At 71.9% G+C, this 55,761-nt stretch carries 55 protein-coding genes and 1 pseudogene (2 of these 56 only partly in view); 23 read left to right on the top strand and 33 right to left on the bottom strand.

The window, feature by feature from the left end; translation table 11 throughout:
- Positions 1–1,409, top strand: partial view of a NaeI family type II restriction endonuclease gene (locus Aiant_RS39820; protein WP_306415815.1) — the 3' end only. The gene continues 3,103 nt to the left of window position 1, outside the view; the window shows 1,409 of its 4,512 coding nt (coding positions 3,104–4,512); its start codon lies off the left edge, out of view; it ends in the stop codon at positions 1,407–1,409.
- 30 nt (positions 1,410–1,439) lie between these two features.
- Here the strand turns inward: Aiant_RS39820 and Aiant_RS39815 are convergent, their stop codons facing one another.
- Together Aiant_RS39815 and Aiant_RS39810 are read right to left on the bottom strand one after the other, a co-directional pair.
- Complete coding sequence (locus tag Aiant_RS39815) at positions 1,440–2,351, bottom strand: phosphotransferase enzyme family protein (RefSeq protein ID WP_189329826.1); 912 nt, start codon at positions 2,349–2,351, stop codon at positions 1,440–1,442.
- Entirely contained in the window at positions 2,341–3,183 is an 843-nt protein-coding gene (locus Aiant_RS39810) for a helix-turn-helix domain-containing protein (protein ID WP_189329825.1), read from the bottom strand. Before Aiant_RS39810 ends, Aiant_RS39815 begins: the two co-directional genes overlap by 11 nt.
- Positions 3,184–3,284: 101 nt before the next feature.
- Here Aiant_RS39810 and Aiant_RS39805 point away from each other — a divergent pair, with 101 nt between their 5' ends.
- From Aiant_RS39805 to Aiant_RS39795, 3 genes are all read left to right on the top strand, one after another.
- Positions 3,285–4,685: an MFS transporter gene (locus tag Aiant_RS39805; protein WP_189329824.1), complete on the top strand. Its 1,401-nt coding sequence runs from the start codon at positions 3,285–3,287 to the stop codon at positions 4,683–4,685.
- A 192-nt stretch (positions 4,686–4,877) separates the two neighbouring features.
- Positions 4,878–7,673, top strand: a complete 2,796-nt coding sequence (locus Aiant_RS39800) for a PQQ-dependent sugar dehydrogenase (RefSeq protein WP_189329823.1) — start codon at positions 4,878–4,880, stop codon at positions 7,671–7,673.
- The gene (locus Aiant_RS39795; protein ID WP_189329822.1) at positions 7,670–9,334 is read left to right on the top strand and encodes a ThuA domain-containing protein; all 1,665 of its coding nucleotides are present in this window, start codon (positions 7,670–7,672) and stop codon (positions 9,332–9,334) included. Before Aiant_RS39800 ends, Aiant_RS39795 begins: the two co-directional genes overlap by 4 nt.
- A 49-nt stretch (positions 9,335–9,383) precedes the next feature.
- Here Aiant_RS39795 and Aiant_RS39790 read toward each other — a convergent pair whose 3' ends face one another.
- From Aiant_RS39790 to Aiant_RS39775, 4 genes are all read right to left on the bottom strand, one after another.
- Positions 9,384–11,357 (bottom strand): SpoIIE family protein phosphatase, encoded by a 1,974-nt coding sequence (locus Aiant_RS39790; RefSeq protein WP_189329821.1) that lies wholly within the window; start codon positions 11,355–11,357, stop codon positions 9,384–9,386.
- A gap of 197 nt (positions 11,358–11,554) precedes the next feature.
- Positions 11,555–11,758, bottom strand: coding sequence for a hypothetical protein (locus tag Aiant_RS39785; RefSeq protein WP_189329820.1), 204 nt, complete (start codon positions 11,756–11,758; stop codon positions 11,555–11,557).
- 96 nt (positions 11,759–11,854) lie between these two features.
- The gene (locus Aiant_RS39780) at positions 11,855–12,823 is read right to left on the bottom strand and encodes a hypothetical protein (protein ID WP_189329819.1); all 969 of its coding nucleotides are present in this window, start codon (positions 12,821–12,823) and stop codon (positions 11,855–11,857) included.
- A gap of 134 nt (positions 12,824–12,957) precedes the next feature.
- Positions 12,958–13,335 carry a DUF4267 domain-containing protein gene (locus Aiant_RS39775; protein ID WP_189329818.1) on the bottom strand — a complete coding sequence of 126 codons (378 nt, stop codon included), beginning with the start codon at positions 13,333–13,335 and terminating at the stop codon, positions 12,958–12,960.
- A 103-nt stretch (positions 13,336–13,438) separates the two neighbouring features.
- On the opposite strand from Aiant_RS39775, the gene Aiant_RS39770 reads away from it, so the two are divergent.
- Complete coding sequence (locus tag Aiant_RS39770) at positions 13,439–14,008, top strand: TetR/AcrR family transcriptional regulator (RefSeq protein WP_189329817.1); 570 nt, start codon at positions 13,439–13,441, stop codon at positions 14,006–14,008.
- Here the strand turns inward: Aiant_RS39770 and Aiant_RS39765 are convergent.
- The 3 genes from Aiant_RS39765 to Aiant_RS39755 are packed head-to-tail and all read right to left on the bottom strand — an operon-like array spanning position 13,992 to position 16,597.
- Entirely contained in the window at positions 13,992–15,143 is a 1,152-nt protein-coding gene (locus tag Aiant_RS39765; RefSeq protein WP_189329816.1) for an MFS transporter, read from the bottom strand. The genes Aiant_RS39770 and Aiant_RS39765 overlap by 17 nt on opposite strands.
- 49 nt (positions 15,144–15,192) lie before the next feature.
- Positions 15,193–15,654, bottom strand: coding sequence for a nuclear transport factor 2 family protein (locus Aiant_RS39760; protein ID WP_189329815.1), 462 nt, complete (start codon positions 15,652–15,654; stop codon positions 15,193–15,195).
- A 52-nt stretch (positions 15,655–15,706) separates the two neighbouring features.
- Entirely contained in the window at positions 15,707–16,597 is an 891-nt protein-coding gene (locus tag Aiant_RS39755; RefSeq protein WP_189329814.1) for an ADP-ribosylglycohydrolase family protein, read from the bottom strand.
- 134 nt (positions 16,598–16,731) lie between these two features.
- Here Aiant_RS39755 and Aiant_RS39750 point away from each other — a divergent pair, with 134 nt between their 5' ends.
- Positions 16,732–17,961, top strand: a complete 1,230-nt coding sequence (locus tag Aiant_RS39750; protein WP_189329813.1) for a YncE family protein — start codon at positions 16,732–16,734, stop codon at positions 17,959–17,961.
- A 43-nt stretch (positions 17,962–18,004) separates the two neighbouring features.
- Here Aiant_RS39750 and Aiant_RS39745 read toward each other — a convergent pair whose 3' ends face one another.
- Genes Aiant_RS39745 through Aiant_RS39735 form a run of 3 tightly spaced genes read right to left on the bottom strand, consistent with a single transcriptional unit; the run spans position 18,005 to position 20,114 of the window.
- The gene (locus Aiant_RS39745) at positions 18,005–18,883 is read right to left on the bottom strand and encodes a hypothetical protein (protein WP_189329812.1); all 879 of its coding nucleotides are present in this window, start codon (positions 18,881–18,883) and stop codon (positions 18,005–18,007) included.
- Positions 18,880–19,233 (bottom strand): PadR family transcriptional regulator, encoded by a 354-nt coding sequence (locus tag Aiant_RS39740; RefSeq protein ID WP_189329811.1) that lies wholly within the window; start codon positions 19,231–19,233, stop codon positions 18,880–18,882. Before Aiant_RS39740 ends, Aiant_RS39745 begins: the two co-directional genes overlap by 4 nt.
- Before the next feature lie 59 nt (positions 19,234–19,292).
- Positions 19,293–20,114, bottom strand: coding sequence for an MOSC domain-containing protein (locus Aiant_RS39735; RefSeq protein ID WP_189329810.1), 822 nt, complete (start codon positions 20,112–20,114; stop codon positions 19,293–19,295).
- Between the two features lie 173 nt (positions 20,115–20,287).
- Here Aiant_RS39735 and Aiant_RS39730 point away from each other — a divergent pair, with 173 nt between their 5' ends.
- Both Aiant_RS39730 and Aiant_RS39725 read left to right on the top strand, forming a co-directional pair.
- Positions 20,288–21,601 carry a hypothetical protein gene (locus tag Aiant_RS39730; protein WP_189329809.1) on the top strand — a complete coding sequence of 438 codons (1,314 nt, stop codon included), beginning with the start codon at positions 20,288–20,290 and terminating at the stop codon, positions 21,599–21,601.
- 65 nt (positions 21,602–21,666) lie between these two features.
- Complete coding sequence (locus Aiant_RS39725) at positions 21,667–23,559, top strand: hybrid sensor histidine kinase/response regulator (protein ID WP_189329808.1); 1,893 nt, start codon at positions 21,667–21,669, stop codon at positions 23,557–23,559.
- A gap of 2 nt (positions 23,560–23,561) precedes the next feature.
- Here the strand turns inward: Aiant_RS39725 and Aiant_RS39720 are convergent, their stop codons facing one another.
- From Aiant_RS39720 to Aiant_RS39700, 5 genes are read right to left on the bottom strand one after another with little or no spacing between them, the layout of a single operon-like run.
- Positions 23,562–24,335 (bottom strand): phosphotransferase, encoded by a 774-nt coding sequence (locus Aiant_RS39720; protein ID WP_189329807.1) that lies wholly within the window; start codon positions 24,333–24,335, stop codon positions 23,562–23,564.
- A 47-nt stretch (positions 24,336–24,382) separates the two neighbouring features.
- Positions 24,383–24,748, bottom strand: a complete 366-nt coding sequence (locus Aiant_RS39715) for a TIGR03618 family F420-dependent PPOX class oxidoreductase (protein WP_189329806.1) — start codon at positions 24,746–24,748, stop codon at positions 24,383–24,385.
- Positions 24,749–24,781: 33 nt separating this feature from the next.
- Positions 24,782–25,027: a dihydrofolate reductase family protein gene (locus tag Aiant_RS39710; protein ID WP_245006636.1), complete on the bottom strand. Its 246-nt coding sequence runs from the start codon at positions 25,025–25,027 to the stop codon at positions 24,782–24,784.
- Between the two features lie 11 nt (positions 25,028–25,038).
- A complete protein-coding gene (locus tag Aiant_RS39705) occupies positions 25,039–26,274 on the bottom strand; it encodes an FAD-binding oxidoreductase (RefSeq protein WP_212846699.1) in 1,236 nt (411 codons plus the stop codon).
- 10 nt (positions 26,275–26,284) lie between these two features.
- The gene (locus tag Aiant_RS39700; protein ID WP_189329804.1) at positions 26,285–27,115 is read right to left on the bottom strand and encodes a helix-turn-helix domain-containing protein; all 831 of its coding nucleotides are present in this window, start codon (positions 27,113–27,115) and stop codon (positions 26,285–26,287) included.
- A 163-nt stretch (positions 27,116–27,278) separates the two neighbouring features.
- On the opposite strand from Aiant_RS39700, the gene Aiant_RS39695 reads away from it, so the two are divergent.
- Together Aiant_RS39695 and bla are read left to right on the top strand one after the other, a co-directional pair.
- The gene (locus tag Aiant_RS39695) at positions 27,279–27,446 is read left to right on the top strand and encodes a hypothetical protein (protein ID WP_189329803.1); all 168 of its coding nucleotides are present in this window, start codon (positions 27,279–27,281) and stop codon (positions 27,444–27,446) included.
- A 116-nt stretch (positions 27,447–27,562) separates the two neighbouring features.
- Complete coding sequence (gene bla / locus Aiant_RS39690) at positions 27,563–28,465, top strand: class A beta-lactamase (RefSeq protein WP_189329802.1); 903 nt, start codon at positions 27,563–27,565, stop codon at positions 28,463–28,465.
- A gap of 26 nt (positions 28,466–28,491) precedes the next feature.
- On the opposite strand, the gene Aiant_RS39685 is transcribed toward bla, so the two are convergent.
- Positions 28,492–28,662 (bottom strand): hypothetical protein, encoded by a 171-nt coding sequence (locus Aiant_RS39685; protein ID WP_189329801.1) that lies wholly within the window; start codon positions 28,660–28,662, stop codon positions 28,492–28,494.
- A gap of 256 nt (positions 28,663–28,918) precedes the next feature.
- Positions 28,919–29,344 (bottom strand): annotated as a pseudogene (locus Aiant_RS39680) (DUF2625 family protein); the annotation flags it as partial.
- Between the two features lie 78 nt (positions 29,345–29,422).
- Here Aiant_RS39680 and Aiant_RS39675 point away from each other — a divergent pair.
- Positions 29,423–30,409, top strand: a complete 987-nt coding sequence (locus Aiant_RS39675) for a hypothetical protein (RefSeq protein WP_189329800.1) — start codon at positions 29,423–29,425, stop codon at positions 30,407–30,409.
- Here Aiant_RS39675 and Aiant_RS39670 read toward each other — a convergent pair.
- The gene (locus Aiant_RS39670; RefSeq protein WP_189329799.1) at positions 30,403–31,218 is read right to left on the bottom strand and encodes a GNAT family N-acetyltransferase; all 816 of its coding nucleotides are present in this window, start codon (positions 31,216–31,218) and stop codon (positions 30,403–30,405) included. The two genes, Aiant_RS39675 and Aiant_RS39670, sit on opposite strands and share 7 nt — an antisense overlap.
- A 53-nt stretch (positions 31,219–31,271) precedes the next feature.
- Between Aiant_RS39670 and Aiant_RS39665 the strand changes: the two genes are divergently transcribed.
- Entirely contained in the window at positions 31,272–31,883 is a 612-nt protein-coding gene (locus Aiant_RS39665; RefSeq protein ID WP_189329798.1) for an HIT family protein, read from the top strand.
- On the opposite strand, the gene Aiant_RS39660 is transcribed toward Aiant_RS39665, so the two are convergent.
- Positions 31,876–32,964 (bottom strand): enolase C-terminal domain-like protein, encoded by a 1,089-nt coding sequence (locus Aiant_RS39660; RefSeq protein WP_189329797.1) that lies wholly within the window; start codon positions 32,962–32,964, stop codon positions 31,876–31,878. The two genes, Aiant_RS39665 and Aiant_RS39660, sit on opposite strands and share 8 nt — an antisense overlap.
- 16 nt (positions 32,965–32,980) lie before the next feature.
- Entirely contained in the window at positions 32,981–34,003 is a 1,023-nt protein-coding gene (locus Aiant_RS39655) for a hypothetical protein (RefSeq protein ID WP_189329796.1), read from the bottom strand.
- Positions 34,004–34,090: 87 nt separating this feature from the next.
- Between Aiant_RS39655 and Aiant_RS39650 the strand changes: the two genes are divergently transcribed.
- Both Aiant_RS39650 and Aiant_RS39645 read left to right on the top strand, forming a co-directional pair.
- Positions 34,091–34,585, top strand: coding sequence for a MarR family winged helix-turn-helix transcriptional regulator (locus Aiant_RS39650; protein ID WP_189329795.1), 495 nt, complete (start codon positions 34,091–34,093; stop codon positions 34,583–34,585).
- A complete protein-coding gene (locus tag Aiant_RS39645; protein ID WP_189329794.1) occupies positions 34,582–34,947 on the top strand; it encodes a nuclear transport factor 2 family protein in 366 nt (121 codons plus the stop codon). The genes Aiant_RS39650 and Aiant_RS39645 overlap by 4 nt, the downstream gene beginning before the upstream one ends.
- A gap of 9 nt (positions 34,948–34,956) precedes the next feature.
- On the opposite strand, the gene Aiant_RS39640 is transcribed toward Aiant_RS39645, so the two are convergent.
- Positions 34,957–35,598, bottom strand: coding sequence for a hypothetical protein (locus tag Aiant_RS39640; protein ID WP_189329793.1), 642 nt, complete (start codon positions 35,596–35,598; stop codon positions 34,957–34,959).
- 24 nt (positions 35,599–35,622) lie between these two features.
- Here Aiant_RS39640 and Aiant_RS39635 point away from each other — a divergent pair, with 24 nt between their 5' ends.
- The 3 genes from Aiant_RS39635 to Aiant_RS39625 are packed head-to-tail and all read left to right on the top strand — an operon-like array spanning position 35,623 to position 38,158.
- Positions 35,623–36,384 carry a prolipoprotein diacylglyceryl transferase gene (locus Aiant_RS39635; protein WP_189329792.1) on the top strand — a complete coding sequence of 254 codons (762 nt, stop codon included), beginning with the start codon at positions 35,623–35,625 and terminating at the stop codon, positions 36,382–36,384.
- Entirely contained in the window at positions 36,372–37,913 is a 1,542-nt protein-coding gene (locus Aiant_RS39630) for a radical SAM protein (RefSeq protein WP_212846696.1), read from the top strand. The genes Aiant_RS39635 and Aiant_RS39630 overlap by 13 nt, the downstream gene beginning before the upstream one ends.
- A complete protein-coding gene (locus Aiant_RS39625) occupies positions 37,910–38,158 on the top strand; it encodes a hypothetical protein (protein ID WP_212846686.1) in 249 nt (82 codons plus the stop codon). Before Aiant_RS39630 ends, Aiant_RS39625 begins: the two co-directional genes overlap by 4 nt.
- A 32-nt stretch (positions 38,159–38,190) precedes the next feature.
- Here the strand turns inward: Aiant_RS39625 and Aiant_RS39620 are convergent, their stop codons facing one another.
- The 4 genes from Aiant_RS39620 to Aiant_RS39605 form a co-directional block, all read right to left on the bottom strand.
- Positions 38,191–39,303, bottom strand: coding sequence for a hypothetical protein (locus Aiant_RS39620; RefSeq protein WP_189329791.1), 1,113 nt, complete (start codon positions 39,301–39,303; stop codon positions 38,191–38,193).
- Complete coding sequence (locus tag Aiant_RS39615) at positions 39,300–39,836, bottom strand: RNA polymerase sigma factor (protein WP_189329790.1); 537 nt, start codon at positions 39,834–39,836, stop codon at positions 39,300–39,302. The genes Aiant_RS39620 and Aiant_RS39615 overlap by 4 nt, the downstream gene beginning before the upstream one ends.
- A 76-nt stretch (positions 39,837–39,912) precedes the next feature.
- Positions 39,913–40,725, bottom strand: coding sequence for an SAM-dependent methyltransferase (locus Aiant_RS39610; protein WP_189329789.1), 813 nt, complete (start codon positions 40,723–40,725; stop codon positions 39,913–39,915).
- A gap of 64 nt (positions 40,726–40,789) precedes the next feature.
- Entirely contained in the window at positions 40,790–41,656 is an 867-nt protein-coding gene (locus Aiant_RS39605; protein ID WP_189329788.1) for a hypothetical protein, read from the bottom strand.
- A 209-nt stretch (positions 41,657–41,865) separates the two neighbouring features.
- On the opposite strand from Aiant_RS39605, the gene Aiant_RS39600 reads away from it, so the two are divergent.
- Entirely contained in the window at positions 41,866–44,361 is a 2,496-nt protein-coding gene (locus Aiant_RS39600; protein ID WP_212846680.1) for an ATP-dependent Clp protease ATP-binding subunit, read from the top strand.
- Between the two features lie 7 nt (positions 44,362–44,368).
- Here Aiant_RS39600 and Aiant_RS39595 read toward each other — a convergent pair whose 3' ends face one another.
- Positions 44,369–45,715: a M1 family metallopeptidase gene (locus Aiant_RS39595; protein WP_189334855.1), complete on the bottom strand. Its 1,347-nt coding sequence runs from the start codon at positions 45,713–45,715 to the stop codon at positions 44,369–44,371.
- Positions 45,712–49,554 (bottom strand): Pls/PosA family non-ribosomal peptide synthetase, encoded by a 3,843-nt coding sequence (locus Aiant_RS39590; protein WP_229831121.1) that lies wholly within the window; start codon positions 49,552–49,554, stop codon positions 45,712–45,714. Before Aiant_RS39590 ends, Aiant_RS39595 begins: the two co-directional genes overlap by 4 nt.
- Before the next feature lie 299 nt (positions 49,555–49,853).
- On the opposite strand from Aiant_RS39590, the gene Aiant_RS39585 reads away from it, so the two are divergent.
- From Aiant_RS39585 to Aiant_RS39575, 3 genes are read left to right on the top strand one after another with little or no spacing between them, the layout of a single operon-like run.
- Positions 49,854–51,458, top strand: coding sequence for a methyl-accepting chemotaxis protein (locus Aiant_RS39585; protein ID WP_229831078.1), 1,605 nt, complete (start codon positions 49,854–49,856; stop codon positions 51,456–51,458).
- 8 nt (positions 51,459–51,466) lie between these two features.
- The gene (locus Aiant_RS39580; RefSeq protein ID WP_229831081.1) at positions 51,467–51,763 is read left to right on the top strand and encodes a hypothetical protein; all 297 of its coding nucleotides are present in this window, start codon (positions 51,467–51,469) and stop codon (positions 51,761–51,763) included.
- Positions 51,760–52,281, top strand: a complete 522-nt coding sequence (locus Aiant_RS39575; RefSeq protein WP_189334858.1) for a GAF domain-containing protein — start codon at positions 51,760–51,762, stop codon at positions 52,279–52,281. The genes Aiant_RS39580 and Aiant_RS39575 overlap by 4 nt, the downstream gene beginning before the upstream one ends.
- A gap of 8 nt (positions 52,282–52,289) precedes the next feature.
- Here the strand turns inward: Aiant_RS39575 and Aiant_RS39570 are convergent, their stop codons facing one another.
- The 4 genes from Aiant_RS39570 to Aiant_RS39555 are packed head-to-tail and all read right to left on the bottom strand — an operon-like array spanning position 52,290 to position 55,160.
- Positions 52,290–52,703 carry an ester cyclase gene (locus tag Aiant_RS39570; RefSeq protein ID WP_189334859.1) on the bottom strand — a complete coding sequence of 138 codons (414 nt, stop codon included), beginning with the start codon at positions 52,701–52,703 and terminating at the stop codon, positions 52,290–52,292.
- Positions 52,704–52,739: 36 nt separating this feature from the next.
- Complete coding sequence (locus Aiant_RS39565; protein ID WP_189334860.1) at positions 52,740–53,579, bottom strand: patatin-like phospholipase family protein; 840 nt, start codon at positions 53,577–53,579, stop codon at positions 52,740–52,742.
- Positions 53,580–53,601: 22 nt separating this feature from the next.
- Positions 53,602–54,177, bottom strand: coding sequence for an alpha/beta fold hydrolase (locus Aiant_RS39560; RefSeq protein ID WP_189334861.1), 576 nt, complete (start codon positions 54,175–54,177; stop codon positions 53,602–53,604).
- Positions 54,178–54,236: 59 nt separating this feature from the next.
- Positions 54,237–55,160, bottom strand: coding sequence for an NADP-dependent oxidoreductase (locus Aiant_RS39555; protein ID WP_189334862.1), 924 nt, complete (start codon positions 55,158–55,160; stop codon positions 54,237–54,239).
- A gap of 76 nt (positions 55,161–55,236) precedes the next feature.
- Between Aiant_RS39555 and Aiant_RS39550 the strand changes: the two genes are divergently transcribed.
- Together Aiant_RS39550 and Aiant_RS39545 are read left to right on the top strand one after the other, a co-directional pair.
- On the top strand, positions 55,237–55,638 hold the full coding sequence (locus tag Aiant_RS39550; RefSeq protein ID WP_189334863.1) for a winged helix-turn-helix transcriptional regulator: 402 nt from the start codon (positions 55,237–55,239) through the stop codon (positions 55,636–55,638).
- 19 nt (positions 55,639–55,657) lie between these two features.
- On the top strand, positions 55,658–55,761 hold the 5' portion of the coding sequence (locus Aiant_RS39545) for a glutathione peroxidase (RefSeq protein ID WP_229831083.1). It continues 394 nt past the right edge of the window; 104 of the gene's 498 nt are visible here — the first part of the coding sequence; its start codon is at positions 55,658–55,660; its stop codon lies beyond the right edge, outside the window.

The following is a 55,761-nucleotide window of genomic DNA, read 5'->3' as shown; positions in this document are numbered from 1 at the left end:
TCTCAGCGCAGTTCCGCGAGGCGGTGGAGGAAGCCTGCCGAGGCTTGGTCTACACGGAGATTGAACCGTCCGCATCGAGGTTCGGCGAGTTACTGGCCTGGGCCGAAGGAGGAGGCTCGATCGATACAGTGGAGCCCATGCTCGAGACCGTCGAGTGGTCCATGGATGAACGCTATGACGGCGGCACCGAAGTGGGGCACGTAGAGGTCGAGGCGTATCTGAGCTTCGAGTGCTATGTCCAGAAAGGCCAGACAGACGTGGTCGAGACAACTGTTCTCGACTTCGATTGGAACGAGCATTACTCACGAGTCGCCTATCAACCGGACCATCCGATGACGCTGCGGTGGACCTACACGCTGAATGTCCACGAGCGGCCCGAGCTCGACTTCGCGGACATCATCGAATCGGATCCCGATCCGCATCCCGGTCGAACGCCTCAACCAGCCGCGGTGGTCACGCAAGCCGATATTTCAATCCCGCCCGCACCCACCACGCAGCCACACGATGCCGAGCTGGACGCCCTCGAGCGCGCTCTCAGGGAATTGGATCCTACGGGGACCCGCATGGCCACGATACTTCGACGCACATTGGACCGGCAGTACGACGGAGCGAACACGGGCCGTTACAAATGGGAGCAGCTCAGCAAGCACGAGAAGGCAGCGCTTGGCTCTGCGGTCGAGACGGCATTGATTACCGATTTCGAACTCGTGGAAGGTAGCCATCGGGACGTCCGATTGGCCGGAATCGAATTTGATATTCGTTTTACCGCGACCGGCACTGGCTGGCTGATTCCGCGGGATGGCATTGATGCACTGCATCTACTTATCGGCGTGGACGACGTTCGTGCCGTCATGTCCGTGGCGGTCGGCCGAACATCTCAGGAGCTGATGGCCACCACGAAGAATCCAGACCTGAAAAGCCGCTTGTCACCAGCCGGCCTCGAAGCTCTGCGATGGTTGTACCGTAACGAGCCCATCCCAGCGAATCTTCTGGCGAGCCTCGATGAGGCGAACGCGGCGGCCATCCTCGCCCCCCGCTCGGCCATGACGCGGGTTACCGAACTTTTCCGACGAGTGCAGGCACGCCCGATCGATGCCACGGCCATCAGAACCGTGTGCAGGCAAGCGGACTCCATGAAGCGCGTGCGAGACGCACGGCCGCGGCTCCGCCCCGAGGGAATCATTATTCTCAGCGGTTCCTTGATGGCACATCGCCAGATCGCCAGAGAAATCGGTCTTCCAATTCCGGGCCGTTCCGAGTATGTGAGCGTACGTGTGACGCCATATAGCTCGGACGGTGAATACAGACCCGTCTTCGCTGTTGATGGACGACGGTGGACACTCGCCCGGCCAGGCGAACCTGCAACCGAGGCGCCGGACATCAGCTCTCATAATTTCCAGGCAGGCTGATGTCAATGACATTGGCAGTGACCAGCTCGATCAGCCACCGAGACAGCATCCACCGGTGGACACTGAGTTGTAGGGCCTGAGAGCGGCGTAGGCGTCGGCCAGGCCCTTCTCGTTGCCGGTGGCGTCGGCGATGCCGGTGAGGTCGTCGGTGGCGATGCGGCGGGCGAAGTAGTCGGCCTGCACCGCCCAGCGGAAGCGGACCATGACCGCCAGGGCGCGCTCGGCCTCCGGGCGCGGGATCGGGCCGTCGGCCAAGTAGGACTCGATCAACGGGGCGGCGCAGGCGGTGCCGCCGGTGTACATGACGGCGGAGGCCAGATCGTACAGAAAAGGGCCTTTCATGGCGACGCTCCAGTCGAGCAGACCGCAAGTCCCGGCAGCCAGCCGGAATGCCTCGGGCGACGGGTCGGTGTGCAGCAGGCCCCAGGTCAGGGTCCGGGGAGCCAGGCGGTCGTAGGCCTCGACCGCCGCGGTGACGGCACCGCGGACCCAGGGGCGGACGCCGAGGTGCGCGGCGTGCGGGTCGACCCAGTGGAAGTGCTCCGTGCCGGGGACCGACACGTGCCGCAAGGCTCGATGCACCCGCGCGAGCGTCGCGCCGATCAGCCGCTGGTCAGCCTCCGAGCCGGTCAGCTCCTCCCCCGGCACCCAGGTCAGCAGCGCCAGGGGGATCCCCGCGACCTCGACGACCACCTCGCCGTCGCGGGTCGGCACCGGCGCTCCGGCCGCGATGCCCGCCTGATCGAGCGCCGCGGCGACCGCCAGCCCCGCGGTGAACGAACCGCGCGCGGCCGGCGCCACCGCTTTCGCGACCCAGCGCACGCCGTCCTGACCGACGAACCAGGTCGCCGAGTTCATCCCGCCGTTGTGGATCTCGACGCTCGCCCGGTCCAGACCCCACGCCGTCGCCAGCCGCTCCCGCAGTCCCCCGTCACTGATCATGCGCCGATCTAAGCAGGCGCAGGGCGGCCTCGTCGGCCGTGTCCGGCGCCGCCGAGTAGGTCAGCAGGCGGTGGCCGTCGTCACCGGGCAGGTGCAGGGCCTGGTAATCCAGGGTCAGGTCGCCGACGAGCGGGTGGTGCAGGTGCTTGGTGCCGGCGGTGCAGACCTGCACCGGGTGCCGCGCCCAGCAGGCGGCGGACTCCGGGCTCTTCACGGTGAGCTCGCCGACCAGCGTCGTCAGCTCCGCGTCGTCGGGGTAGCGACCGGCGGCGATGCGCAGCGCGGCGGCCGATCGGCCGGCCTCCTCGTCCCAGCGCCGGTACAGCTCGCGGGTGTGCGGGTCGAGGAACAGCATGCGGGTGAGGTTCGGCCGGTCGGCGGGGCGGTCCGGCGCGGTCCGGTCGTGGTGGCCGGCGAACAGCAGATGGCCCAGCTCGTTCCAGGCCAGCACCTCGGTGCGGCGGCCCAGGACCAGGGCCGGCACGTCGCGCATCGCGGTGATCAGCTGGACGACGCCACGGCTCGCCCGGGCCGGGCGGGCCGGGCGGCGGCGTTTCGCGGGCCGGGGGCGGGCCAGGTCGTGCAGGTAGGCGCGCTCGTCGTCGGTGAGCACCAGCGCACGGGCGAGCGCCTCGATCACCGACGCCGAGGCGTTGTGGCTCTGGCCCTGCTCCAGGCGGGTGTAGTAGATCGGGCTGACGCCGGCCAGCTGGGCCAGCTCCTCGCGGCGCAGCCCGGGGACGCGGCGCTGCCCGTACGAAACCAGCCCGACGTCCTCCGGCCGCAGCCGTGCCCGCCGGGTCCGCAGGAAGTCCGCCAGCTCGCTCTCCATGCCCCCATCCTGCCCGCACCGGTCCGGCCCTGCCTGTCCCTGCCGGTACCAGTCAGAGCAGTGGTCTGGTTGCATCGGCCGCCGCGGCTGACGGTGGCGGCATGACACACACCGTCGCCGCACCCGGCACCGCGCTCAGCGGCCGGGACCGGCTCGTGCTCGCCGTCCTGCTGACCGCGAGCTTCACCCTGGCCGTGGACTTCTCGATCCTGAACGTCGCCCTGCCGGTGATCGGCGCGGACGTCGGGCTGCCGCTGTCCGGACTGCAATGGATCGCCACCGCGTTCGCACTGTCCGCCGCCGGCTTCACCCTGCTGTTCGGCCGGGTCGCCGACCTGGTCGGCCGGCGCCGGCTGTTCCTCGCCGGCATCGCCGTGCTCGGCGTCTCCTCGCTGGCCGGCGGCCTGGCCACCGGCCCGGTGCTGCTGCTGGCCGCCCGGGTCGCACAGGGCCTGGCGACCGCGGCCGTCACCCCGGCGGCGCTGTCGCTGCTGACCACGTCGTTCCCGGAGGGGCCGCGGCGGGAGCGGGCGCTCGGGCTCAACGGCGCGCTGATGGCGGCCGGCTTCACCACCGGCGCGATCCTCGGCGGGTTGCTCACCGACCTGCTCAGCTGGCGGTGGGCGTTCTTCGTCAACGTGGCGGTCGCGGTCGCCGTGCTGGCCGTCGCGCCGCTGGTGCTCGCCGAGAGCCGGCCGGAGCGGCGGCCCCGGCTGGACGTTCCGGGCGCGGTCACGGTCACCGGCGGGCTGCTGGCCGTCGTGTTCGGACTGACCAACGCCGGGGAGCACGGCTGGGCGGCGCCCGGCACGTGGGGCGCGCTGGTCGCCGGGTCCGGGCTGCTGGTCGCGTTCGCCGGGATCGAGCGCCGGGTGCCCGCGCCGCTGGTCCCGGTCCGGATCCTGGGTCAGCGCCGGATCGCCTGGGGCAATGCGGCCGGAGTGCTGGCCTTCGCCACCGAGACGTCGCTGGTCTTCCTGCTGACGCTGTACCTGCAAGAGGTGCTCGGGTTCGCGCCGCTGGCGGCCGGGCTGTCGTTCGCGGTGCTGGGGCTTGGCACCGTGCTCGGCGGCGTCCTCGGGCCGAAGGTGATCGCCCGGGTCGCGCAGCCGCCACGGGCGCTGGCGCTCGGCCTTGCCGTGCAGGCCGCGGCCACCCTGCCGCTGATGTTCCTGGGCGGCACCCGGGCCTCAATGCCGGTGCTGCTGGCCGCCACGTTCGCCGGTGGGGTGGCCAACCTGGTCGCCATCGTCGGGTTCATGGTCACCGCCACCTCCGGCCTGGCCGACAGGGAGCAGGGGCTGGCCGCCGGGCTGGCCACCATGAGCCAGCAGATCGGCATCACGCTCGGCATCCCGGTGATGTCCGCGATCGTCGGCGCCACCCTGCCCGCACTCGGGACCGAGGACGCGATCCGCACCGCGATCGGCGTCGACACCGCCCTCGCCGCGCTCACCGCCGGCGCCGTCGCCCTGGCCGTGGTGCGCCGGCCGACGCGGTGACCGCTCCCACTTTTGCTTCCTGCGACAAAAGTTGAGGCGGCTTGATCGGAAAGATGGACAGTGACATTCAAAACTTTTAATGTCCCGGTAACAACGACATCGATGTTCATAGAACTAAGCAATCGACACGTCGTGGGGCATCAGGGTGCCGATGTCGCTGTTCATGCCCGGAATGTCCCGGTTAGGACTGCCATGCGACCGTACCGCTGGGAGACCGGCGCCGTCACCACCCTGCTCACCGCCGCTCTCCTGCTCGCACCCGCCGGCCCGGCGGCCGCGCACGACATCGATCCCAGCAACTTCCAGCAGGTCACCCTCGCCAAGGGCGAGCCGGAGGTGGGCGAGCCGATGAGCCTCGCGGTGCTTCCGGACCGCTCGGTTCTGCACACCGCGCGAAACGGAACGCTGCGCCGGACCGACGCGTCCGGCACCACCGCCGTCGTCGGGACACTCCCCGTCTACTCCCATGACGAGGAAGGTCTCCAGGGCGTCGGGGTCGACCCCGGCTTCGCCACCAACCGGTTCATCTACCTCTACTACGCGCCGCCGCTGAGCACCCCGGCCGGTGACTCGCCCGACGCGGGTGCGGACTACTCGGTCTGGCAGGGCGTCAACCGGCTGTCCCGGTTCACGCTGACCGCCGACTGGAAGCTCAGCGCGGAGAAGACCGTCCTGGACGTGCCCGCCTCCCGCGGGATCTGCTGCCACGTCGGCGGCGACATCGACTTCGACGCGGCCGGCAACCTGTACCTGTCCACCGGCGACGACAGCAACCCGTTCCAGTCCGACGGCTACGCGCCGCTGGACGAGCGGGCCGGGCGCAACCCGGCGTTCGACGCGCAGCGCACCGCCGGCAACACCAACGACCTGCGCGGCAAGATCCTGCGGATCAAGGTCAACACCGATGGTTCGTACGCGATCCCGTCCGGCAACCTGTTCGCGCCGGGCACAGCCGGGACCCGGCCGGAGATCTACGCGATGGGCTTCCGCAACCCGTTCCGGCTCAGCGTCGACAAGGCCACCGGCGTGGTCTACGTCGGTGACTACGGCCCGGACGCGGGCGCCTCGTCGAGCCGCGGACCGGGCGGGCAGGTCGAGTTCGACCGGATCACCGCGCCGGGCAACTTCGGCTGGCCGTACTGCACCGGCACGAACACGGCCGCCGAGACGTACGCCGACTACGACTTCGCCACCGGGACGGTCGGCGCGAAGTACGACTGCGCGGGCGGGGCGACCAACAACTCGCCGCGCAACACCGGGCTGAGCAAGCTGCCCCCGGCGAAACCGGCCTGGATCCGGTACGGCGGCGACGCCGGCTCGCCGCCCGCGTTCGGCACCGGGTCGGAGTCGCCGATGGGCGGGCCGGTCTACCGGTACAACGCCGCGAACACCTCGGCCACCAAGTTCCCGCAGGACCTGGACGGGCACTTCTTCGCCGGGGAGTTCGGCCGGGGGTGGATCAAGCCGATCCACGTGGGCACCGACGGGTCGGTCGGGGAGATCTCCACCTTCGCCTGGAACGGCAAGCAGGTGATGGACATGGCGTTCGGGCCGGACGGGGCGCTGTACGTGCTCGACTACGGCACCGGGTACTTCAACGGGGACGCCAACTCGGCGCTGTACCGCTACGACTACGTGGGTGGTGGCAACAAGGCGCCGACCGCGGTGGCCTCGGCGGACAAGACCTCCGGGCAGGCGCCGCTGACGGTGAACTTCTCGTCGGCCGGGTCCTCCGATCCGGAGGGTGGCGCGCTGAGCTATGCGTGGAAGTTCGGCGACGGTGCCACCTCGACGGCGGCGAACCCGGCTCACACGTACGCAAGCAATGGCACCTATAACGTCACGCTCACCGTGACCGACCCGCAGGGCGCAACGGGCAGCGGGGGTGTGCAGATCGGGGTCGGCAACACCGCACCCACCGTCACGATCAACGCCCCGGCGAACGGTCAGCTGGTCAGCTTCGGCGACACCGTTCCGTTCAGCGTCACGGTCAGCGATCCGGAGGACGGGACAGTCACCTGCTCGCGGGTGAAGATGACCTATGTGCTCGGGCACGACCAGCACGGCCACCAGATCACCTCGGCGAACGGCTGCTCCGGGTCGATCACCATTCCGGTCGACGGCGAGCACGACTCGGCGGCGAACATCTTCCCGATCTTCGACGCCGAATACGCCGACAACGGCGGGCTGATCACCCACAAGCAGCACATCCTGCAACCGCGGCACCGGCAGGCCGAGCACTTCAAGACCTCGTCCGGGATCAACACGTTCGACAAACCGGAGGCCGAGGGCGGCAAGACGGTCGGCGACATCAACAACGGCGACTGGATCGCGTTCGAGCCCTACAACCTGGCGAACGCCAAGACGTTCAGCGCCCGGGTCTCGTCCGGCGGCGCCGGCGGCACCCTCCAGGTCCGCGCGGGCTCGGCGACCGGGACCGTGCTGGGCTCGGCGACCGTGCCGGTGACCGGCGGCTGGAACGTGTTCACCGACGTCAGCACGGCGATCACCAACCCGCCGGCCGGCACCACCACGCTGTACCTGACCTTCTCGGGTGGCGCCGGCGCGCTGTTCGACGTGGACGCGTTCACCTTCACCACCGGCGGCACCGGCCGGGTTGTCGGCTTCGCGAACAAGTGCCTGGACGTCAACGGCGGCGCCACCGCCGACGGCACCAAGATCCAGCTCTGGACCTGCAACGGCTCGGGCGCACAGACCTGGCAGATCAACGGGCAGGTCTGGCGCAACCCGCAGTCCGGCAAGTGCCTCGACGTGTCCGGCGGCGGCACCGCCAACGGCACCAAGGTGCAACTCTGGACCTGCAACGGCTCCGGCGCTCAGAACTGGGTCGCCTATCCCGACAAGACGGTCCGCAACCCGCAGTCCGGGCGCTGCCTGGACGTCTCCGAGGTCAAGTCCGACGACGGCCAGCAGATCCACATCTGGGACTGCCTGGCCGCCGCCAACCAGCTGTGGAGCCTGCCATGAAGCGCATCCTTCTCCTGTTGGCGCTCGCCATTTCCCTCGTCCCGACGCCCGCGGCGGCGGCTGATGCCGCTTACGACGTGCTCGTCTTCTCCAAGACCGCCGGGTTCCGGCACGACTCGATCGCGGCCGGCATCCAGGCGATCCGCGACCTGGGTGCGGCGAACAACTTCACCGTCACCGCGACGGAGTCCCTCAATGCAGCCGATTTACCGAAATATGAGGCCGTAGTCTTCCTGAACACCACGGGAGACGTTCTCGACGCCGCTCAGCAGACGGCGTTCGAGTCCTACATCCGGGGTGGTGGCGGATTCGTCGGGGTGCATGCCGCCGCCGACACCGAGTACGACTGGCCGTTCTACGGCGACCTGGTCGGCGCCTGGTTCGCCTCGCACCCGGCGATCCAGCAGGCGACCGTCAAGATCGAGGACCGGGCGCAGGCGGCCACCGCCCATCTGCCGCAGTCCTGGACCCGCACCGACGAGTGGTACAACTACCGCACCAACCCGCGCGGCACCGCGCACGTGCTGGCCACCCTCGACGAGGGGTCCTACTCCGGCGGCGGGATGGGCGCCGACCACCCGCACGTGTGGTGCAAGACGGTCAGCTCCGGCCGGTCGTTCTACACCGGCGGCGGGCACACCGTCGAGTCGTACGCGGATCCGGCGTTCCGGGCGCACCTGCTCGGCGGCATCCGGTACGCGGCGGGACGCAGCCACGCCGACTGCCGCCCGGAGACCGGGTACACGCCGCTCTACAACGGCTCGACCACCGGCTGGTCGCAGGCCGGGCCGGGCGGGTTCGGCAACGCCGACGCGACCCTGTCGTCATTCGGCGGGATGGGCCTGTACTGGTATTCGGCCAGGCAGTACACGGACTATTCGCTGAAGCTGGACTGGAAGATGACCGGGGACGACAACTCCGGCGTCTTCATCGGCTTCCCGGCGTCGCCGGATCCGTGGTCGGCGGTCGACAACGGCTACGAGATCCAGATCGACGCGACCGACAGCGCGGATCGGACCACCGGGTCCGTCTACACGTTCAAGGGCGCCGACGCGGCGGCGCGGGACGCCGCGCTCAACCCGCCGGGTGAGTGGAACGGCTACGAGATCCGGGTCGAGGGGGAACACCTCCAGGTCTTCCTCAACGGCGTCAAGATCAACGACTTCACCAACACCGATCCCGTACGTTCACTGGCCGGTTACGTCGGCATTCAGAACCACGGGGACGCCGATCACGTCTCGTTCCGCAACGTTCGCATCAAGGACCTCGCCGGTGTGAGAACAGGCCGGGTGGTCGGCTTCGCGAACAAGTGCCTGGACGTCAACGGCGGCGCCACCGCCGACGGCACCAAGATCCAGCTCTGGACCTGCAACGGCTCGGGCGCTCAGACCTGGGCAATCAACGGGCAGGTCTGGCGCAACCCGCAGTCCGGCAAGTGCCTCGACGTGTCCGGCGGCGGCACCGCCAACGGCACCAAGGTGCAACTCTGGACCTGCAACGGCTCCGGCGCTCAGAACTGGGTCGCCTATCCCGACAAGACGGTCCGCAACCCGCAGTCCGGGCGCTGCCTGGACGTCTCCGAGGTCAAGTCCGACGACGGCCAGCAGATCCACATCTGGGACTGCCTGGCCGCCGCCAACCAGCTGTGGACCCTGCCCTGAGTCCCACCGCGGCCAGGCCGGCGATCCGGCCTGGCCGCGGGTCCGGCTGTCACCCGGCCGGATCCGGGTTGTCGGTGACGTGGTCCAGCTGGACCAGGGACAGGATCATGTCGGCCGGGGAGCCGACCGGGGCGTACAGGGTCAGGGTGGACTGGTTGTCCCGGTGCCGGGCGGCGAGCCGGTGCAGGGCCGAGACGCCGGCGCTGGCCAGGTGGGTGACGCCGGCCAGGTCGAGGGTCAGCGACCGTCCACCGGACGAGCCGGCCTTGAGTGCGGCCGCCTCCAGCTTGCGCACCGTGACCGTGTCGACCGGACCGTCGAGCCGGATCCGGGGGCCGGGCGCGGACGGCTGATCCAGCACGACCAGCAGGTCGGCCGGGGGCGCCGAACGCACATGCGGGGTCCAGGTAAGACTGTCGGCGGCGTGCAGACACGCGGGACAGCTCGGCCGATGGGTCACGGTGGCGGTGGTGCCGTGCTCGTCGTGTTCGATGCTCAGATTGTCGGTGAGCTGGGTGACCAGGCGCAGCCCGAGCCCGCGGTCCGCCGACGGCGCCGGTGGCCGCCAGCGGCCCTGATCGGCCACCCGGACGATCGCCTCGCCGGCCGGGGTGAGCGTGGCGGTGACCGTGACCGGGTGCGGGCCGGGCACGTCGAGGTACGCGTGCTCGGTCGCGTTGGTGGCCAGCTCCACCACGGCGTGCAGCAGCACCCGGGCGTCCTCGTCCGGGACGCGGGCGGCGGCCAGCCACTCCCGGAACCGGTCGCGGATCCGGGCGAGCACGACCTCGCCGGCGGTCAGCCGCAGCGTCAGGTCGGCGGGCGGCGGCACGAGCTGCCCGGCCAGCAGGGTGATGTCGTCGCTGTACCCGGTCAGCCGGGTCTGGATCTCCAGGATCTGGGTGCACACCCGGTCGGCCATGGACTCGGGATCGCCGGGCAGGGCGCGACCGGCGGCGATGTCTCCGGCGACCTGCGCCAGCTCGACGGAGCTCTGTGCCAGCTCGCGACCCGGCCGCTCCAGGATGCCGTCGGTGTAGAGCAGCACCAGCTCGCCGGGGGCCAGCCTCTGCGACCCGACCGCCTCGCCGGTGAACGCGCCACCGACTCCGAGCGGACCGGCCCCGGTGACCGGCAGGTAACGGGCCTCGCCGCCGGGCGAGACGATCAGCGGCGGCGGATGCCCGCCGGTGCAGTACTCCACGTCCCCGGTGACCGGGTCGAGGACCAGCACGCAGACGGTGGCGGCACGGGCGCCCCGGATCCGGCCGGCCGCCGCGTCGAGCGCCCGCAGGGCCGCCGGGATGCCGGCGCCGGTGGCCAGCTGCTCGTGCAGCAGGATCCGCAGCTGACCCATGGTGGCCGAGGCGGCCACGCCGTGCCCGACCACGTCACCGACCACCATGGCCACCCGCCCGCCGGGCAGGGCGAGCGCGTCGAACCAGTCACCCCCGGCCGCGGTGTCGGTGTCGGCCAGCAGGTAGCCGGCCGCGAGCTGCACCCGGGGCAGCACCGGCACCCCCGACGGCAGTAGCTCCCGCTGGAGCGTGTCGATCAGCTCGCGCGCCTGCTCGTAGCGGCGTTCCGCCTCCGCCGCACGCCGCTGGTCCGCCTGCCGTTCCCGCACCCGCTCGGTGACCTCGAACATCACGACGGTCACCCCGGCGATCGCGCCGTCCGGACCGGTCCGCGGGGCGAGCAGCAGGTCGATGAAGGACTCCTTGCTGCCGCCGGTCGTCGGCATGTCCACCTGTACCCGCCACTCCCGCAACGTCAGCGGCTGCCCGGTCGTGTACACCTCGTCCAGCGGCTGGAACACGTGCTGACCGGTCATCGTGACGAACACGTCGCGGGTCAGGCCGCCGACCATGTGCGGTCGGTCGGCGAACACCCGGTAGGCCCCGGTGGCCGCCACGATCCGATGGTCCGCCCCCTCGGTCGCCAGGATCAGCAGCGGCGCCTGGTCGAACACCCGGGCGATCACCGCTGGATCCCCGGCGAGGTGGGTCAGGTCCTCAGCCATCCCCTTATTCCATCAGCATCGGGGGGATGCGGGCTCGCCCCGGCGGCCCCACATCGCAAATCAACCGGAGGCCTTCACTCCGGCGGGCCGGCCGAGGCCCCGCCGGCGGTCAGCGCGGCGTCCGCGCCGAGAACGGGCGGCAGGGCCGGCGTGTCAGGTCAGGCGGCCGAGGAGGCCGGGTCGCCGGCTCGACTCGGTCACGCAGAGGGGGCACCGGCCTCCTCGCATTCCTCGACGGTCTCGCTGCCGACGGCGAGCGCCCACTCGTAGTAGTCCGAGACCCGGTGATTGCCGAAGCACTGCACCTCGGTGCCGAAGCTCACCCGGCGGACGTGCCGGGAGGCAGGTGCTCGACCGGAAGCTCCGCGATCATCCGTACGGCCTCGGCGCTCGTCGAGCACGCGGCGCACCATCGCACCGAGCTCGTGCGATAGATCGGCCTCCGGCACCTTGTCGCCGAGGCCATCGCTCCGACTCGTCCACTGGCGGCAAAGGCCTCAGCCATACACCCACAAGACGGCCCGGACGGTGTCGCTGCCCGGGACGACGGTGCTGACGCCGGCGATCCGGCCCCGGTTGTTGATGGCCGAAGCCGCGGCCGTCCCACCGGCGTGCGGCAACCGGACGGCCCGCTCGTCCTGCCAGAGCACCGCGTCGATCCCGCCGGACGCGTCGACGCCCATCCCGACGACCTGGTCGCGGTCGTTGACATCCGCCACGATCAGGCCGGTCGCGCCGACCGGAGGTTTGACGGGCGTGAACCCGCCGTCGTGCCACAGCACGCCGTCCTCGTAGTCGCCCTCGTCGCCGCGGGTGGTGCCGAGAACGTGGCCCCGGTTGTTGATGGCGTCGGTGGTGGCCTGCTCGTCGCTCAGCATCTCGCGCTGACCGTGGGACCAGCGGACCGGTAACGAGATGCCGTCTCCGTGGAACCGGCCGCCCAGGTCGCCGCAGATCTGCCCGGCATCGTTCACATCATGGGCCACGGCCGGCTCACCGGCGAGGTCGACCAGCGCCCCGCCCCGCCACAGGACGGCGCGCTCCTCACCGCTGCCGGTGAGGGCGCGGCCGACGACGTCACCCCGCTCGTTGATCGCCTCGGCGGCCGAGAACTCGCCGCCCGGCAGCGTGCCGAGGTCGGTCATCCGGCCGCTGCGCCACCGGAACGCGTGCTGCGCGTTGTCGGCGGTGGAACTCCAGCCGACCGCCTCGCCACGGTTGTTGACGTCGGCGACGACGGTGACGCCGCCTCCCAGGTCGCCGAGGTCGGTGAGCCGCCCGGCGGTCCACAGGTACGCATGGTCGGCCCGGTTGACCGCCACCTGGCCGAGGTCGTTGACGGCGACCGCGGAGCTGTCGTCACCGGCGCCGAGGTCGATCACCCGCCAAGCCGGCGCGGCGGCCGCAACTCCCGGCGTGGCCAGCATTGCGGCCGTGACCAGCACAGCAACGATCTTTGTGGACATCGCATCCCCCTTGCGAGTCGCTTTCCGCTCAGACTCCCACCGACGCGCAAGGGGTCCCTGCGGGTCGACGGCGGCGGCGTCACGGCAGGGGCCGGCTGAGCACGGAGCGCGACAGAACGGACGACCCGAGGCGGTCAGCCGACCAGCAGCAGCACGCCGGCGACCAACATCACCGCCGCGGTGGCGCCGTGCACGCCGTACGCAATCGCCCTGGGTCCCTTGCTGCGCAGCACGATCAACATGTCGCCGACCGGGATGCCGGCAGTGACCAGCAGAAACCACCCCAGCACGGCGGGGGTCGCCACGGCCAGCAGCACGAACAGGACGACCCCCAGGGCGGCGTCGCGTGCGGCCTTGACCGAGATCCACGCGCGGAAGGCGGGATCGTCGACCGGCGTGCCCGGGATGCCGAAGCCCGTCACGGTCCGCGGCGCGCGGACCGCATTCACCGCGATGAAGAGAATGCCGGCGCCGATCAGCGCGGCGAGCACGGTGGCGACATTGACGATCATGATGATTCCTCCCCTGACGGCAGCGACGCACCTAGCGCCGCTAGCAACAATAGCGACGTTAATCTGTCCTCGACAGAATGTCTAGCGTTGCTATGCTGTCGTCATGTCCGCTGTCAGCGAGCGCCGCGAACGCGAGCGCGCCCACCGCCATCAGCTGATCGTCACGGCCGCACGCGAGCTGGCCGAGACCGAGGGCTGGGGGTCGGTGACCACGCGACGCCTGGCCGACCGGGTGGAGTACAGCCAGCCCGTCCTCTACAGCCACTTCCACGACAAGGACGCCATCGTCGCCGCGGTCGCCCTGGACGGCTTCGACGAGCTCGCCACCTGTCTGCACGCCGCGCGCCAGAGCGCCGGCGGCCCCGGCCCGGTGGCGCTGCACGCCGTCGGTCAGGCCTACCTGGCGTTCGCGACCGGGCGCCCGGCGCTCTATCAGGCCATGTTCATCCTGCCGACCCGGCTGAAATTCGCCAGCGAGGAGACCCTGCCGCCTCTGCAGGCCTGTTTCGACGCGTTCGTCGAGTGCTTCGACCCGGGCAACGAGCGCCGTGAGCTGTTCGCCGAGGTCATCTGGAGCGCCCTGCACGGCATCGCCGTGCTGGCCGACAGCGGCCGCATCCCGGCGGCCCATCAGGACGAACGCCTCGACTTCCTGGTCAGCCGTTTCTCATGACCCCGGGCCTCGCGACGACGCGCCGCCGTCCCCCGCTGCCCGCAGCGAACGCGACCCCGCCCAGTCCGGCCGCCACCGCGCAGAGCAGCAGCGTCGCCCGATAACCGAGGTGCTCCACCGCCAGCCCGGCCAACAGCCCGGAGACCAGCAGCCCGGCGGTGGTCGCGTTGGCGAACAACGTGGTCGCCCGCCCGGTCTCCGGCGCCAGCAGATCCTGGAAATACCGGATCCCGGCCGCCGCCACGATCGCGATCCCGATGCCCCGGAACACCTGCCCGGCCAGCAGCATCGGCAGACCCGCCGACACGACCGTCAGCACGTGATAAACCGCCATCGAGCCGAACCCGCCAAGCATCAACCCCCGCTGGCCGATCCGATCCGGGAGAGCCGCCAGCCCCAGCGTCGCCGCCACCTCGACGACCGCGCACACGCTGAACAGCACACCGATGGTGGCCGCCCGCTGGTGCAGCTCCCGCGTCACGAACAGCGGCAACGCCAGTCCCCCGGCGAACATCGCCGTGAAGAACAACGTGACACTCACCGTGAGCAGGATCGAAGCCCCACCCGCCGACGGCGCCACCGCCGCCACCGGCCGGGGCGGCGGCACCACGAACACCGTCAACCCGGCGAGCAGGAACACACCGGCGGCGGTCCACAACAGCCACGAGTACCCGCCCCGGGACAGCACCGCCGCACCCAGCAACGGCCCGATCGCCCAGGCCAGCGACCACGCCGACCGCAGCAGCGGCGCGGATCGCTGCCCGGCGGCCCCCTCCCCGAGCACGGCCCGCGCCAGCGCGAACATCTGCGGGAACGCGGCGCCCAGCGCCCCCAGCACGGTCCCGGCCATCAGCAGCAGGACCGGGAAGCTGGAGACCCGGGGCAGCAGGGCATAGCCGGCCGCGCCGAGCAGGATCACGGCGATCGCGTACGTCCGGGCGGGCCGGCGGTCGAAGCGGCGTCCCAGCCACCAGCCGATGGTGATCCCGCCGACCGCGAACACCGAGGACCACACCCCGATCTGGACCGGCGTCAGTCCGGCCACGTCCGCGGCGAACAGGACGATGTACGAGTGGGCCATCGAGTCCGCGATGCCGAGCAGCAGGACGGCGGCGAACAGGGCGAGGAAGGGCACGTGGTCTTCGTACCGGGAAGCGCTCTCCCGCGACAGCGAATAACGCCCGCTACCGCGCGTACTTCTCATAGTCGATGATCGGCGCGGTGCCGGTCAGCGGAGTGGGATCCTGATAGCGAACCTCGTAAACCCGCTCGGTGAACTTCCAGCCGTCGAGAGTGCGCTGGTATCGATCGTGGTAGATGGCCCAGTTCAGCTCCACCCGGCCGTCGCGGCCCCGGCCCAGCTCCTGCATGTACGTGCGGCCGACCGCGGCGTCCCCGTCGATCCGCAGATAGCCGGGGTGGCTGTTCTGCAGCAGGAAGTCGACGATCTCGGGCACCTTGCGGCCCCACGCCCGCAGTTGCTCCCGGCCGACCAACTCGGCCGGGATGTTCGGCATGCGCAGCGCGCCGTCCTCGGTGAACAGCGACGCCGCCCGATCGTAGTCGCGCGTCATCACGCAGTCGGTGAACTCGGCGCGCAACGCGTCGATCTCCACCCGGTCAGCGATGGCCTGGAAGTCACTCATACCGACATCGACGAAACAGCCCGGCGCAACGTCAGGCGCACCGGAGCAGACTTCACATGCTGTCGACCCAGGCCGGCAGCGGCTCGCAGGCGCTGCGCCAATCGGCCGGAATCCCGGCGAGCCCGGTGCGGCCGGCGATGATCCCGCCCACGATCGCGCAGGTCGTGTCGATGTCACCGCCGGGCAGCGCGGTCGCCCACAGCGCCTCGGTCAGGTCGTCGAGATGCGCGGCGGCGCACCAGATCGCGTACGGAACCGTGTCGACCGCCGAGATCTGCATCCCGCAGCCGAGCATCCCGGCCACATGCCGCGGGTCGGCCGTCAGGGCGACCCGGCCGGCGCGCCGCAGCCGCGACCCCACCTCGCTGTCCGGCACCCACTCGGCGACCGCCCCGATCAGCTCCTCCCCCGCGATGCCCCGGACGCTCAGCGCCGCCGCGATCGCCACCGCCACGGCGCCCGCGGTCGCTTCCGGATGCGCGTGGGTGACCGCCGCCGACCGGTCCGCCTCGGCCGCGACCAGGTCGAGGTCGTCGACGAACCAGGCCCCGAGCGGCGCCACCCGCATCGCCGCGCCGTTGCCCCATGAGCCCATCCCGTCGAACTGCCGCCCGGTCACCGCCGGCCACGCCTCGCCCTGACCGATCGCGATCAGCACGTCGTGCATCGACGCGCCGTAGCACCGGTACGGGTCGGCCGCGTAGGCGTCCGCGAACGCCGTGGCCAGCGCATCCTGCTCGACCCGGCCGTGCCGGTCCAGGATCCGCACCAGCGACAGCGCCATGGCGGTGTCGTCGGTCCACGGCCACGGGCCGTCCTTGACCTCCCGCCCGGCCACCGCCGCCTCGACCTCGGCGGCGGGACGGAAGAACCACGTCTCCCCGAACGCGTCGCCCATCGCGAGCCCCCGCAAAGCCGACACCGCCGCTGCCCGATTCACCATCCCTCCATGATCCACACCCGGGGCAACCGGTTAAACGGCGCCTTGTGATCCGCGCCACTGCTGCATACCATCCAGGTGCGTCAATAGAAACACCACCGGGTTTCAAATTGCTCGCACCCCCTGGAGATGCACACATGCGCGCTACCCACCGCTTCCTGGGCGCCGCCGCCGCGGCCGTCCTGGCCGCCACCACGATCAGCACACCAGCAACGGCCGCCGCGCTGCGGGAGGTCATGTTCGTCGGCAACAACTGGGAGGGCACGGCCGACGTCATCACGTCCTCCGGCGACTTCGCGAAGATCGGCCGGATCAACGTGGTCCCGGACAAGAACCAGCGCCTGACCGAGATCTATCTCAACCCGATCAAGCTGATCTACTTCCTCGGCATCCGCAACGGGCCGGGCGAGGGGCACGACCAGCTGGTCGACGACCTGTACTCCACGCCGGACGGCACCGCTCTGGTGGCGTCACGGCCCAGCTTCGCCGACGTCGTCTCGATCGACCTGACCACCGGCAAGCTCAAGTGGCGGTTCCCGGTCTCCGGTTACCGCGCCGACCACATGGCGGTCTCACCCGACGGCACCAAGCTCGCCGTCTCCGCGTCGACCTCGAACACCGTGCACGTGCTGGACATCGCCACCGGCAGGCAGCTCGGGTCGTTCGCCACCGGCGACAAGCCGCACGAGAACGTCTTCACCAACGGCGGCCGGTACATCTGGAACATGTCGATCGGCAACGTCGAGACCGATCTGGACAGCCCGCTGCTGGACTGGACCAAGGGCGACCGGCACATCACCGTGGTCGACACCACCACGTTCCAGACCGTGAAGACCATCGACATGCGGTCCCGCTTGGACGCCTTCGGCCGCGGCGACCTGTCCAACGCGGTCCGGCCCGGGGTGTTCACCCCCGACTTCGCGAAGCTGTACTTCCAGGTGTCGTTCTTCAACGGCGTCGTCGAGTACGACGTCGCCACCGACAAGATCACCCGGGTGAAGACGCTGCCGAAGAACCCGGCCACCAGCGACGACCGGACCACGTACGTCAACGACTCCCGGCACCACGGCCTGTCGATGAGCCCGGACGGCAGCAAGCTGTGCGTCGCCGGGACGATGGACGACTACACCACCATCGTCGACCGGGCCACGCTCCAGGAGGGCACGCTGGTCCCGGCGGCCAAGCCGTACTGGGCCACGGTCAGCGGCGACGGCCGCGCCTGCGTCATCTCGGAGAGCGCCGCCGACCAGGTCACCGCGATCGATTTCGCCACCGGGCAGAAGGTCACCTCGGTCGCGGTCGGCGACCACCCGCAACGCGTCCGGCTCGCGCACGTCCCGGCCGGCTGGACCGGCCCGACCGGCTGACGACCTCGGGGCGCGGGACGGCCGTCCCGCGCCTCACCGGGTCTCAGACCCGCGCCTGCCGCCTGCGGGTCAGGACGACCGCGCAGATCACCAGGACGACGCCGACCGCCAGGAACGGCAGCGTCTGGCTGATCGATTCCGATCCGACCATGACCTCGTGCAGCGTGGTGAGCGCGAACGTCGGCGCCGCCGCGATGAGCAGCCGCTGGTCGGCCGTGGCGAACCACAGGAAGACCGTGGCGGCACCCACCGCGGCCGCCACCGCCAGCACCCGCGACATCAGATCGACATTGTGCAGACCATCGATCGGGACCAGGTGCAGCGCCAGCACACCGGCCGTCACCAGCGCCGCGTTACCCCGATCCACCCGCGGAACGTCGCCGGGCCGCCAGAGGCCCGCGATCATCAGCGGCAACGCCACGACCGGCGCCCACCACTGCGGCAACCCGTTGAGATACAGATACTGCGACACCGCGGTCTGCCCCGCGATCGCCACCACGGCCAGCCCGATCGCCAGCCGCTGCCGCCTCAGCCAGAGCGCCACCAGGGCCGCCGCCGACAGGACCAGATTCAGACCCAGATCTTTGAGTACGAGTAAAGGCGCGTCCAGTCCGCCGAACCGGAACGCCTCCTCCATGTCGTCCAGGGCGACCAGCACACCCAGTGCCAGCACCGCCAGGGCGGCCAGCTGCACGCCCTGCCACACCAGGACGGCGGCCGGACGCTCCGCCGCGCTGCCGCCGCGCACCCGCAGCCCGCCGCGGACCAGCGCGATCGCCTGCCGCGGCTCGGGCCAGCGGCGCCCACCGGTCTCGTCGGCGACCAGCACCTCCAGGAGCTCGTCGGCGCGCTCCCGCCGGTAGTCGGCCGGGTAGGCCCGTAACAGCGCCCGATATCGGCGTTCCAGGATGTCGACACTCATGCCGGCGAAGTCCTCCACGTCGGTCGTTGGGTCAGCCTCTCGTGCACGACACGAGCCGCCTGTGCGAGCCGGTCCGCCTCCTGGGCGAGCACCTGATGACCGCTCTCGGTCAGCCGGTAGTAGCGCCGGGCCCGGCCGTTGACGATCTCCTCGCCGTCCGCCACGACGTAGCCCTCGCCGAGCAGCCGGTCGATCACCGAGTACAGCGAGCCGGCGGCGAGCTTGACCTGGCCCGCGGACAACTCCTCCACCCGCTTGACCACGGCGTACCCATGCAGGCGGCCGTCGAGCAGCGCGGCCAGCACGAAGTAGGACGGCTCCCGCAGGGAGACACGCGAGGTTGATCGCATGGCGACCGAATATACAAGTAGCGTGTATATAGAGCAAGCAGAGCCATGCCCGGCTCTCACTACCGCGAAGACCGCGTCCCCTCGGCCCGGACCGGGTCGCCGACGGTGATGGTGCCCTCGTTGAGCGGGACGACCCGGATGCCGAACCAGACCTGGCCGTCCCAGCGGCGGTGTCTGGCCAAGGTGCGGATGGGCTCCTTGCCGCTCCGGCCGGTGGCCGGGTCCAGCGTCGTCACCGCGCAGCGGTCGCAGTGTTCGGCGAAGCGGAAGCGGACCTCGCCGGCCTGAACCTCGTTCCAGGTGTCCTCGGCGAACGGGGGCAGGTCGCCGTCGATCACCAGGTTGGGGCGGAAGCGGGACATCTCCAGGGGGGCGCCGCCGCCGTTCTGCGCGATCCAGTCGTCCAGCTGCCGCAGTGACGGGAGCGTGGCGAGCAGCAACGGGGCCGCGTCAGCGAAGCTCAGCACGTCGCCGGGGCGGCCGCCGTGTGCCTCCGACATCGGGCGGCGGGCCGGGTCGGCCAGCCACACCAGGCGCACCCGCCGACCGAGCGCCTCACTCAGCCACGCGTCGGCCGGGTCGCCCGCGGAGACCGCGTGCCCCACCCCGCGCAACCGCACCTCGACCGGCGGGCCGTCGACCGGCTCGTCGACGTGCAGGTCGGGACGGCCCCCGGCACGCAACCGGAGACCCTGCCCGGTCCGGGCAGCGGAGACGGTGACCATGTCGTGGTGCTCGCCGGCCCACAGCTTCTCGCCCGACGGGTCGACCACCATCCACCGGCGGTCCCCGCTGATCCCCCACGGCCGCACCTCGGCCTCACGCAGCGGCTCGCCGCGCAACGACTTGACCGGATAGCGCCACAAGTCCGAGACGATCATGACCGGACAGGATAACAAACGCCGGTTTGTGGCGGTTTATCAGGTGCTTCGCCGTTACTCGCCGAACCACCGATCATGCGGAAGGTGCGACTCCGTCACAGCCGTTCGCACGCATATTTGCCGGTACCTCGCCGAAGGGAACAGAGGAGACGATCGCGGAGGTGATTTTCCGGATGGTTCCGGAACAGGTCGGCGACTGGGTGCTGCACGAGCTTCCCCGCCTCAACGAAGCCATCCTGAAAGATCACGCGCCACCCGAGCTGCTGATCACCGAGCTGCACGAGCACGTCCTGGACCATCTGCCGGACATCGTCCAGCTGACCCCGGCGCAGGCGCAGCGGCTCGTGGTGCACCTCGGGTTCGTCGGCGCCTCGGTGGCCCGGCATTTCCAGGAGCACACCGAGGGCGGCATCGAGCACCCGGAGCGTGCCTTCGACCCGCTCGTCGTCGACGACCACATCCCGTTCCGGACCTACTTCGCGACGCTGGCCGCGCACACCGGGACCGGGCACTACGAGCGGGACAGTTACGCGTCGCTGGTGCGGTGGAACGTCGGCACGGTACGGGTGCGGCTGCACGACGAGGTGGTGGCCGAGCTGCCCGGGGTGTTCAACGACGGCCGGATCCGCAGTTACACCGGCACGGCCGGGGAGGAACGGTTCTTTCTGCTGGTCAAGCAGGGCGAGGCGATCGAGCTGGCGGTCAACTGTTTCCTGGAGCCGATGACCCGCGAGCATGCCGATCTGATCGGGGAGAGCGCGCGGCATCGCGTACAGGAAGCAACTGTCCTGTTGGGCGCGCTGCGCCGCCTCTTCATCGATTTCGCGGCCTTGCCGCCCGAGCAGACCATGGCCGCCGAGGTCTTCATGGACGTGTTCCGGCAGTTCGCCGCGCACTGGACGCCGGGTGACATCCCGCCCAGCGGGGCGCTGGACCCGGAGGCGCTCAAGCGGGATTTCCTGCTCGGCATCGCCGAGGAGGGTTACGACCAGCAGGCCCGGCGGCTCTTCCCGGCGCTGCTCGAACGCGAGCGCGAGGAGATCGACGACCTGATCGTCGCGCCCACCCTGCCGCAGCGCCTGCTCGCCGAGATCGGGGTGGACGAGTCCACGCTGCGGCTGTCCGACGAGGGCGACCTGCGCCGGCTCGTCGCCCACCACCCGGCGCTGATCGACTGGTACCGGCTGCTGGCCATGCACGCCCGGGTCTCCGGGGCGCACCTGATGCTGAGCAAGAAGTTCCTGTTCAAACCGCAGCGGCAGCGCGACGAGGCCGGGATCGGCGACCGGAAGCTGGTGTCGAACCGGGCCGGCACGACCGGGATGACCGAGACGTTCCTGGAGCGGATCACCCGGGCCCGGCAGAACCACGCCCTCGCCGCTCTGCGCCCGGTGCTGATCGGCGAAAACCCGGACAGCGTTCCGGAGACGGGGGTACGTTCCGGACGGGGAGCGGCCGCGCCGGTGGCGCTGGAACTAATCGGGTGAGCGCGACGGACGACGAAGCCGGGGGCGGGGTGCGGACACGGGGGCGCGGCGGCACACGCCACCCGATGCCCACGCTCGGGCGCGACCAGCTGATGGCGCTGATCGACTACACCTCGGCGGTCATCTACATGCGCGACTCCGACGGGCGGTATCTGCTGGTCAACCGGGAGTACGAGCGGCTGTTCGGGCTGCGCCGTGAGGACATCGTCGGGCTCACCGACCACGACCTGTTCCCGCTGGAGATGGCCGACGCGTTCCGGGAGAACGACCTCCAGGCGCTCGCCGGCGGCGTGCCGGTGCAGATGGAGGAGCAGGCGCCCGGCGATGACGGGGTGCGCACGTACCTGACCGTCAAGTTCCCGCTGATCGACCAGGTGGGGCGGCCGTACGCGGTGGCCGGCATCTCCACCGACATCACCGAGCGCAGCCGCGCCGAGGCCGCCCTGCGCGACAGCGAGGAACGGTTCCGGCTGCTCGCCGAGCACGCCCAGGACATCATCTTCCGCTATCGGCTGGGCCCGGACCCGGCGATGGAGTACCTGAGCCGCGCCGTCGAGCCGATCACCGGCTTCCCGGCCGAGGCCTTCTACGCCGACCCCGGACTGATCATGAGCCGGATCGAGCCGGAGGACCGCCCGATCTTCGAGCAGTCGTGGCGCTCCTCCCGCTCCGGGACGATCACTTTCCGGCTGCGCCGCCGCGACGGCGAGACGGTCTGGATCGAGCAGCGGGCCAGCACGGTCACCGGCGACTCCGGCGAGCTCGTGGCGGTCGAGGGCATCCTGCGCGACGTCACCGAGCGGATGGCCGCCGAACGCGAACGCGCCCAGCTCGAGCACCAGCTGCGCCAGTCGGAGCGGCTCGACTCCCTCGGGCAGCTCGCCGGGGGCATCGCCCACGACTTCAACAACATCCTCGCGGTGATCTCCGGGTACGCCGACATGCTGGTCGACGAGCTCGGCGACGAGCATCCGAGCCGCCCGGACGCCACCGGGATCAAGCAGGCCGCCGCCCGGGGCGCGGCGCTGACCCGCCAGTTGCTGCTGTTCAGCCGGTCCGAGCCGTCGAAGCCGGAGCTGCTCGACCTCAACGCGGTCGCCTCGGACATGCTGCGGCTGCTCGGGCGGACCCTCGGCGAGGACATCGAGCTCGGCACGGTGCTGGTCCCGTCACTGCCGCCGGTCGTCATCGACCGCAGCAAGCTGGAGCAGGTGGTGATGAACGCGGTGCTCAACGCGCGGGCCGCGATGCCGTCCGGCGGCCGGCTCACCATCAGCACCGGTCTCGAGCACGGCGGTGACGGGGAGGATCAGGTCTGCCTCGCGGTGACCGACACCGGGTGCGGGATGACACCGGACGTGCTGGCCCGGGCGTTCGAGCCGTTCTTCACCACGAAAGGGCGGGGCAGCGGGACCGGGCTGGGGCTGGCGACCGCCTACGGAGTGGTGACCGACGCGGGCGGCACGATCAGCCTGGAGTCGGAGCCGGGACGGGGCACCACGCTGCGGGTGCGGCTGCCCGCCGGGGCGGAGGGCTCGCCCGGGGTCAGCCCGCCCGCGCCGGCCGCCGCGCCCTCGGCCGGCGACGGGTGCCGGATCCTGGTGGTCGAGGACGAGGAGCAGGTCCGCGACATCGTCTGCCGGCTGCTCCGCAAGGCCGGGTACCAGGTGTTCGCGGCGCCGCACCCGGCCGAGGCGCTGCGGATGGTCCGGGAGGACGGGCTCGCCTTCGACGTGCTGCTCAGCGACGTGATCATGCCGGGGATGTCGGGGACGCAGCTGGCCGCGGAGCTGCGGCGGGAGCGGCCGGACCTGCCGGTGCTGTTCATGTCCGGCTACACCAGCGGGCCGGCGCCGGGTGGGCAGGAGATGCCGGCCGACGCGCCGCTGATCCGGAAGCCGTTCGAGTCGCAGACGCTGCTCAACGAGGTCCACCGGCTGGTCACCGAGCGGGTCTGAGGTCACCCCCTCCAGAATGCGTCCGGCAGCGCCTCCAGGTCGCGCGCGGACCGTTCGAGCAACGCCGCGATGGGCAGCAGCGCCTGCGACGCCGGGTCGCCCGCCTCGGCCATCTGCCGGATCACGCCGGCCTGCCGCCGGGCGCGCTGCGGCACCACGGCGCCGAAGGCCGTCCGGTCGCCGTCGTAGTCGTAGGCGTCGAGTAGCAGGCGCAGGCGGCGGGATCGCTCCGCCAGGTCCCGCTCGCTCCACGACGAACCGTCGCGCGGCGAGGCGAGCGGCACCCAGGTCAGCGCGGAGAACGCCAGGTCCCAGTCCGGTGCGGACGGACCGGCGATGTCCCAGTCGCAGAACCCGACCAGCCGGTCACCGTCCACCACCGCGTTGAACGGCGACGCGTCCTGGTGCCCGACGACCTGCCCGGGACCCTTCGCCCCACCGATGAACCAGCGCTCGTCCGCCGGCGGGACGAAACCCGCGGTCAGGTCGTGGACCTCGCGCAGCCACCGGCCGACCTGGACCAGCATGGTGTCGGCCGTCGCCCACGCGGGCCACGGCTCCCGGCCGCCGATCGTCTCCCCCGGCAGGTAGGTGAGCATCTCGCGACCCTGCTCGTCGAAACCGAGCGCGCGCGGCGCCGCCTCGAAACCGGCCGCTTCCAGATGCCGCAACACCGCGTGCACGGTCGCTGTCCACGACGAGGCAGGTTTGTGGACGACACCATCTTTGAGTACGGCGCCGGTGACGTTGCCGCCGGGCAAGGTCTGTTCGCTCATCCGTCGTGCCTACCAGGCCCCGGCCCGGTGGCGACAACGAATTTCGCTCAGGCGAGGGGCTCGATCAGGGCCACCACGCGTTCCTGGTCCCGGGGATAGGGCTGGTCGATGTACTTGGCGACCAGCCGGTCGATGATCTCCCAGGCCGGGTCGCCCTCGACCCAGCCGACCACCCGGCCCCGGACCACCACCGGCTGGAACGGGTTGTCGGCGGGAGCGATGGACAGCGCCACCCGGGGGTCGCGGCGCAGGTTACCGGCTTTGCGGGTGCCCGGGCCGGTGAAGAAGACGACCCGGTCGCCGTGGGTGCCGACGTAGACCGGGGTGGTGTGCGGGGCGCCGTCGGGCAGGACGGTGGCGAGGTGGGCGATCGAGGCGCCGTCGAGGACGCGGCGCACGTCGGGATCGAGCATGGGATTCTCCTTGTCAGCGGGGGTGACCCGGGATCACCGGATCACCTCGTAGTGCAGGTGGGTCACGCCGGCGGCCGGGACGACCGTCAGTGCGCGCAGGCGTACGTGGTCCGGGAGTTCCTGGAAGAAGCTGCGGCCGCCGCTGAGCAGGATCGGCACCTGGTGCAGGACGATCTCGTCGACGAGGCCGTGGCGGAGCGCCTCGGTGACCACGCCGCCACCCATCAGGGCGACGTCCTTGTCGCCGGCGGCCTCGCGGGCCGCGGCGATGGCGTCCATCGGATGTCTGCTCATCGGATGGCTTGCGGGAAGTCGAAGCGCCGGTCGGGGTCGTAGGCCTGCTTGACCGCGGCCAGCCGCCGGTGGTTGCCGCCGTGGTACGCCGTGGCCCAGTCGTCCAGGGCGGGGTCGGGAAAGTTGGGGTAGACGCGGCCCGAGCCGTCGGCGTGGGCGACCGCCCAGGACCGGTCGATCCACGGGTCGTCCGGGTCGCCGATGTGGTCGAGCAGGAAGCGTTCCCCGCGGTGGGCGAAGGCGGTGGCGTCCCCGGGGATCCGGTTGTAGGCCCCGCCCATCGCGGTGAACGCCAGCCGCCTGCTCGTGCCTCCGAACTCGCTGAGGAGCGCCGCTCGTGTCGGGGCGGACAGCCCGTGCGCGAAGAACTCCGACCGGGTCCGCTGCGCATGCGGGAGTTCCTCGTCGGCGAAGGTCTGCTTGAGCCGGTGGTAGGGCAGGCCGGCCCGCAGCGCGAACGGCCGGTCGGTGAACTCCCGGAGCAGCTCGCGGGTGTGTCCCTCGCCCAGGGTGGCGGCGCCGAACAGGGTGGCGTGCCGGGACTCCAGGGTGAGATTGACGGTGATCTCGTCCGGGGCGTCCGGTGCCCAGGCCTGCCAGGCGTCGACCAGCTCGCCGAAGGGGACATCCGTCCAGCGCGCCTCGATCCGGGTCGTCAGCGGCTCCGGGACGGTGGCGAAACGCAGCGCCGTGACGACGCCGAACTGCCCGCCGCCCGCGCCGCGCAGCGCCCAGAACAGGTCCGGGTGCCGGTCCTGGTCGCAGTCAACGACGGCGCCGCCGGCGAGGACGACCTGGGCGCCGGCCAGCCGGTCACAGGTCAGGCCGTATCGGCGGCCGAGCAGGCCGATGCCGCCGCCGAGGGTGAGCCCGGCGATGCCGACGGTCGGGCCGCAGCCGGCCGGCAGGGTGCGGCCGTGGGTGTGCAGGACGGCGTAGACCTGACCCAGGCGGGCGCCGGCGCCGATCGTGGCGGTGCCGTCGGCCGCCACGGCGATGGTGTCGAGGCCGGACAGGTCGAGCAGGACGCCGTCCGTCGACGAGCGGCCCGCGAAGCAGTGCCCGCCGCCACGAATGGCGAGGCGGTCGCCGGTCGCGCGGACCAGGGCTTCGACGACGTCCGGCACCGAGCGGCACATCGCCACGAGCCGGGGACGGATGTCCCGGTAGGTGGGGTTGACCGGACGCCGGGCGGCGTCATAACCCGGCGAGCCGGGCGTGAACGTCTGCACGCCCTCGACGCTAGGAGCGCCGATCGGGCCCGTCTTGAACAAAACGCGCACGGGTGGCCAGGAACGGCGCGTAGGAGGCGGAGTGCTCGTGGCCGCAGGCGCAGTGGTCGACAGCGCCGCCGAGCAGGGCGGTCGGGGTGAGACCGGTCAGGCGCAGGCACTCGCGGCTGAGGTGGGCCTGGTCGGCGTAGCCCACGTCGGCCGCCAGCCCGGCCGCGCCCGAGGCCTTCGCTCCGGCCTGGGCCAGGGCGAGGAAACCCTGGAACCGCAGGGTCCGCTGGAGCACCTTGGGGGTCATCCCGAGCGCATGCAGGCAGCGGCGGCGCAACTGGCTGGCGGAGAGCGCCAGATGATCGGCCACGGCGTCGACGCTGACCGGGCGCCAGGGCATCAGCGCCCGCACGGCCGCGCGGACCAGCGGGTCCACGTGCGCCGCGCCGCGGAACTCGCGCAGCAGGTGGGCTTGCAGGTCACCGAGCGCCCGCTCCGGCGTCGCGGCGCGGGCCATCGCCTCGACGAGCCGGTCCGCCGAGCGGCCCCACAGCTCGGCGAGGCTCAGACGCTGGTCGACGAGGTCGTCGAGCACGGCCGGCACGGGTGGCGCGGTGCCGGGCTGAAACCGGACGCCGACGATGGTGGTGTGCGGCGGGATGACCTCGATCGCCGGGCCGGTCAGTGGGCCGACCAGCTGGGGACGGCCGCCGATCGGGAAGTGGATCTCGACGCCGCCGGTGGGCAGGTGGCGTTGGACGTACGCGGTCGCCCCGGTCCGCTGAATCCAGACCGTCCGCACCACCCCGGCCAGCGCGGGCACCGGCGGACGCTCAACGTAGGAGTCCATCCCGGTCATCCTGGCACCGGAGGCGTCCGTAGGCATACCTAGACGTGCCGCGTGCCGTACCTAAACCGTCCTGAGCTGGGAAGATAGGTAGGAGCTCCGGATGTGACAGCGGGTCTGCCGATCGATGATTGACACATCGAAACGAACGACCGAGGAGACCGAGATGTTGATGCACCCGGAGATGACGCTGGCCCTGGCGAACGACCGCCGCCGCGACCTCATCGCGGAAGCGGACCAGGAGCGCCTTCTCACCAGCGCCCGCCTCACGCGTCTGGCCCGCAGGGCCCGCAAAGCCTCTGCGGTACGCGGGCACCCCGCCACCCAGTACTGAACCGCTCACCGGCGCCCGCAACCCGCGGGCGCCGGTGTCGTCGGGCTACCGCTCACCGTCGATAGTGATTTCGGTCTTTACGTGCTTTTGACGGCCTTCTGGGGAAGGTCATCAGCATGCGCGAACAGATGACCCGCCGAGCAGTCCTCCTCGGCAGTGCCTCGGCCGCCGCCTCACTGATCCTGCCCGGCGCCGCAGCCGCGGCCTCGAACCCCGGCCAGGCCTGCGCCCTCGACCTGAGCGCCCTGGAGTCCGAACACGGTGCCCGGATCGGCGCCTTCGCCATCGACATCGGCTCGGGCCGCACGGTCGGCCACCGCGTCGGCGAACGCTTCCCGTTCTGCTCAACGTTCAAGGTGCTCGCCGTCTCCGACGTGCTGCGGCGCTCGCGCAGCTACGACCCCGGGCTGCTCGACCGGCGCATCCGATACACCGCGGCCGACCTGGTGGCGAACTCCCCGATCACGCGGCAGCACGTCGACGACGGCATGACCGTCGCCGAACTCTGCGCGGCCGCCCTCGACCACAGCGACAACACGGCGGCGAACCTCATCCTCGACCAGCTCGGTGGCCCGGGCGAGGTCACCCGATACGCCCGCGGCCTCGGCGACTCGGTGAGCCGCCTCGACCGCCGCGAGCCCGGCCTCAACCTCTGGGCCCCGGACGATCCCCGGGACACGACCACGCCGGCCGCAATGGCCCGGAACCTGCGGGCGTTGACCGTGGGCCGCGCCCTGCACCCCGAGGACCGGGGTCGGCTGGTCAGCTGGATGCGTGCCAACACGACGGGCGCGACCCGCATCCGCGCCGGCCTGCCCACCGACTGGGTGGTCGCCGACAAGACCGGCACGGGCAGCACCTATGCGGCGGCCAACGACATCGCCCTGGTGGAGCCGCCGACGGGCGCGCCGCTGGTTCTCACGATCTACACGAACCGTCACTCTGCCGATGCCAGTCCGGACAACACCCTGATCGCCACGATCGCTGCCGCCCTCGCCGAAGCCCTCGGTCGCCGGTGACGGTCTCCGATGCCTGTCCGGGCCCGTCAGGCGGGTACCGGGACGTTCCCCGGATCGTCCGGGCCGGGCATCGGCTCCACCGGGGCGGGTGGCAGGGTCTCCGGGGTGTCCGGCGCGAGTTCGCCCGGATCGCTGGGGACGGGCTCCGTCGGGTCGATCGGCGGGTAGTTGTCCGGGTCGGGTCCTGGTTGCACCATGCCGGCTCTCCTGCCCCGCCGGCGACTTTCCTAACCCGCGACCCGGCGGCTGACCAGCGCAGGCGGCCGCACGCAGCGCCAGAGCCCCGGAAGTCGAACAGGCCTCAGCCTCCACCGAGCTGGCGGGCGGCGTCCTGGTAGAAGGAGACCAGCTCGGCCAGCGGGATCGCTTTGCGGGACACCGTGGCGGGGTCTTCCCCTCCCTGGTGAAGGGCGGCGGCCACATGCTGAAGCCCTGGTCGAGCGCGAGGCCGGCTACGTCGGCTTCCCAGCCCGGCCAGCGGAGCGTGTCGTAGAAGCGGGTCAGTGAGCCACGCAGGACCGCGTTCAGCCACTCGGCGTATCCCTGCTCCAGATCCTGCCAGCCCAGGTCGTCGGGACCGAAGTAGTGCACGGTCGGCCGCGAGCCGGATTCAGCCGCCATCCAGATGAATTGGCCGCCTGCGACGTCGTAGCCGATGGTCAGGACACCGCTCGCGTTCAGTTCCGTGAGGACGTCCGGCTGGCTGCCATGTCCGCAGCCCAGGACGCGAAGCCAGCCATGGTCGACCAGGAGCCCGCCCGTGTTGGCCACGACCGCGCCCAGCCACGACCGGGTGGACACCCCCAATTCCGTCAAGACGCCGGTCGCCCGGTCCGGCGCGGCCGTCAGGGCCCGCACCGGGTACGGCGCGGCCGCCATCGCTTCGGAGATCTCTGCCCATGCCGACTCATCCACGAGGTCAGACTGGCACATCGGCGGCGCCTTTATGATCTTCCGATGTTCGAGCGCTTCCGTAAGCCGTTCACCCCGGACTACGACCATGCGCAGGCCGACCTCCAACTGCGCAGTGCGCGCGACCGGGCGACGGCCGGCGACTGGACCGCGGCCCTGTACCTGCTCCAGACCACGGGCCGGGACTGGGAGCTGCGCAGCCGGCGGCTCGCGGTGCTGGGCATCGCCGCCGGGCACGCCCCGCACTGGGTGGACGCCTGGGAGGCGGCGATTCCGGGCGACCCGACCGTCGCCATCCTGCGTGCCGAGGGTCTGACCGAGCTGGCCGGGGCGGCGCGGGGCGCGGCGTCGGCGCGCCACACCAGCGCGGAGCAGTTCCAGGAGTTCCACCGGCTCTCCGCCCTCGCCGCGGCGGCCGCGCAGCGGGCGGTCGAACTGAACCCGGACGACCCGTACCCGTGGGTGACCCGGATCGACGCGATGTTCGCCGACGGGCATCAGCGCCACGACGACTTCCGGATCGCCCTGGACGGGGCGGTCGCCCGCGATCCGTTCCACTTCGAGGCGCACCTGATGGCGGTGAGCTTCCTGTGCCAGAAGTGGTACGGCTCGCACGAGCAGATGTTCGCCGCGGCCCGCGGCCCGGCCGCTGCCGCGCCGGCCGGCGCGTCGGTCTGCATGCTGCCGCTGCTGGCCCATTTCGAGTACGCGTTGCGCGAGTTCGGCTTCGAGACCCGCGCCGAGTCACTCGCCGCGAAGATGGAGTACTTCCACCGCCCCGAGGTGATCCAGGAGATCGCCTGGTGCGCGGGCAAGTGGCGGGCGGCCGGCGAGCCCCGGCTGATCGCCCGCGGGGTGACCCTGCGGCACTGGCTGGCGCTGGCCAACCACCTGTCCGGCCAGGACCGCGCGGGCACCCGGACGCTGCTCGCCCACATCGGCTCCTACCTGGGCAGCACCGCGGCGTACGGATACTTCTGGATGCGCCAGGCCGAGGGCTTCGAAGCCGTGTCGAAATGGGCCCGTCAGTAGGGCAGCGCGTAGTAGTCCTCGGTGATCACCGGCTGGAAGCCGAGCGAGGTGTAGAGGTGCAGGGCGCGATCGTTGTCGGTCGCCACCTCCAGGTGCACGTCGGTGCCGGCCTGGCGGCACAGCCGGTGCAGCACGTCCCGTCCGACGCCACGTCCCTGCTGGTCGGGGTGGACCGCGAAGCCGTAGATGCCGGCGCCGTCCGGTTCGAGGCTCAGCCGGACGGTGCCGATCGGGTGCCCATCGCGTTCGATGAGAAGGGTGTTGGGGTCGGCGCCGGCCGTCGGCGGCGCCCAGCCGAACGCCGACCGCAGGATGTCGCGGACCGTCTCCTGGTCGTCGGGCGTGGCGGCGCGGACCGTGACCCGGGGATCGGCCGGCACCGCGGTGGGCTCGCCGACCATCCGCAGGGCGTGCTCGGAGTGGTCGAGCTTGCCGCCGCGCCGCTGCGCCAGGACCGGTCCCCCGGCCGAGGAGCGGGGCACGACCAGCAGCACCTCGGAGTGCTCGCGGGCCTGACAGACCCGCAGCGCGGCGTCCAGCAGCGCGGTGCCGATCCCCCGCCGCCGGGCCTCGGGGTCCACCATGCCGGCCAGTTCGAGGCTGGGGGCGCCGTGCGAGTAGATGCCGAGGAAGCCGAGCAGCCGCTCGCCCTCCCACCACAGCACGTCTTCGACGTCCGGTCCGCTGCGGCCGCGGAGCGCGTCCCACTCGAGCTTCAGACGGCCGCCGTCGGCCGCGACGACCCGGCGCTCCAGCTCGGCGATGGCCTCGAGGTCTGCCGGGGACAGCGCGGTACTGAGTTTGATCACGTTGCCACCCCATCACCTGCGTCAACCGATTTCCGGCCTACTACGCTGCGCCCATGGCGATGACCCCGGACGAGTTCTATCAGCACGCGCTCGCCGCCGCGGACAGCGACCACCGGCTGCCGGTGCCCGACATGACCGGCTGGGAGATCAGCCCGTTCGAGCAGGAGGGACTGCGGGTCACCCCGCTGCGGCCGCCGGTCGTGCCGGAGAAGCCGCGGCATGGTGAGGACCCGGCGGAGTGTGACATCTGCCGTGACCGGGACAAGGGCGTCTGGTTCAACGAGCGGTGGCGGCTGGGCCGGGTCACCGGCCGCGGCGTGCCGCTGATCCTGATGCTCTACCCGCGCGATCACTACGACCTGGCCGAGCTGCCCGACGAGATGGCCGCGGAGATGGGCCTGCTGAGCACCCGCATCGTCCGGCATCTCCAGGCGGTGCCGCACATCGCGCGCGCCCACATGTACCGCTTCGGCGACGGCGCCGTCCACACGCACCTGTGGTTCTTCGCTCGCCCGGAGGGCCAGGCGCAGCTGCTCGGATCGTTCCTGCCGGTCTGGGACGACCTGCTGCCGGAGTATCCGGCGGACCTGGCCGACCAGGATGCCGCGCTGGTCGCCGACGCGCTGATCGCCTCGTCCGGCGGCTCCCGGAGCCCGATCAGCTGAGGCGCCGGATCGCGGCCTCGTCCCACGCGACGCCGCTACCGGGCCGGTCGGAGATCAGCACCCGGCCGTCCCGGACCTGGACCGGCTCGGCCAGCACCGGCCGGGCGTGATCCAGGTACTCCAGGTAGACCGCGCCCGGGGTGACCGCCAGCAGGTGGGAGCTGACCTCGGGGAACGTGTGGCTGGAGGCGGGCAGGCTCGCGGCGTCGGCCAGCGCCATGGCCCGCAGCCAGCCGGTGACGCCGCCGATCTTCATGACGTCGAGCATGACGTGGTCGGACGCCCGGACCGCGATGCTTTTCGCCAGGTCCCGCGCTCCCCACCAGTTCTCCCCCAGCTGGATCGGGGTGACGGCCGCCTCGGCGATCCGGGCGTGCCCGGCGAAGTCCTCGGCCCGGGTGGGCTCCTCGATCCAGTACAGGTTCTCGTGGTCGAGCGCCCGGACCCGCTCGATCGCCTCGCTGACCGTCAGGCTCTGGTTGTAGTCGACCATGAGCCGGGCGTCCGGGCCGACGACCGCGCGCAGGGTGCGGATCACCTCCAGGTCCCCGGCCAGCGGCTTGCCGCCGACCTTGACCTTGAACGCGGTGAACCCCTCGCCCAGCAACTGCTCCGCCTCGGCCGCGGCGGCGCGGGCGTTCATCACCCGCAGGGACGCGTACGCGTCGACCGGCCCCGGCTCCCCGCCGAGCAGGGTCACCAGCGGCAGCCCGGCGGCGACCGCGAGCGCGTCCCACAGGGCCATGTCGATGCCGGCCATCGCCATGCCGGTCAGACCCTGCGGGCCGGCCAGCCGGAACATCTGCTGCATGCGCTGCTGGACGGGCAGGGGCGCGGCCGTGCCGCCGGTCAGCGCCTCGCCGACGGCCTCCACCAGGCGGGTCAGCGGATCCAGCGCCACGGCTGTGTAGCAGCGGATGTAGGAGCGTCCGACGACCCCGTCGCTGGTCCGGATGTCGATCAGGACCAGCGGGGTGGTGACCATGATGCCGCCGGCGGTCTCCACCGGCCGCTCCAGCGCGAGGTTCACCGCCCGGGCGCTGATCGACGCGATCGTGGAGCCCTTCGACGGAAGATCCATCGAAGCATTGTGGCACTCAGACGGCGAGTCCGCGGCTGGCGAAGGCGTGCGTGGCCGGCGGGAAGTCCGCGCCGAGCCGGTCGAGCAGGGTGGCCGCGGCGGCCTGCGGGGTCGCTGTGACCGGGTAGTGGCGCCAGGCGTCGAGCAGGGCGGGGTCCAGCGTGGCCGCTCCCACGTGCCCGCGGATCTCCCAGAACGCGGAGGCCCAGACCCAGCCGGCCTGCTGCGGGTTCTGCCGGTCACCGGTGACCGACGAGGCCTGGACCACACGGCTCAGGTCGCGCAGGCACCGGTCCCCCGGCCCGAGCACGCCGAGGCTGCGCCACACCGCGGCCGAGGCACGGGCGAAACACGGATCGTCCTGGAAGCTGCACGGAAAATAGTCCGCCAGCGCGGAGTGGATCGACGCCGCGTCCCAGAGGCCGCCGCCGGTCCAGTCCTCGACCGTGCCGGGGGCGAGCTCGTGCAGGATGTGGTGGCTGTACTCGCGCAGCAGCACCGCCGGGTCGTCGGCGAGGGAGCGCCCGACGACGATCAGGTTCCGGCTGCCGTGGAAGAACGCGTTGTCGTCGCTGTAGACACCCCGGATCTCCGGATCGTCCAGCGGTCCGATGTGGATGCGCGGCAACGGCGCCTCGCCCCGATACCCCAGCCCGGCGAGGTATTGCTGGAACGCGTCGAGGGCGCTGCGCAGCCGGCCCTCCCGGTCCGCGTTCGTGTCGCCGGTGACGACGAACTGCTCGACCCGGTCGATCCGCTGGCTGAGCTCGCGCACCTGCTGCTGTTTCTCGGTCAGTTCGCGCTCCACGCTGCGCTTGAACTCCCGGTACTCCAGCTTCCAGCCGCCGGGCAGCTCGACCCGGGCGAAGATCCGGCCGAGCCACGGGACGACCGCGACGACGAGCAGCGCGAGGGTCACCGCGTCGATCCGCAGGTCCGGCCAGATCAGGTGCACGATCGCGAGGCTCACGCTGAGCACCGAGATGATCGCGCCGAAGATCACGACGTCGCGAGGGGTCTTCTCCGGGGAGTCCACCATGCCGGCCTCCTTGAAGCCGAGGGCAGTCTACCGGCCGCGACAAGTTGATGGCGCAATTAAGAAGTACGTACTAAAGTGGCGCCCACTATGGACCAGACACTGCTCGCCCGGTTCCTGCGCGGTGACGACACCGGGCAGTTGGAGGCGGCCGCCGCGCTGCGCGCCGCCGCCCGGGGCCTGGAGAAACTGCAGGCGCGGGCCACCGGCAACCGCGGGCTCAGCCCCGGCGCCCTCGACATCCTGATCAGCCTGAACGGCGCCGAGGACGGGCTGAGCGTCAAGGACCTGGCCCGCATCGCCGACGTGACCAGCAGGAACGTGACCGGCCTGGTGGACACGCTGGAACGCGCCGGGCTCGCCGCACGGACTCCGGACCCGCTCGACCGGCGGGCGGTCCGGGTCCGGATCACCGACGCGGGGCTGGCGTGGCTCGACGAGTTCCGCCGGCCCACCCAGGCCGCGATGGCCGCCTACTTCCACGGGTTCACCGCCGACGAGACCGCCCAGCTGCGGCACCTGTGCCTGCGCCTGGTGGAGAACCAGCGCCGACTGTCCCACTACCTTCAGGAGCAACCCCGATGACCAGCACCCGCGAGACCGTCCAGGCGTACCACCGGGCGCGGTTCGCCGGCGACATCCCCGCCGCCGCGGCCGAGCTCGCCGATACGTTCACCTTCCGGAGTCCGCTGATCAGCTCCGGTGACCGCACCGGCCACCTGGCCGGGCTCCCGATGTTCCTCCAGGTGGTCACCGGCGTCGACATGATCAGCGAGCTGTACGGCGAGTCCGAGGCCACCCTCGTCTACGACGTGCACACCGCCCTGCCGGTCGGCACGCAGCGCACCGCCGAGCACTTCCGGCTCCGGGACGGCCGGATCACCGCGATCACCTTGATCTTCGATGCCACCCGCTGGCATGCGGTCATGGCGGCGGCCGAGCGTTAGAGACGAGCGTTAGAGAGCGGAGAAGCAGATCCCGGAGAGGACGAGACCGGTCACGGCGCCGCCGATCAGCAGCCCGACGCCGAACCGCCGGCTCTTCGGCCACGCCACCAGCAGGCCACTGACGGCCAGCAGCACCGGGAGCCAGGCGTACACCAGGATCGCGTGCCGGGAGCTGCCCTGGGCCTGCGTGAAGGAGACACAGCTGGCCAGCGGTCCGAGAATCACGCCGGCGAGGACACCGAAGATCAGGCTGTTGTCCGAGCGCCGCATCGGGGGCCCGGCCACCACCAGGGTGGTGGGAGCGTCACCGTCGCCGAGGGTCAGCACCAGCCCGTAACCGTCCGGATCGGTGGCCGCCAGGAGACGGCCCCGGCCGGGAACGTCCTGCTGCACGATCTCGCAGCCACCGCTCTGCCAGAAGGCGGCGGTCGCCGCGAGCAGGTCGACGCCGGGTGGCGCGACGAGGATCTGAACGCCGCGGCGTACCCGCACCATGCCGGGCGGATCACCGAGCGTGCCGACGAGCAGCCGCCCCGGCGGCAGCGGGGACACCCCGTCCGGCGGGATGCCGAGTGCCGCCAGGGTCGAGGTCAGCCGCTGCTCGGTGCCCTGCCAGGGCGGTAACGGGCTCGGTTTTCCCGGCATGCGCACCGGTCCATGCTATAGCGTAAACCGGTGCAAATCGGGCTGCTTCCGGCGGCGGTGCACGACGCCTTCGTCGGTGCGGGCCTCGTCGTGGCCGGTGCCGTCTTCACCTACGAGGTACGCCGCCGCGGCCGCTCCGATCCCCGCCTGTGGTGTCTGGTCGCCGGGGCGCTGGTCGGCGGCCTGCTGGTCAGCCGCCTCGCCGGTTGGGCCCGGCACCTCGACCCGGGCCGCAACCCGAACCTGGCCGAGCAGTGGCTGTACGGCGGGCGCAGCATCCTGTCCGGCCTGTTCGGCGCGTACCTCGGGGTGCTGATCGCCAAACGGCTGTGCCGCTACCCCTGGCGCTCCGGTGACCTGTTCGCCCCGGCGGTCGCGGCCGGCATGGCGGTCGGCCGGGTCGGTTGCCTGCTCACCGAGCGCCCGGGCACCCCGACCGGCGCCTCCTGGGGCGTCACGCTCAGCGCCGCCGACGCCGCCCGGTTCCCCGGCACCCCGGCCGGCGTGCCACTGCACCCCTCGTTCGCGTACGAAATCGTCTTTCAGCTTGTCGCCCTGGCCGTGCTGATCGCCCTCCGTGAGCGGGTCAGCCGCCCGGACGCGCTGTTCACCGGCTATCTGGCCGGCTATGCGGCGTTCCGGTTCACGGTCGAGTTCGTCCGCGGCAACGAGGTCGTCGCGGCCGGGCTGAGCCGCTCGCAGATCTTCCTGCTCTGCTGCCTGCCGCTGCTCGGCTGGCGGCTGCGCACGCTGGCCAGGGCACGCCACGAGGAGACCGCATGGGCGAGATGATCGGGATGCCGCTGCGGGGCGACCGGATCCACCGGTACGTCAACGCGTTCTGCCCGGACTGCCACACCGAGAACCCGGACCGTGACCTGGCCGAGGTGACCCGGCTGTCCGGCTGGCTGGCGGTACGCGACGACCGGGTGTGGCTGGAGCGCGGCTGCGCCCGGCACGGCCTGATCCGCACCCTGTACGACGAGGACCCGGCCATCCTGTCCTACCTGGAGCAGTGGACCGCGCCCACCAAGCGGCACGTGCCGGACCTGACCGGCAACTTCGCCCCGGTGCCGGCCGCATACCTGGACGGGTTGCCGGAGATGCAGACCCAGCACACCTGCATCCTGCTCACCGACCTCACCGACGGCTGCAACCTGCGCTGCCCCACCTGCTTCACGGCGTCCGGCCCGGGCGCCGGGCACCCGGTGCCGATCGCCGACGTGCTGGCCGGCATCGACGCCAAGCTGGACCGCGAGAACGGCCGGCTGGACGTGCTGATGCTCTCCGGCGGCGAGCCGACCCTGCACCCCGACCTGCCGAAACTGCTCGACGAGGTGGCCGCCCGGCCGATCGTGCGGGTGCTGCTCAACACCAACGGGCTGACCCTCGCCCGCGACGACGCGCTGCTCGACCTGGTCGTCCGGCACCGGGAGCGCCTGGAGATCTACCTTCAGTACGACGGGGTGAGCGGGGACAGTCACCGCCACCACCGCGGGGCCGACCTGACCCGGCAGAAGGAGCAGGCGATCGACCGGCTGTCGGCGGCCGGCGTGTTCACCACGCTGACCATGACCGCGGCGCGGGGCGTCAACGACGGCGAGATCGGCGCGGTGATCGACCGCGCGCTCGACACCCCGTACGTCGGCGGGGTCACCGTGCAGCCCCAGTTCGGCTCCGGCCGGTCCGGGCCGCTCGACCCGCTCGACCGGCTCACCCACACCGGCGTGCTCGCCCGGCTCGGGCCGCAGACCGGCGAGCGGGTCACCTGGCGTGACCTGACCGCGCTGCCCTGCTCGCATCCGCACTGCTGCTCGGTCGGTTACCTGCTCCGCGACGACGCCGGCCGATGGCGCTCGCTGACCTCGCTGATCGGCACCGAGAAGCTGCTGGCCTTGCTGGCCGAGGCGCCCGAGACGGTGGCGAACCGGATCGCCGACACCGACCTGCCGGCCGAGCTGCGCCGCGCCGTGCGGGAGTCGCTGCTCGGGCTGCTCTCCGAGCAGTCGTCGCTGTCGCATCCGCGGATCGGCGACCTGTGGCGCGACATCTGCACCGGCTGCGACCTGGGCATCGGCACCCTGGCCACGCTGGCGTTGCCGGGCGGGCGCAACCGGCTGCGGGCGCTGCTGGCCGAGCGGGTCAAACGGATCACCGTGAAGCCGTTCATGGACATCGCCACGATGATCGAGGAACGGCTGCTGCAATGCTGCGTGCACGTGAGCACCCGGCGCGCCGACCGGGACCAGTGCGCGCCGTTCTGCGCGGTGCAGGCCTGGCCGGCGCTGTCCGCGCAGCGGCTGTCCCGGGCCACCCGGTGACCGAGCCGCCGGATCCGCTGCGGCTCTGCGTGTACGCCACCGTCGCCGCCCTGACCTGGGTGTGCGGGCCGGCGGCGGTGGTCTTCTTCGCCGGGCTCGCTCTGGCCGGTTACCTGCGCGCCCGGCGGCAGGGCCTGCGGCGCTCGGCCTGCCTGCTGCGCGACGTGCGGCTGGTGCTGGCGTACCTGTCGGTGCTGGCCCTGGCGGGCCTGATCGGGGTGGTCCGCGCGGTCGGCCCGTGGTGAGGCGGCGTCACCACGGGCCGAGGAAACCCGGCTCAGTCCTTCGCGGCGTACCTGTCCAGCCGCTCGTCGTCGGACGGCAGCACCCGCAGGCCGGCCATGACGGTCCGCACGTCGGCGAGGTCGCCGTACACCGCGGTCGGGTTGGCCCAGACGCCCGGCAACGGCTCGTACCTGAGGAACGTCTGCTCGCCGCCGTTGGTGCCGACCACCTCGGTGTGACCGGCGAGCTGACCGACCCGGTCGCCGACATAGGCTCGCGAGATCAATGGCCGGTTGCCGCTCTCGAACGAGATCGATCGGTCCTGCCGGCCGTCGGTCAGCGTGAGCATCCAGCTCTCGTTCCGGCGCTCCCGTGGGTAGGGCGCACCGGTTCGCCGGTCCAGCAGCTTCATCTCCGGTGCGGCGTCCGCCCGCCAGGTGGCCTCGTCCCGCTTCGTGCCGACGCCGGCCACCACGGCCTTCGCCCTGTCCAGGGGATAGCCGGTCACCTCCGCGTACCACTGCCGCCCGGCCCTGTCGGACCACAACCAGGAGTAGGTGTCCGGCCAGACGCCGGTGAATCTCGTGGCCTTGTGCCCGGCGACGACGTCGTCGGCACCCGCGGCGTCACCGGCGGAATCGATGCCCCGGGCCGGACCGGTGACGGTGAGCCGGCCGGTCACCACGCCGTCGCCGGCCAGCGCCGTGGCCACCAGCGACGGGGTGAAGCAGGCGCTCATCGATCTGTTCGAGGTGGCCGCGACCGTGACGACCCGCCACCCCTGCGGCAGCGTCGTCGGCCACAGCCGCAGGCTCGACCGATCCGGCCGGACCGGTGCGTTGAAGCCGCCGTTGCCGCACTGGAGCGACCCGTCGGCGGCGATCGCGGCATCGATGAACGGCGCGCTGTCGCTGTCCCCCGGCCACAGCGCCGGGACGACGACCACCGCGGCGAGCACCATGGTCACCACGCCCGCGGCCAGGGCGCCGAAGGCCGGCAGACCGCGGCGCGGCCGGGCCGGCCGGACCGACGGGGGTGCAGCCACGGCCAGCCGGCGGGCGTCGACGTCGGCGCGCAGGGCGGTCAGGCGAGTGATCTCCTCCGGGGCGCCGGCCCGGACCGGGTCGGCGTCGTAGAGCTCGGCCGGCAGCTTGGTTCGCGTCATCGGGCACCTCCGGGAGCCACTACAGCGGGTCGGTGGTCGACGGTCGGCGGCTCGGGATCCGCCAGGGTCATGGCGGCTTTCAGCCGGCGCCGGGCCCGGTGCAGCCGGACCGCCAGGGTGCCGCGCGAGCAGCCGAGGGCGACCGCCGCCTCGTGCCGGGTCAGGCCGTCCCAGGCGAGCAGCATCAGCAGCTCGCGGTCGTCGTCGGGCAGCACCGCGAGGGCGGCCAGCACCGGGGTGGCCCGCCTCGGCTCGGCCTGGGCGAGCAGCCGTGCCTGCTCGGCCATCCGGTCGTGCAAGGCATGCCGGCGCTGGTCCGAGCGCCGGATGTTGGCGCTCACCCGGCGTGCCACGCCGAACAACCACGGCAGCTCGGCCGCCGGGATCTCGGCCAGCCGCCGCCAGGCGACGACGAACGTCTCGGCGACCACCTCGTCCGCCTGCTCGTCGTCGACCCTCCGCCGGGCGTATCGCAGCACTGCCGGCGCATGATCGCGCCACAGTCTGGTGAAGTGCTCCTCCGGTGCCGGCACCACGTGGCCCCTTCCCTGTTTCCTCGCGGCTCTCACCAGGGAAGGTGTCCGGATTTCCGGAAGCATTACATGCCGGTCAGGGCTTTCGGCCGACGCCCGCCCACATGCTGATCCGGCTGGGGTCGACCTCGGGGCCGCTGCCGTCCGGCCGCCACTCGGTGGCCAGCACGACCCCGGGCTCGACCAGCTCCAGCCCCTCGAAAAGGCCTGTGAACTCCGCCCGCGTGCTCGGCCAGATGTCGGTGCGCCCGGCGTCGAGCATCTGCCGATAAACCACCAGCTCGTCGGCCGGCATGAAGTCCGTGGTGAAGTGCGTCGCGGCCAGGTAACTGCCGGACGGCAGCGCGTCCACCAGCTGCCGCACGATCGCGCGGGCCCGCTCCCGCTCGGGCAGGAAGTGCAGGATGGCGATCAGCATCAGCGCGACCGGCTGACCCAGATCCAGCGTGCTGCGCAGCTCCGGGCTGTCCAGGATCTTCTCCGGCTCGCGGAGGTCCGCCTGGATGTAGTCGGTGGTGCCCTCCGGCGTGCTGGTCAGCAGCGCCCGCGCGTGGGTCATCACCAGCGGATCGTTGTCCACGTAGAGCACCCGGCTGTTCGGCGCGATCCGCTGCGCGACCTCGTGCGTGTTGTCCGCGGTCGGCAGCCCGGTGCCGATGTCCAGGAACTGCCGGATGCCGGCGTCCGCGGCCAGGAACCCGGTGATCCGCCGGAGCACGTCCCGGTTGGCTCGCACCCCGGCGCGCATCCCCGGGAACTTCGCCTCGATCTCGTCGGCCGACTCGCGGTCGGCCTGGAAATTGTCCTTGCCACCGAGCCAGTAGTTGTAGCGGCGGGCCGGGTGCGGCACGGACGCGTCGATCCCGGTCGGCACACTCTCGTCCAGCACGGAACCTCCCGCGACCACGGCTCATCAGATCACCGGGAACTGTATCCCCCCGAGGTCCCGTGCGTCACCGATCAGAATCAAAATCCGATTTGTGTACGCCCGGAGCGGTCACCGCGCGAACGTCCGACTCGCCGTCGAGCCGCACCCGGTAGCCGACAGGCGGACCACTCGGTCCCCAGCACACCCCGACCACCGTGCCGGCCCGCTCCCCGACCAGCACGCGAGCGCCCGGCGCCCCGCCGTCGTAGGGCTCCACCAGCAGCGCGTCCAGGATGTGCCGGGCGCCGTCCACCGATCCCCGCAAGCTGGTCGAGCGCAGCTCCCGGCCCAGAACGATCGCCGCGTCCCGGACCCGCCGGTCCGCATCCCGGTCGACGGCGGCGAGCGCGGCCTCCACCCGCGCCCACAGCTGCCACCGGTCCAGGTCGAGCAGGTGCCGGGCGGCCCGGTCCAGGTCGCGGCAGGCGATGTCGACGGCCGCCTCCTCGCCGAGCTCGGCCGCCCAGGCCAGCTCGTCGGCGGGCGGCAGCAGCTCCGGCGACTCGTGTTCGAGCACGGCGTAGAGCATCGCGACGACCGTCTCGCGGCCCTCCCCGTGATAGAGCGCGCCGGCCCCGCCGGCGTCGCGCAGCGGCGGGTAACGCCGGGCCAGGTGCGCGGCACGCCCCAGCGGGAGCTCGGCCGCCGTCCGGGTGTCGCGGACCCGGGAGTGGAACGTGCGTTGTTCGCGGGCGGCGAACATCCAGGCGCGGTGCTCGTCGCCGCCGGCCGGCAGGCCGGGACGCCGGCGGTCGGCGGGCGTCGCTGCCTGCTGCGCCGCGAGCAGGCGGGATGCCACCGAGTACGCCACGCCGAGCTCGGCGGCCAGCGCCCGGATCGCCCGCTTGCGGGCCCGGTCGGGTGCGGATCGGCGGTTCCGGGTCTCGGTCATGTAGCTCCTCCCCGCCTCATCGTAGGCGCCTTTCGTTGTAGGCTCAGGGGGCAGCCGCGCCTGCACGAGCGTCGCGGGTCCCCCACGCGGGCCACGCATCGACGCCAAGAGGCTCCGACTCAGCGCATTGTTGGTCCTGCCTGCTTCCGCACGCCCGCGTGCCTTGTCAGGCGGAGTGCGTGGGGCTTCGCCACGAGGACGTGAGTGACGTGTTCGAACGATTCACCGACCGTGCCCGACGGGTGGTCGTCCTGGCCCAGGAAGAGGCCCGGATGCTCAACCACAACTACATCGGCACGGAACATCTGCTGCTCGGCCTGATCCACGAGGGCGAGGGCGTCGCCGCCAAGGCCCTGGAGAGTCTGGGCATCTCCCTGGAGGGCGTCCGGCAGCAGGTCGAGGAGATCATCGGTCAGGGTCAGCAGTCGCCGAGCGGGCACATCCCGTTCACCCCGCGCGCCAAGAAGGTGCTGGAGCTGTCCCTGCGCGAGGCGCTCCAGCTCGGGCACAACTACATCGGCACCGAGCACATCCTGCTCGGCCTGATCCGCGAGGGTGAGGGCGTCGCCGCCCAGGTCCTGGTCAAGCTCGGCGCCGACACCACCCGGGTGCGCCAGCAGGTGATCCAGCTGGTGGCCGGGCACGGCGAGGCCGAGCCGTCGTCGTCGACGGCCGGTGAGTCCACGCCCGCCGGGTCGCCGCTGCTGGAGCAGTTCGGCCGCAACCTGACCCAGGACGCCCGGGAGGGCAAGCTCGACCCGGTCATCGGCCGGGAGAAAGAGATCGAGCAGGTCATGCAGGGCCTGTCCCGGCGGCGCAAGAACAACCCGGTGCTGATCGGCGAGCCCGGCGTCGGCAAGACCGCGGCGGTGGAGGGGCTCGCCCGGGCGATCGTCGCGGGCGACGTGCCCGACACCCTGACCGACAAGCAGCTCTACACCCTCGACATGGGTTCGCTGGTCGCCGGCTCGCGTTACCGCGGTGACTTCGAGGAGCGCCTGAAGAAGGTGCTCAAGGAGATCCGCACCCGCGGCGACATCATCCTGTTCATCGACGAGATCCACACCCTGGTCGGCGCGGGTGCCGCCGAGGGCGCGATCGACGCCGCCTCGATCCTCAAGCCGATGCTGGCCCGTGGCGAGCTCCAGATGATCGGCGCCACCACCCTGGACGAGTATCGGAAGTTCGTCGAGAAGGACAAGGCCCTGGAGCGGCGGCTGCTGCCGATCCAGGTCGGCGAGCCGTCGCTGGCGCACTCGATCGAGATCCTCAAGGGGCTGCGGGACGCGTACGAGGCGCACCACCGGGTCACCTACACCGACGCGGCGCTGGTCGCGGCGGCCACCCTCGCCGACCGGTACATCTCCGACCGGTTCCTGCCGGACAAGGCGATCGACCTGATCGACGAGGCCGGCGCGCGGATGCGGATCCGCCGGATGACCGCGCCGCCGGACCTGCGCGACTTCGACGAGCGCATCGCCGAAGTCCGCCGGGACAAGGAGTCCGCGATCGACGCGCAGGACTTCGAGCGGGCCGCGCAGCTGCGCGACAAGGAGAAGCAGCAGCTCGATCAGAGGGCGGAGCGGGAGAAGGAGTGGAAGGCCGGCGACCTGGACGTGGTGTCCGAGGTCGACGACGAGCAGATCGCCGAGGTGCTGGGCAACTGGACCGGTATTCCGGTCTACAAGCTGACCGAGGAGGAGACCTCGCGGCTGCTGCGCATGGAGGACGAGCTGCACAAGCGCGTCATCGGCCAGGAGGACGCGGTCAAGGCGGTCTCCAAGGCGATCCGGCGGACCCGGGCCGGGTTGAAGGACCCGAAGCGGCCGTCCGGCTCGTTCATCTTCGCCGGCCCGTCCGGTGTCGGTAAGACCGAGCTGTCCAAGGCCCTGGCGGAGTTCCTGTTCGGCTCCGAGGACGCGCTGATCCAGCTGGACATGTCCGAGTTCCACGACCGGTACACGGTGTCGCGGCTGGTCGGTGCCCCTCCCGGGTACGTCGGTTACGACGAGGGCGGGCAGCTGACCGAGAAGGTGCGGCGCAAGCCGTTCAGCGTGGTGCTGTTCGACGAGATCGAGAAGGCCCACCCGGATGTGTTCAACACGCTGTTGCAAATCCTGGAGGACGGCCGGCTGACCGATGGTCAGGGCCGGATCGTGGACTTCAAGAACACGGTGATCATCCTGACCACCAACCTCGGCACCCGGGACGTGGCCAAGGCGGTGTCGCTGGGCTTCCAGGCCTCGGAGGACACCGAGAGCAACTACGACCGGATGAAGGTCAAGGTCAACGACGAGCTCAAGCAGCACTTCCGGCCGGAGTTCCTGAACCGTATCGACGACACGATCGTCTTCCACCAGCTGCGCGAGCAGGAGATCCTGCAGATCGTCGACATCTTCACCTCGCGCATCGAGGGCCAGCTGAAGAACAAGGACATGGGCCTCGAGCTGACCGACAACGCCAAGAAGTACCTGGCGAAAAAGGGCTTCGACCCGGTCCTGGGCGCCCGGCCGTTGCGCCGCACGATCCAGCGCGAGCTGGAGGACACCCTGTCCGAGCAGATCCTGTTCAACGAGCTGCGCCCCGGCCAGATCGTCGTCGTCGACTGCGAGGGCGACCCGGCCGACGTCGAGAAGTCCAAGCTGGTCTTCCACGGCGGGGACAAGGCGGGCCCGGTCCCCGAGGAGGTCCAGGCCACCTCCTGACCGGAGGTCAGAGGCCGAAAACCGGCAGCGGGGGCAACGCCGGGCGGTCCAGCCACGCGGTGAGCAGGTCGTCGACCGGCCGCGCGGCGAACCGCCGGGCGTGCCCCCGGAACTGCTCGGTCGTCACCGTGCCGTGCCGGTTCTCGGCGACCCAGGCGCGCAGCATGGCGAAGAACGCCGAGTCACCGATGCGCAGACGCAGGGCGTGCAGGGTCAGCGCCCCCCGCTTGTAGACCATCGGGTCGAACATCCGGTCCACGCCGGGGTTCGCGATCGCGATGGTCGCCGGTTGCAGCGCGAGCCGGGCGTGCCAGTGCTCGGCGTGAGCGTCCGCCGACGGGCCGCCGGAGAGCGCGGACCACAGCCACTCGGCGTACGTGGCGAAGCCCTCGTTGAGCCAGATGTGCCGCCAGTCGGCGACCGTCAGGCTGTTGCCGAACCACTGGTGGGCCAGCTCGTGCGCGACCAGCCGCTCGTGGGTCCGCAGCCCGTCGAGGTGGTTGCGGCCGAAGACGGCCATGCCCTGGGCCTCGATCGGGTCGTCCAGGTCGTCGTCGGCGACCACCACGACGTACTCCCGGAACGGGTACGGCCCGAACAACCCCTCGAAGGCCGCCATGATGTCGCCGTGCCGCCCGAAGTCCTGGGCGAACACGGACCGCAGCCGGGGCGGGATGGCGGCACGCTGCGGCACGCCGCCCGCGGCCAGCTCCACCACCTCGTACCGGCCGATCTGGACGCCCATCAGATAGGGCGCGGTGGGCTCGTTGCGCTCGTACACCCAGGTCTGGGTGCCGGCCCGGCGGCGCCGGGAGACCAGGTCACCGGTGACCAGCACGGTGTACGGCGCGGCGACGGTCAGCGTGACCAGGAACGAGGCCTTGTCGCCGGGGTGGTCGTTGCACGGGAACCAGGACGGCGCGCCGTTCGGCTGGCTGGCCACCAGCACGCCGTCGGTCAACTCGTCCCAGCCGATGTCGCCCCACCGGCCCGAGATCGGGACCGGGCTGCCGGCGTACCGGACCTCGGTCTTGAAGGTCGCACCGTAACCGATCGGGCGGTCCGGCTTGATCCGCAGCTTTCCGGAACGATGGGTGAACTTCGCCGGCTGGCCGTCCACCCGGACGTCCTGGACCCGGATGGCGCCGAGGTCGAGGCTGAACCGGGACAGCGCCTGCCCGGCCCGGGCCGTGACGACCGCCCGCCCGGCCAGCCGGTTCGTCGCGATCCGGTAGTCCAGGTCGAGGTCGTAGTGCAGCACGCGGTACCCGCCGTTGCCGTGCGCGGGCAGGTACGGGTCGGTCGAGTGCGCGGCCCCCGGAGTGGCGCCGAGCGGTCCCGTACCTGGGGTCACAACCAGTTCGCAATGGGGTTGCCCAGCCAGCGGCTGTCCGCGGGCACGGCGTCGCCGCGGGTGACCAGCGAACCGGGTCCCACGGTGGTCCGCGCGCCGATGCCGGCGCCGGGCAGCACGATCCCGTGCGGGCCGAGCGTCGCGCCCGCGCCCAGAGTCACCTCGTCCATGCTCATGATCCGATCATGGAACAGGTGGGTCTGCACCACGCACCCCCGGTTCACGGTGGCGCCCGGGCCGAGCCGCACCAGGTCGTACTCCGGCAGCCAGAAGGTCTCCAGCCAGACGCCGCGCCCGATTTTCGCCCCGAGGGTGCGCAGCCACATGGTCAGCACCGGCGTGCCGACCGCGAACCGGAACAGCCACGGCGCGGCGAGCACCTCGACGAACGTGTCGGCCAGCTCGTTGCGCCAGACGAACGACGTCCACAGCGCCCGATCGGTGACCCGGAACCGGCCCACCAGCAGCCACTTCGCGGCCGTCGCGGTGAGTGCCGCGACGATCGCCGCGACCAGCAGCACCGGCCCGGAGGCGAGCGCGGCCGCCACCGCGCCATAGGTCTGCCAGATCCGCGCCAGACCGGCCAGGACGAGGACGGCCAGCACACCGGCCAGCACCACCGGCACGATCCGGCACAGCTCGATCGCGGCGCGGGCCAGCTTGAGCCGCAGCGGCGGCTGGTAGGTCCGGCTGGCGTCGCCCGTCTCGACCGTGCGGCGCAGCGGCATCGGCGGCGCGCCGAGCCAGGAGGAGCCCTTTTTCGCCTTGCGCGGCGCCGACGAGAGCACGCCGACCAGGCCGCGCTTGGGCACCGACCGGCCGGGCGCCGCCATCCCGGAGTTGCCGAGGAAGGCCTGCTTGCCGATCCGGGCCGGGGCCACCCGCAGCCAGCCGTGACTGAGCTCGTAGGTGGCGACCATGGTGTCGTCGGCCAGGAACGCCCCGTCGTCGACGGTGGTCATCGCCGGCAGCGCGAGCACCGTGGAGGCCTCCACGTTACGGCCGACCTTGGCGCCCAGCAGCCGCAGCCAGACCGGCGTGAACAGGCTGGCGTACAGCGGGAACAGCGCGGTGCGGGCCATCGCCATCAGCCGCTCGGTGGTCCACACCTGCCACGCGACCCGGCCGCGGACCGGGTGGAAACCCGCCCGGACCCCGATGCTGAGCAGGCGGACCATGGCCAGGATGAGCGCGGCGTAGGTCAGGAAGTAGGCGACCGCCGCGACCGGGACCATCAGCAGCGCGCCGCCGACCGTCGGCCGGGCCACCAGCGCGAGCGCGGGCAGCACCGCCACCACCGGCAGCAGGCCCAGCAGCTGGGCGGTGAGGCTGTAGCCGGCCACCCAGATCTTGGCGCGGCGCTCGGGACGCTGGGCCGGCCAGCCGGCGGTGCTCTTGGCGGCGGGCGCGGCCGGCGAGCCGGCCCAGCGCTGGTTCGCCGGAACGGCGCCGGTGACCGTCGACCCGGCGGCGATGTCCGCGCCCTTGCCGACCCGGGAACCGGGCATCAGCGTGCTGCGGGAGCCGATCCGGCTGCCGGCGCCGATGCGCATCTTGCCGACCCGGACCACGTCGCCGTCGACCCAGTGGCCGCAGAGGTCGACCTCGGGCTCGACGGCCGCACCGCGGCCGAGTTTGAGCAGGCCGGTGACCGGGGGCGCGGAGTGCAGGTCGACGTCCTTGCCGATCTGGTTGCCGAGCGCTTTCGCATAGGTGATCATCCAGCCGGCGCCGGTGACGCCGGTCGCGCCGGTCAGCTCGGCGAGCCGGTCGGCCGCCCACAGCCGCAGGTGGACGCCGCCGCCGCGCGGGTACTCGCCGGGGCCGACGCCGCGCAGCAGCATCCGCGCGCCGGTGGCCGCCACCGCGATCCGGCCGGGCGGGCTGAACAGCACCACCCAGGCGGCGGCGATCCACCACCAGGAGACGTGCGGTGCCCAGGGCACGAGCAGGTTGCCCAGCGCGGCCAGGACGGTGAGCCAGCGCAGCCCGACGAGAGCCAGCATCGGCAGCATCAGCAGGGCCTGGAGCAGCCCGGCCCGGCGGGGCGTCGGCCGGACCTCGCGGCGCACCGCCGCGGTGGTGTCCAGCGCGTCGATCACGGCCGCCATCTCGGACAGCACCGGGTTCTGATAGACGTCGGCGACCGACACCTGCGGGTGCAGCTGCCGGATCCAGGCGACCAGCTGGGCCGCGCCGAGGCTGCTGCCGCCGTTGGTGAAGAAGTCGGCGTCCGGCGCGGACGGGCGGATCCCGAGGATCTGCTCCCACCCGGTGGCGAGCCACTCCTGGGTCGCGGTCAGCTCGGCGTCACCGCCGGCCGAGGCGAGCGGCCACGGCAGCGCCGCCCGGTCGACCTTGCCGGATGTCCGGGTCGGCAGCGCGTCCACCTCGGCGATCAGCGGGACCAGGGCGGCCGGCAGCTGCTCGCGGATGCGCACCGCGGCCGCGGCCGCGTCGAAGTCCTCGCGGGGCACGACGTAACCGACCAGCAGCTGGGTGCCGGCGGCGGTCCGCTTCACCGCGGCGGCCGCGCCGGCGACACCGGGCAGCGCCTGCAACGCGGCGTCCACCTCACCCAGCTCGATCCGGCGGCCGCCGAGTTTCACCTGCTCGTCGCCGCGGCCCAGGAACAGCAGCCCGTCCGGCTCGGCGCGCACGATGTCGCCGCTGCGATACGCCCGGTCCCAGCCCATCGACGGCAGCGGCGCGAACTTCTCCGCGTCCTTCGCGGCGTCCAGGTAACGAGCCAGGCCGACCCCGCCGATGACCAGCTCGCCGCTCTCGCCCATCGCGACCGGATCGCCGGCCGCGTCGACCACGGCCAGCTCCCAGCCGGCCAGCGGCAGCCCGATCCGGACCGGCCCCTCGCCGGTCATCCGGGCGCCGCAGGCCACCACGGTCGCCTCGGTCGGCCCGTACGTGTTCCACACCTCGCGCCCCTCGACCGCGAGCCGCTCGACCAGCTCCGGCGGGCACGCCTCGCCACCGAAGATCAGCAGGCGGACGTCGTCGAGCGCCTCGACCGGCCACAGCGCGGCGAGCGTCGGCACGGTCGACACCACGGTGATGCCCTGCTCGGTCAGCCACGGCCCCAGGTCGACCCCGCTGCGCACCAGCGAGCGCGCGGCCGGCACCAGGCACGCGCCGTGCCGCCAGGCCAGCCACATCTCCTCGCAGGAGGCGTCGAACGCCACCGACAGCCCGGCCAGGACCCGGTCGTGCGGGCCGAGCCCGCCGTCGCCGGCGTCGTCGACCAGGAACAGCTGCGCCTCGGCGTCGACGAACGCGGCCGCGGAGCCGTGCGTGACGGCCACCCCTTTCGGCGTGCCGGTGGAGCCGGAGGTGAAGATGATCCAGGCGTCGTCGTCCGGGCCGGGCCGGCCGGGACGGGCGCCCGGGGTGCCGCGCACCGTCACGCTCAGCCCGTCGCCGATGACCGCGCGGACGTCCGCCTCACCGAAGACCAGCTCGGCGCGCTCCTCCGGGTCGTCCGCGTCGACCGGGACGTAGGCCGCGCCGGCCGCCAGGACGCCGAGGATCGCCAGGTAGAGCTCCGCCGTGCCGGAGGAGACCCGCACACCGACCCGGTCGCCGACGCCGATGCCATGCCCGGCCAGCGTCACCCGCAGCGCCTCGACCTCGGCGGCCAGCTCCCGATAGGTCAACTGGACGGCGCCGGTGTCGATCGCGCGGCTGTCCGGGTGCGCCCGCACGGTCGCGTCGAGGATGTCGACGAGCGTGCGGCGGGCCGGTGCGGAGGCCGAACGGAACACCGCGGGGGCCGGCGGCCCCTCGACGAGCTCCGGAAAGTCGATCAGCTGGTCTGCGGTCGTCACCGTCACCGGGCGTGCTCCATCTCCACCTCACGGGCTCAACGTCCGCCAGGCGTGGCGCTCCGTCGCCCGGGGCAGCGGTCAAAGCTACGCGAGGAATACAGAGAATGACGGCTCGATGTCGAATCCGTGTCCACTGACACACCCGCGATCTCACGGGAAAATACCTTAATGTCCGACTTAGCAGACGCTTTGCCGACGCTTTTTGAGACCGATCGGATTAGTACGGCCGCATGCCGGCCGTGACAGTGACCGGCTCGGATCGGCCGCTGCCCCGGGTAGGTGGGGAGCTGACGAACACTGTGAGCGCAGATGAAAAGGGCGGATTCGTCGCCGATCTCAGCGTCAAATCCAAGATTCTCGGCGGCATCGGCCTCGCGGTCGCCGTCGCGGTCATCGTCGGCGTCGTGGGACTGACCGCACTGAAGAACGCCAGCGACACCGCCCAGGGGATCTACACCAACAACGTGTCCAGCATCGCGGCGGTCGGGCAGATCGAGTCGGTCTCCCGCCAGGCCCGGCTGGACGTCGCCGACGAGGCCATCTCGCAGGACGCACCGACCGTCAAGAAGTACACCGACGCGTTCCACGCCGACCTCACGGCGTTCGACACGGCCGTGGCCGACTACCGATCCAGCGGGCCGACGGCCGATCCCGCGGTGCTGGCCGACATGCAGACCGAGTGGCAGGGCTGGGTCAAGCTCGCCGAGGGCAGGTTCCTCGCCCTGGGCGCGGCCAACGACATGGCCGGCTGGCAGAAGGTCCGCGACACCCAAGCCCTCCCGCTCCTCGGCAAGTTGAAGACCGATCTGGACTCGCTGAGTGCCGCGGAGACGGCCGACGCCGCGGAGAACGCCGCGTCGGCGCGATCCCGTTACGAGTCCAGCCGCCTCACCTCGATCATCGTGCTGCTGGCCGGGTGCCTGCTCGCCCTGGCCTTCGGCACCTGGGTGGCGCTGATGATCGTCCGGTCGCTGACCCGGGTGAAGGAGGTGTGCCAGGCGCTGGCGTCCGGCGACCTGACCCGCAGCACCGGGCTGGTGTCCCGCGACGAGCCGGGTCAGATGGGCCGGGCCCTGGACGACGCGACCGCACACCTGCGGGCGACGGTGACCACCATCGGCGGATCGGCGGTGACCCTGGCCAGCGCCGCCGAGGAGCTGTCCACGGTCAGCGCCCAGTTGCAGGCCGGCGCGGCCGAGGCCGCGGATCGTGCCATGTCGGCCACCGAGGCCTCGGAACAGGTCAACAACGGCGTGCAGTCGATCGCCGCGGGCGCCGAGGAGATGAGCGCCTCGATCACCGAGATCGCCTCCAGCGCCGGGCAGGCCGCCGAGGTCGCGCAGAAGGGGATGATGGTCGCCGAGCGCACCAACGCCGAGGTCGCGCAGCTCGGCGCGGCCAGCGCCGAGATCGGCGACGTGGTCCGGCTGATCACCACCATCGCCGAACAGACCAACCTGCTCGCCCTCAACGCCACCATCGAGGCGGCCCGCGCCGGTGAGCTGGGCAAGGGCTTCGCGGTGGTGGCCGGCGAGGTGAAGGACCTGGCCCAGCAGACCGCCAAGGCCACCGACGAGATCACCGCCCGGATCGGCGCGCTGCAACAGTCCAGCGGCACGGCGGCCGAGGCGATCGGCGAGATCACCCACGTCATCGGCCAGATCGGCGACTACACCACGACCATCGCGTCCGCCGTCGAGGAGCAGACCGCCACCACCGCCGAGATGAGCCGGTCGGTGGCCGAGGCGGCCGGCAACAGCGGCGACGTCGCCCGGACGGTGTCCGGGGTGGCCGAGGTCGCCTCGGCCACCGCCGAGGGCGCCGCCGCCACCCAGCAGGCCGCCGCCGACCTCACCCGGCTGGCCGGCGACCTGACCACGCTGGTCGGGAACTTCCACCACTGAGGACCGACGTGACCACTGACGAGGCGGCCACCAGCGTGTACGGCCTGCGCCGGCCCACCATGACCGACGCCCGCGACGCCATGTTCCGGGTGCACGGCCACACCGGACGGTCGAGCTGGGCCCGCCTGCTGGCCGCCGCCGCACTCACCGGCGCCGAGACCGACGAGGCCGCCCTGCTGCACCTGGTCGACACGATGACCCGGCTGGATCCGGTCAGCCGGCTCTGCGCCCAGGCACTGCGCATCCGGCTGTCCTCATACACCCACCTCGCCGCCGCACAGCTCGCCACCGGGAGCCCGGCATGACCGCCATGAGCAACACCGAGATCTTCGCCCGGCTCGGCGACCCGGAACGCATGCACCGGATCGCCGCCTACGACATCTTCCATCCCGGCCTGCGCGCCGAACTCGACCGGATCGCCGCGCGCACCGCCGAGCACCTGCACGCCCCGGTGTCGATGATCTCGATGCTGCTCGACAGCGCGCAGTTCATCATCGGCCACCACGGGCTGTCCGCGACCACCGCCGAGGTGCAGGGCATCCCCGCCGAGTGGGCGCTGTGCACGCACACGGTTCTCGCCGGGCAGCCGTACTGCATCACCGACGGCACCACCGATCCGCTGCACGCGACGAACCCGATGCTGGTGATGACCCGGTACCGCAGCTACGCGGGGGTGCCGCTGACCGAGGAGGGCGGGCACGTGCTGGGCGCGCACTGCGTCGTCGACGCGGTGCCTCGCGACTTCGGCGAGGACGACATCACGTTCCTGCGCGACACGGCGGCCGAGGTCATGCGGGTCCTCGCCCGATATCGCCACGGCTGACGATCCGGTCAGCCCGCGTCGTGCACCTGCAAGATCCGTTGCAGCTCGTCGGCGAGCACCCAGATCGCCGTGACCCGGCCGTCCTCGGCGAGGGTGAGCACGTCGATCCCGAGCCCGCTGACGGTCCGCCCGGTCGCGGCGATCTCGCCGAGCGGGGTGCTCCAGGCGCCGGTGTGGCGCGCGGTGTGCCGGAAGGCGACGACCAGCTTGCCCGGCGCCGCGACCCGGTCGACGACCTCGATCTCGTGCCCGGTGAACGCCTGGTGCAGCCCGCGGGCCCGCTCGACCAGCCCGGCCACCGTCATCGGCACCCCGTTGATCGTCACCGGGTCGGTGTAGACCGCCCGGAACCGCCCGGCCGGGTCCGGCTGCTCATCCGGCGGGGCACTCCACAATGCGAACAACTGCTCCTCGACAGACACCCGTCGACGGTACGTCCGGCCGGGCCACCCGGCTGCCTACTCCCAGACAGCGCGCAACCGCCGCGCCTCGGCCGCCGCCTGCGCCCGCCCCGCCTCGGCCGCGGGCCGTCGCCGCCCCGGATCCAGCACGTTCCGGCCGATCGCCGCCCGGGCCGCCGCGTCCGGCGAGATCACCGCACCGCGCACCCCCGGCCCCAACGCCGCGACCTGCGCCGCAGGCCGCCCGGAGCGCCGGGCGGACTGCGCCACCGGAGCGAGCACCACCACCCGCCGGCAACCGGCCGCCAGATCCGCGTTCGCCACCGAGCGGACCCCGCCGTCGACGTAGCGCACCCCGTCGATCGTCACCGGCGGCCAGACCAGCGGCACCGCGCAGCTCGCCGCCACCGCGTCGATCAGCGAGACGCCGCTCGCGGCGTCGAAGATCCGCACCTGGCCGCTCTCCGCCTCGACCGCCGGGATCAGCAGCCGGGTCGCCGGCCAGCCACCGTCGCCGATCCGCCGCGCGATCACCGCACGCCGCTCCGCCTCCGGCACCGTCCCGGCCCGCAGTGCCCGCCGCCCCAGCCAGGCACGGCCCCGCACCGGGTCGCCCGGCCACAGCCCGGCGACCACGAAACTCAGCAGGCCCCGGGCACCGATGCGGGCCGCGATCTCCCGACCGGCGTCGGCACGTTGCGCCTCGAACAGCCGCTCCAGGGAAACCCCGGACAGCACCTGCGCCGCCACCACGGATCCCGCCGACGTGCCGACGAACAGATCCGCGTCGCTCAGGCCGACACCGTGCTCGGCCAGCCCGTGCAGCAGCCCGATCTCCCACGCCACCCCGGTGACACCGCCGCCACCGAGCACCAGAGCCTTGCCGTCACCCGTCACGCCATCGATCAAAGCATCCCGGTCAACGGCCCCGGCAGGCCGAGCGGTGCGGCTGGTGCGGGCGGCGGCGTGCGGCCGGCGTGACCACCTGGGGCACCGGGTCCGGGCGGCCCTCGCCGAACATGCCGATCAGCCGGGCCAGCTCCGCCGGGTTCTCCCGGACCGCGTCGGCGGCGTCCACCCCGAAGATCCAGGCGGCCGGCACCCGCTCGGCAAACTCGGCGACCGCCATCTCGGACAGCCCACCCCGCTTCGCCCGGATCAGCAGGGTCGGCGCCGCGGACCGCTCCAGCGCCGCCCACAGGTCCTCGCTGTCCGGCGTGACGTCCACCAGCACCAGCGCCCGCACCAGGTCGGGCCGCAGGCGCGCCACCGCGATCGCGGCCGCCCCGCCGCGGCCGTGGCCCACCAGGATCTGGGGCGCACCGTCGGCCAGCACCCCGGCCACGGCCGCGGCGACAGCCCGCGCGGAACGGCCGCCGGGCAGGTCCAGACTCACGGCCGGCCGGTCGAGCCGCCGCACGGTCGCGTCCCAGGCACGCGCCTCGTGCAGGAACGTGAACTCCGGCCGCGCGAGCAGCGCCACCCCGTCAGTCATCGACATACTCCGTCTCGGTGTCCCGGCAACGCCCGAGAATATATACACCCCCGATAGATTTAGTCGATCTCGAGGACCAGCCGCCCGCGCACCCCGCCCTTCTCCAGCCTCCGATGGGCGTCGGCCACCCGCTCCAGCGGCATCGTGTCCGCCACCCGCAGCCGCAGTCCGGCCGCCGCGAGCGCGGTCAGCCGCGGCCCGTCGGCCCGGATCCACACGTTGGCCACCCGGATCCCGCGCAGTGGCACCGGCGCCGCGCCGAGCACCGCGACGAACGTCCCACCGCCGCGGACCGCATCCAGCGCCGCCACGCCCAGCGAAGCCGCATCGATCACCGCGTCAACACCATGAGGGACAATTTCCCGTACGCCCACAGCCGGCTCCGTGCCCCGCGCGACGAGGTGCGAGGCGCCGGCTTCGCGTACGAAAATCTCGTCCCGCCGTGCGGCGACCGCGACCACTCGCAGCCCGGACCGGGCGGCCAGCTCCACCGCGAAGCCACCGACCGCCCCGGCCGCACCCGTGACCAGCAGCGTCTGGCCCGGGCGCAGCCCGGCCAGGTCCAGCGCCTGGGCGGCGGTCAGGGCGTTGAGCGGCAGCGTCGCCGCGGCGACCGGATCGGCGTCCGCGGGGAGCCGGCCGACCGCGTCCGTGTCCAGCACCGCGTACTCGGCCTGCGCCTTGACCGGCAGCGCCAGCCGGTCGGAGAGCGCGACCACCCGCTCCCCCACCGCGAACGCGGTGACGTGCGGGCCGACCGCGTCGATCGTCCCGGACAGGTCCCAGCCGATCCCGATCGTCTCGCGCGGCGGCAGCAGACCGGCCCGGGCCAGGGCGCCGGTGCGGGTCTGCACGTCGACCGGGTTGACCGCCGCCGCGGCCACCCGGACGCGCACCTGGCCCGGCCCCGGTTCCGGGATCGGCACCTCGGCGACGCGCAGCACCTCGGGACCGCCGTACTCCTGAATGATCACCGCTCGCATGTGCCGACCGTAGGCAGCGCTACTCTCCACCAGGAAGTAGGCACCTGGAAGTGCGTAACCCTCCCGGAGGTTTGGCATGGTCACCCGCACCGCGGCCCAGCGACGCGCCGGCGAGCGCGGCCGGTACGACGCCTATCTGGCCGCCTGCCCGGCCCGCAAACTGCTCGACCGGATCAGCGACAAGTGGGTGAGCCTGCTGCTCAACGCGCTGGCCGACGGCCCGCAGCGGTACAGCGAGCTGAGCCGCACGATCGCCGGCGTCAGCCAGAAGATGCTGACCCAGACCCTGCGCGGGATGGAGCGCGACGGCCTGGTGACCCGCACGGTCACCGCGGCCGTGCCGGTGCGCGTCGACTACGAGCTGACGCCGCTCGGGGCGAGCCTGCTGCCGGTGATGACCGCGATCAAGGCGTGGGCGGAGACCAACATCGACGCGGTCGAGCAGGCGCGGCGTGCCTATGATCGTCACTCTGTCTGAGCTCAATCAGGAGGACCGCGTGTCGTCATCGTCCCTCTACGACGTCCCGATCGCCGGCCTGGACGGCGAGCCGCTGGATCTGCACCGGTTCCGGGGCACCGCGACGCTGGTGGTCAACGTCGC

The sequence above is a fragment of the Actinoplanes ianthinogenes genome (assembly GCF_018324205.1).
Lineage (GTDB): Bacteria > Actinomycetota > Actinomycetes > Mycobacteriales > Micromonosporaceae > Actinoplanes > Actinoplanes ianthinogenes.
Note: the sequence above shows the minus strand (reverse complement) of the source record. Positions and strands in the feature narration are given on the sequence as shown.

Bases quoted from the DNA above. Each gene is read 5' to 3' on its own strand.
- Aiant_RS39815 (WP_189329826.1), bottom strand. From the start codon at position 2,351: ATGATCAGTGACGGGGGACTGCGGGAGCGGCTGGCGACGGCGTGGGGT.
- Aiant_RS39810 (WP_189329825.1), bottom strand. From the start codon at position 3,183: ATGGAGAGCGAGCTGGCGGACTTCCTGCGGACCCGGCGGGCACGGCTG.
- Aiant_RS39805 (WP_189329824.1), top strand. From the start codon at position 3,285: ATGACACACACCGTCGCCGCACCCGGCACCGCGCTCAGCGGCCGGGAC.
- Aiant_RS39800 (WP_189329823.1), top strand. From the start codon at position 4,878: ATGCGACCGTACCGCTGGGAGACCGGCGCCGTCACCACCCTGCTCACC.
- Aiant_RS39795 (WP_189329822.1), top strand. From the start codon at position 7,670: ATGAAGCGCATCCTTCTCCTGTTGGCGCTCGCCATTTCCCTCGTCCCG.
- Aiant_RS39790 (WP_189329821.1), bottom strand. From the start codon at position 11,357: ATGGCTGAGGACCTGACCCACCTCGCCGGGGATCCAGCGGTGATCGCC.
- Aiant_RS39780 (WP_189329819.1), bottom strand. From the start codon at position 12,823: ATGTCCACAAAGATCGTTGCTGTGCTGGTCACGGCCGCAATGCTGGCC.
- Aiant_RS39775 (WP_189329818.1), bottom strand. From the start codon at position 13,335: ATGATCGTCAATGTCGCCACCGTGCTCGCCGCGCTGATCGGCGCCGGC.
- Aiant_RS39770 (WP_189329817.1), top strand. From the start codon at position 13,439: ATGTCCGCTGTCAGCGAGCGCCGCGAACGCGAGCGCGCCCACCGCCAT.
- Aiant_RS39760 (WP_189329815.1), bottom strand. From the start codon at position 15,654: ATGAGTGACTTCCAGGCCATCGCTGACCGGGTGGAGATCGACGCGTTG.
- Aiant_RS39755 (WP_189329814.1), bottom strand. From the start codon at position 16,597: ATGGTGAATCGGGCAGCGGCGGTGTCGGCTTTGCGGGGGCTCGCGATG.
- Aiant_RS39750 (WP_189329813.1), top strand. From the start codon at position 16,732: ATGCGCGCTACCCACCGCTTCCTGGGCGCCGCCGCCGCGGCCGTCCTG.
- Aiant_RS39745 (WP_189329812.1), bottom strand. From the start codon at position 18,883: ATGAGTGTCGACATCCTGGAACGCCGATATCGGGCGCTGTTACGGGCC.
- Aiant_RS39740 (WP_189329811.1), bottom strand. From the start codon at position 19,233: ATGCGATCAACCTCGCGTGTCTCCCTGCGGGAGCCGTCCTACTTCGTG.
- Aiant_RS39735 (WP_189329810.1), bottom strand. From the start codon at position 20,114: ATGATCGTCTCGGACTTGTGGCGCTATCCGGTCAAGTCGTTGCGCGGC.
- Aiant_RS39730 (WP_189329809.1), top strand. From the start codon at position 20,288: ATGGTTCCGGAACAGGTCGGCGACTGGGTGCTGCACGAGCTTCCCCGC.
- Aiant_RS39725 (WP_189329808.1), top strand. From the start codon at position 21,667: ATGCCCACGCTCGGGCGCGACCAGCTGATGGCGCTGATCGACTACACC.
- Aiant_RS39720 (WP_189329807.1), bottom strand. From the start codon at position 24,335: ATGAGCGAACAGACCTTGCCCGGCGGCAACGTCACCGGCGCCGTACTC.
- Aiant_RS39715 (WP_189329806.1), bottom strand. From the start codon at position 24,748: ATGCTCGATCCCGACGTGCGCCGCGTCCTCGACGGCGCCTCGATCGCC.
- Aiant_RS39710 (WP_245006636.1), bottom strand. From the start codon at position 25,027: ATGGACGCCATCGCCGCGGCCCGCGAGGCCGCCGGCGACAAGGACGTC.
- Aiant_RS39700 (WP_189329804.1), bottom strand. From the start codon at position 27,115: ATGGACTCCTACGTTGAGCGTCCGCCGGTGCCCGCGCTGGCCGGGGTG.
- Aiant_RS39695 (WP_189329803.1), top strand. From the start codon at position 27,279: ATGTTGATGCACCCGGAGATGACGCTGGCCCTGGCGAACGACCGCCGC.
- bla (WP_189329802.1), top strand. From the start codon at position 27,563: ATGCGCGAACAGATGACCCGCCGAGCAGTCCTCCTCGGCAGTGCCTCG.
- Aiant_RS39685 (WP_189329801.1), bottom strand. From the start codon at position 28,662: ATGGTGCAACCAGGACCCGACCCGGACAACTACCCGCCGATCGACCCG.
- Aiant_RS39675 (WP_189329800.1), top strand. From the start codon at position 29,423: ATGTTCGAGCGCTTCCGTAAGCCGTTCACCCCGGACTACGACCATGCG.
- Aiant_RS39665 (WP_189329798.1), top strand. From the start codon at position 31,272: ATGGCGATGACCCCGGACGAGTTCTATCAGCACGCGCTCGCCGCCGCG.
- Aiant_RS39660 (WP_189329797.1), bottom strand. From the start codon at position 32,964: ATGGATCTTCCGTCGAAGGGCTCCACGATCGCGTCGATCAGCGCCCGG.
- Aiant_RS39655 (WP_189329796.1), bottom strand. From the start codon at position 34,003: ATGGTGGACTCCCCGGAGAAGACCCCTCGCGACGTCGTGATCTTCGGC.
- Aiant_RS39650 (WP_189329795.1), top strand. From the start codon at position 34,091: ATGGACCAGACACTGCTCGCCCGGTTCCTGCGCGGTGACGACACCGGG.
- Aiant_RS39645 (WP_189329794.1), top strand. From the start codon at position 34,582: ATGACCAGCACCCGCGAGACCGTCCAGGCGTACCACCGGGCGCGGTTC.
- Aiant_RS39630 (WP_212846696.1), top strand. From the start codon at position 36,372: ATGGGCGAGATGATCGGGATGCCGCTGCGGGGCGACCGGATCCACCGG.
- Aiant_RS39620 (WP_189329791.1), bottom strand. From the start codon at position 39,303: ATGACGCGAACCAAGCTGCCGGCCGAGCTCTACGACGCCGACCCGGTC.
- Aiant_RS39605 (WP_189329788.1), bottom strand. From the start codon at position 41,656: ATGACCGAGACCCGGAACCGCCGATCCGCACCCGACCGGGCCCGCAAG.
- Aiant_RS39575 (WP_189334858.1), top strand. From the start codon at position 51,760: ATGACCGCCATGAGCAACACCGAGATCTTCGCCCGGCTCGGCGACCCG.
- Aiant_RS39560 (WP_189334861.1), bottom strand. From the start codon at position 54,177: ATGACTGACGGGGTGGCGCTGCTCGCGCGGCCGGAGTTCACGTTCCTG.
- Aiant_RS39555 (WP_189334862.1), bottom strand. From the start codon at position 55,160: ATGCGAGCGGTGATCATTCAGGAGTACGGCGGTCCCGAGGTGCTGCGC.
- Aiant_RS39550 (WP_189334863.1), top strand. From the start codon at position 55,237: ATGGTCACCCGCACCGCGGCCCAGCGACGCGCCGGCGAGCGCGGCCGG.